This window comes from Hoylesella loescheii DSM 19665 = JCM 12249 = ATCC 15930, from assembly GCF_000378085.1.
In the GTDB taxonomy this organism is placed as follows: Bacteria; Bacteroidota; Bacteroidia; order Bacteroidales; family Bacteroidaceae; genus Prevotella; species Prevotella loescheii.
Window position 1 is genome coordinate 1 of record NZ_KB899219.1, and the last position, 57,671, is coordinate 57,671.

At 48.6% G+C, this 57,671-nt stretch carries 39 protein-coding genes and 1 pseudogene (1 of these 40 running past the window's edge); 11 read left to right on the plus strand and 29 right to left on the minus strand.

Going from position 1 to position 57,671, the window contains the following annotated elements:
- Positions 1-767, plus strand: a 767-nt coding sequence (locus tag F453_RS0110315) for an IS982 family transposase (RefSeq protein WP_018967935.1), incomplete at its 5' end; no start/stop codon positions are given.
- A gap of 2,178 nt (positions 768-2,945) precedes the next feature.
- Here the strand turns inward: F453_RS0110315 and F453_RS0110325 are convergent.
- From F453_RS0110325 to F453_RS0110395, 15 genes are all read right to left on the minus strand, one after another.
- Positions 2,946-4,424 (minus strand): glycoside hydrolase family 10-like protein, encoded by a 1,479-nt coding sequence (locus F453_RS0110325; protein ID WP_018967937.1) that lies wholly within the window; start codon positions 4,422-4,424, stop codon positions 2,946-2,948.
- Positions 4,425-4,517: 93 nt separating this feature from the next.
- Positions 4,518-5,930 (minus strand): DUF4623 domain-containing protein, encoded by a 1,413-nt coding sequence (locus F453_RS0110330; protein ID WP_018967938.1) that lies wholly within the window; start codon positions 5,928-5,930, stop codon positions 4,518-4,520.
- A gap of 225 nt (positions 5,931-6,155) precedes the next feature.
- Complete coding sequence (locus F453_RS0110335; RefSeq protein WP_026292546.1) at positions 6,156-8,021, minus strand: RagB/SusD family nutrient uptake outer membrane protein; 1,866 nt, start codon at positions 8,019-8,021, stop codon at positions 6,156-6,158.
- Between the two features lie 12 nt (positions 8,022-8,033).
- On the minus strand, positions 8,034-11,570 hold the full coding sequence (locus tag F453_RS0110340) for a SusC/RagA family TonB-linked outer membrane protein (RefSeq protein WP_018967940.1): 3,537 nt from the start codon (positions 11,568-11,570) through the stop codon (positions 8,034-8,036).
- 618 nt (positions 11,571-12,188) lie between these two features.
- On the minus strand, positions 12,189-12,476 hold the full coding sequence (locus F453_RS0110345) for a hypothetical protein (protein WP_018967941.1): 288 nt from the start codon (positions 12,474-12,476) through the stop codon (positions 12,189-12,191).
- Between the two features lie 3 nt (positions 12,477-12,479).
- On the minus strand, positions 12,480-13,151 hold the full coding sequence (locus tag F453_RS0110350; protein ID WP_234398560.1) for an RES family NAD+ phosphorylase: 672 nt from the start codon (positions 13,149-13,151) through the stop codon (positions 12,480-12,482).
- A gap of 74 nt (positions 13,152-13,225) precedes the next feature.
- Entirely contained in the window at positions 13,226-15,415 is a 2,190-nt protein-coding gene (locus F453_RS0110355; protein ID WP_018967943.1) for a glutamine synthetase III family protein, read from the minus strand.
- 287 nt (positions 15,416-15,702) lie between these two features.
- A complete protein-coding gene (locus F453_RS14295) occupies positions 15,703-15,981 on the minus strand; it encodes a hypothetical protein (RefSeq protein WP_018967944.1) in 279 nt (92 codons plus the stop codon).
- Between the two features lie 941 nt (positions 15,982-16,922).
- Entirely contained in the window at positions 16,923-17,984 is a 1,062-nt protein-coding gene (locus F453_RS0110370; RefSeq protein ID WP_018967945.1) for a DUF4876 domain-containing protein, read from the minus strand.
- A 58-nt stretch (positions 17,985-18,042) separates the two neighbouring features.
- Positions 18,043-19,512 carry a hypothetical protein gene (locus F453_RS0110375; protein WP_018967946.1) on the minus strand — a complete coding sequence of 490 codons (1,470 nt, stop codon included), beginning with the start codon at positions 19,510-19,512 and terminating at the stop codon, positions 18,043-18,045.
- Positions 19,513-19,581: 69 nt separating this feature from the next.
- On the minus strand, positions 19,582-21,036 hold the full coding sequence (locus F453_RS0110380) for a hypothetical protein (protein WP_148295842.1): 1,455 nt from the start codon (positions 21,034-21,036) through the stop codon (positions 19,582-19,584).
- Between the two features lie 42 nt (positions 21,037-21,078).
- Positions 21,079-23,412, minus strand: a complete 2,334-nt coding sequence (locus tag F453_RS0110385) for a TonB-dependent receptor (protein ID WP_026292548.1) — start codon at positions 23,410-23,412, stop codon at positions 21,079-21,081.
- A gap of 904 nt (positions 23,413-24,316) precedes the next feature.
- The gene (locus F453_RS16280) at positions 24,317-24,484 is read right to left on the minus strand and encodes a thioesterase (RefSeq protein WP_081619161.1); all 168 of its coding nucleotides are present in this window, start codon (positions 24,482-24,484) and stop codon (positions 24,317-24,319) included.
- A 631-nt stretch (positions 24,485-25,115) separates the two neighbouring features.
- Positions 25,116-25,277 (minus strand): hypothetical protein, encoded by a 162-nt coding sequence (locus F453_RS15720; protein WP_154650700.1) that lies wholly within the window; start codon positions 25,275-25,277, stop codon positions 25,116-25,118.
- A gap of 334 nt (positions 25,278-25,611) precedes the next feature.
- Positions 25,612-25,800 carry a hypothetical protein gene (locus F453_RS0110395; RefSeq protein ID WP_018967950.1) on the minus strand — a complete coding sequence of 63 codons (189 nt, stop codon included), beginning with the start codon at positions 25,798-25,800 and terminating at the stop codon, positions 25,612-25,614.
- Between the two features lie 592 nt (positions 25,801-26,392).
- Between F453_RS0110395 and F453_RS0110400 the strand changes: the two genes are divergently transcribed.
- The 4 genes from F453_RS0110400 (at position 26,393) to F453_RS0110415 (ending at position 30,287) form a co-directional block, all read left to right on the plus strand.
- Entirely contained in the window at positions 26,393-26,695 is a 303-nt protein-coding gene (locus tag F453_RS0110400; protein WP_009237762.1) for an ATP-dependent Clp protease adaptor ClpS, read from the plus strand.
- A gap of 4 nt (positions 26,696-26,699) precedes the next feature.
- Positions 26,700-28,961 carry an AAA family ATPase gene (locus F453_RS0110405; RefSeq protein ID WP_018967951.1) on the plus strand — a complete coding sequence of 754 codons (2,262 nt, stop codon included), beginning with the start codon at positions 26,700-26,702 and terminating at the stop codon, positions 28,959-28,961.
- A 211-nt stretch (positions 28,962-29,172) separates the two neighbouring features.
- A complete protein-coding gene (aat, locus tag F453_RS0110410; protein ID WP_018967952.1) occupies positions 29,173-29,817 on the plus strand; it encodes a leucyl/phenylalanyl-tRNA--protein transferase in 645 nt (214 codons plus the stop codon).
- 2 nt (positions 29,818-29,819) lie between these two features.
- Positions 29,820-30,287 (plus strand): nucleoside deaminase, encoded by a 468-nt coding sequence (locus F453_RS0110415; RefSeq protein ID WP_009237765.1) that lies wholly within the window; start codon positions 29,820-29,822, stop codon positions 30,285-30,287.
- Between the two features lie 93 nt (positions 30,288-30,380).
- Here the strand turns inward: F453_RS0110415 and F453_RS0110420 are convergent, their stop codons facing one another.
- The 10 genes from F453_RS0110420 to F453_RS0110470 all read right to left on the minus strand — a co-directional run bounded on the left by F453_RS0110420 (position 30,381) and on the right by F453_RS0110470 (position 45,073).
- Positions 30,381-31,286 (minus strand): nucleotidyl transferase AbiEii/AbiGii toxin family protein, encoded by a 906-nt coding sequence (locus F453_RS0110420; RefSeq protein WP_018967953.1) that lies wholly within the window; start codon positions 31,284-31,286, stop codon positions 30,381-30,383.
- Between the two features lie 38 nt (positions 31,287-31,324).
- Positions 31,325-32,089 carry a type IV toxin-antitoxin system AbiEi family antitoxin domain-containing protein gene (locus F453_RS0110425; RefSeq protein ID WP_018967954.1) on the minus strand — a complete coding sequence of 255 codons (765 nt, stop codon included), beginning with the start codon at positions 32,087-32,089 and terminating at the stop codon, positions 31,325-31,327.
- Positions 32,090-32,268: 179 nt separating this feature from the next.
- Positions 32,269-35,685, minus strand: coding sequence for a DEAD/DEAH box helicase (locus tag F453_RS0110430; protein WP_018967955.1), 3,417 nt, complete (start codon positions 35,683-35,685; stop codon positions 32,269-32,271).
- Between the two features lie 15 nt (positions 35,686-35,700).
- A complete protein-coding gene (locus tag F453_RS0110435; protein ID WP_018967956.1) occupies positions 35,701-37,047 on the minus strand; it encodes a DUF6080 domain-containing protein in 1,347 nt (448 codons plus the stop codon).
- A 482-nt stretch (positions 37,048-37,529) separates the two neighbouring features.
- Complete coding sequence (locus tag F453_RS0110440; protein WP_018967957.1) at positions 37,530-39,383, minus strand: DUF6080 domain-containing protein; 1,854 nt, start codon at positions 39,381-39,383, stop codon at positions 37,530-37,532.
- On the minus strand, positions 39,349-39,948 hold the full coding sequence (locus F453_RS0110445) for an HAD-IB family hydrolase (RefSeq protein WP_018967958.1): 600 nt from the start codon (positions 39,946-39,948) through the stop codon (positions 39,349-39,351). Before F453_RS0110445 ends, F453_RS0110440 begins: the two co-directional genes overlap by 35 nt.
- Before the next feature lie 180 nt (positions 39,949-40,128).
- Positions 40,129-41,001 carry a decaprenyl-phosphate phosphoribosyltransferase gene (locus F453_RS0110455; protein WP_018967960.1) on the minus strand — a complete coding sequence of 291 codons (873 nt, stop codon included), beginning with the start codon at positions 40,999-41,001 and terminating at the stop codon, positions 40,129-40,131.
- Entirely contained in the window at positions 40,998-42,005 is a 1,008-nt protein-coding gene (locus F453_RS0110460) for an acyltransferase family protein (RefSeq protein ID WP_018967961.1), read from the minus strand. Before F453_RS0110460 ends, F453_RS0110455 begins: the two co-directional genes overlap by 4 nt.
- Before the next feature lie 12 nt (positions 42,006-42,017).
- Positions 42,018-43,175, minus strand: coding sequence for an acyltransferase family protein (locus tag F453_RS0110465; RefSeq protein ID WP_018967962.1), 1,158 nt, complete (start codon positions 43,173-43,175; stop codon positions 42,018-42,020).
- 14 nt (positions 43,176-43,189) lie between these two features.
- The gene (locus F453_RS0110470; RefSeq protein WP_018967963.1) at positions 43,190-45,073 is read right to left on the minus strand and encodes a phosphoethanolamine transferase family protein; all 1,884 of its coding nucleotides are present in this window, start codon (positions 45,071-45,073) and stop codon (positions 43,190-43,192) included.
- A 692-nt stretch (positions 45,074-45,765) separates the two neighbouring features.
- On the opposite strand from F453_RS0110470, the gene F453_RS0110475 reads away from it, so the two are divergent.
- From F453_RS0110475 to F453_RS14600, 3 genes and pseudogenes are all read left to right on the plus strand, one after another.
- A complete protein-coding gene (locus F453_RS0110475) occupies positions 45,766-47,181 on the plus strand; it encodes a DUF5723 family protein (protein WP_234398558.1) in 1,416 nt (471 codons plus the stop codon).
- Positions 47,182-47,703: 522 nt separating this feature from the next.
- Positions 47,704-48,036 (plus strand): hypothetical protein, encoded by a 333-nt coding sequence (locus tag F453_RS16285; protein WP_234398557.1) that lies wholly within the window; start codon positions 47,704-47,706, stop codon positions 48,034-48,036.
- A 72-nt stretch (positions 48,037-48,108) separates the two neighbouring features.
- A pseudogene (locus F453_RS14600) lies at positions 48,109-48,559 on the plus strand (virulence RhuM family protein); the annotation flags it as partial.
- Positions 48,560-48,617: 58 nt separating this feature from the next.
- Here the strand turns inward: F453_RS14600 and F453_RS0110490 are convergent.
- The 3 genes from F453_RS0110490 to F453_RS0110500 all read right to left on the minus strand — a co-directional run bounded on the left by F453_RS0110490 (position 48,618) and on the right by F453_RS0110500 (position 54,084).
- On the minus strand, positions 48,618-50,675 hold the full coding sequence (locus F453_RS0110490; RefSeq protein ID WP_018967966.1) for a TonB-dependent receptor: 2,058 nt from the start codon (positions 50,673-50,675) through the stop codon (positions 48,618-48,620).
- A 313-nt stretch (positions 50,676-50,988) separates the two neighbouring features.
- Positions 50,989-51,216, minus strand: coding sequence for a hypothetical protein (locus tag F453_RS16290; protein WP_018967967.1), 228 nt, complete (start codon positions 51,214-51,216; stop codon positions 50,989-50,991).
- Between the two features lie 327 nt (positions 51,217-51,543).
- Positions 51,544-54,084 (minus strand): ATP-dependent Clp protease ATP-binding subunit, encoded by a 2,541-nt coding sequence (locus tag F453_RS0110500; protein WP_018967968.1) that lies wholly within the window; start codon positions 54,082-54,084, stop codon positions 51,544-51,546.
- 296 nt (positions 54,085-54,380) lie between these two features.
- Between F453_RS0110500 and F453_RS0110510 the strand changes: the two genes are divergently transcribed.
- Both F453_RS0110510 and F453_RS0110515 read left to right on the plus strand, forming a co-directional pair.
- Positions 54,381-54,755, plus strand: coding sequence for a RidA family protein (locus F453_RS0110510; RefSeq protein WP_009237782.1), 375 nt, complete (start codon positions 54,381-54,383; stop codon positions 54,753-54,755).
- A gap of 52 nt (positions 54,756-54,807) precedes the next feature.
- Complete coding sequence (locus F453_RS0110515) at positions 54,808-55,743, plus strand: YitT family protein (RefSeq protein WP_018967970.1); 936 nt, start codon at positions 54,808-54,810, stop codon at positions 55,741-55,743.
- A gap of 279 nt (positions 55,744-56,022) precedes the next feature.
- On the opposite strand, the gene F453_RS0110520 is transcribed toward F453_RS0110515, so the two are convergent.
- A complete protein-coding gene (locus tag F453_RS0110520; protein ID WP_018967971.1) occupies positions 56,023-57,042 on the minus strand; it encodes an aspartate-semialdehyde dehydrogenase in 1,020 nt (339 codons plus the stop codon).
- Between the two features lie 234 nt (positions 57,043-57,276).
- Here F453_RS0110520 and F453_RS0110525 point away from each other — a divergent pair, with 234 nt between their 5' ends.
- Positions 57,277-57,671 carry the 5' portion of a cation:proton antiporter gene (locus F453_RS0110525; protein WP_018967972.1) on the plus strand. 1,720 nt of this gene lie beyond the right edge of the window, so only the first 395 of its 2,115 coding nucleotides appear in the window; the start codon lies at positions 57,277-57,279; its stop codon lies beyond the right edge, outside the window.

Sequence of the window (57,671 nt, forward strand, 5' to 3'; positions counted from 1 at the left end):
CCGAAGTCATGCTGATAATGATTCTTTTCCATGCTTCCGGTTATCACTGCTTTAAGCATTTCTATCTTGAAAAAGTATGCAAGCATCTTCGCCATCTGTTTCCCAATGTTGTTTCTTATAACCGTTTAGTGGAATTGGAAAGGGAGGTAGCCGTACCCTTAACCTTGTTTATCAAGAAGGTCCTGCTGGGCAAATGCACGGGTATAAGCTTTGTTGACAGTACACCACTGCGTGTCTGCAAGAATCAAAGAATACATATTCACAAAGTTTTCAAGGGCATAGCCCAAAGAGGGAAATGCTCTATGGGTTGGTTCTTCGGTTTCAAATTGCACTTGATTTGCAATGAAAAAGGAGAGCTTCTCAACTTTATGATAACGCCGGGAGATGTTGATGACCGCAAGCCTTTGGAGTACAAAGCATTCATAGACTTCATCTATGGTAAGCTGGTCGGTGATAAAGGGTACATCGGCAAGAACCTCTTTCAAAGGCTTTTCGTTGACGGAATACAACTTATTACCAAGTTGAAAAGTAACATGAAAGGAGCATTAATGAGCGTTTCTGACAAGCTGTTACTCAGAAAAAGAGCCATTATAGAAACGGTAAATGATGAACTTAAGAACATTGCACAGGTAGAGCACTCCAGGCATAGATGCTTTGATAATTTCATCGTCAACTTATTAGGCGCCATTGCTGCCTATTGCTTGTTTCATAAGAAACCGTGCATCAATCTCAATAGGACTTTTGACACACGACTTACGTTGTTCTGAATTCGTCGAACTCACGTTATTTAGGCATATCTATTAATGGCTTGTATCGCATAAACTACCACATTGCAGTTGCGATTTTGGGGTGAATTCCATGCCAAAGGGTTTGTTTAGGCATGTCTATTAGCAGCTTGCTTTATGCTAACTACCACGTAACAGTTGGGCTTTTGGTAGGTGAATTACATGCCAATGACTTTATTTAGGCATGTCTGTTAGCAGCTTGCTTTATGCTAACTACCACGTAACAGTTGGGCTTTTGATAGGTGAATTACATGCCAATGGCATTGTTTAAGCATATCAATTAGTGGTTTGTATTGCGTTAACTACCATGTCGTGGTTGGTCCTTTGGGGGTGAATTCCATGCCTATGGCTTTATTTAGGCATGTCTATTAGTAGTTTGCATTACGTTAACTACCATGTCGTGGTTGGGCTTTTGGTAGGGCGCTCTATGCTAAAGTGCTTGTTTAGGCATGTCTATTAGCAGCTTGCTTTGCGTTAACTACCATGTCGCGGTTGGACTTTTGGTAGGACGTTCTATGCAAAAGGCATTGTTTAAGCATGTCAATTAGTGGCTTGCATTGTGTTAACTACCGCGTAGCGGTTGGTCCTTTGGAAGGGCAGGGTTGGGAGCGAGAGCGACCTACCCTGCCTAAGCGGCATGTATAATCCTTCAAGGCCGTAGGTCTTGGTCTTTTTCCTGTTGGTCGGGTTGTATATAAACGCATATTGCGGACTCGCTATTTCTGCAACGTGGCAGGCATAAAGGTCGTTATCTGCTGGCTTCAGGTTTTAGTGAAATGTATTGATTATTATTTTCATTCTTAGCCATGAGTTCCTTTAAATGTAAAAAGACCAAGACCTACGGCCTTGTTTCCTTCTGTCATTGACTAGACAGGGTAGGTCGCTCTAGCTCCCAACCCTGCCCTTCCAAAGGACCAACCGCTACGCGGTAGTTGGCGCAATACAAACGTTATTTTTACTCTGAATTTGCATCAACCACGCCAACCGCTACGCGGTAGTTAGTGTAATACAAACCGTTGTTTTTCTCCGAACTCGCATTAATCACGTCAACCGTTACACGATAGTTGGTGTAATGCAACCTTTGTTTTACTCCAAACTCACACCCAATCACGCCAACCACTATGCGGTAGTTGACTCAATTCAAACGTTGTTTTTATTCCGAACTTGCATTAATCACGTCAACCGTTACACGATAGTTGGTGTAATGCAACCTTTGTTTTACTCCAAACTCACACCCAATCACGCCAACCACTATGCGGTAGTTGACTCAATTCAAACGTTGTTTTTATTCCGAACTTGCATCAATCACATCAACAGCTACGCGGTAGTTGGTGCCATGCAACCGTTGTTTTACTCCAAACTTGCACCCAATCACGCCAACCGCTATGCGGTAGTTGGTGCCATGCAACCGTTGTTTTACTCCGAACTTGCATTAATCACGCCAAACCGTTACACGATAGTTGGTGCAATGCAACCTTTGTTTTACTCCAAACTCACACCCAACCACGCCAACCTCTATGCGGTAGTTAACTCTATGCAAACCGTTAATAGATATGTTTCAATAAAGCTATTGGCATGGAGTTCACCCCAAGAAGACCAACTGCTATGCGGTAGTTGGCACAATGCCGTTTGTGCGTACATGGGTTGTTGCGGATTATCTGTTTTCTCTAGCTGGTCTATCATATCTGCCAGCTGATGATATTGCCTCGTCGAATGTGTCATGCATGATTATCTTTGGGTTTGCTGCTTTCCTTGCTTCATATAATCTTTTTATCCTTTCACGCTTTAACCTTTTGTTTCCCTGCTCTTCCAACGGACTAACCAAGACCCGACAGCAGCTGTAACAGACGTTTCTACATCGAATTTTGCTTGAATTATCGGGTATCTTATCTCGAACAGGCGTAGGTTCTTAATAGCTTGTTGTTTCGAATAGGGGGGATAATATTATTAAGGAACGGTTTGTAAACGTAACAAAGATGGGGGCAAGAAAAAGCGTAGAGAGCGCCTCACGCGTTCTCTACGCCATCATTAAATTTGAAATAATTTAATTTAACCCTTAAAATTTAAACTTTGAAAAAGAGATTTGAAATAAAGTTTACCTTCATCCTACGGGCGCTTTAAGCTCGAGGATGGTGGTAGGTATGTTGGTTCTTAGCCTACTTAGTTCACCTTCACGGGTGTCGTTGGCTGACTTTCTGCATTATCTTTCTTGCTCACGGCCGTAACGAAGTATGTGCCAGCCTCGGTTAAGGTTACTTCTTGCTGGCGCGTAACAGCTATGGTGGTGACCTCTTTACCAGCTCCGTTGTCGCGATACACGGCAAAGTAAGCCCCGTCTGGTCCGTTCCATTGCAGCGTTTTGCCGTTAGCTCTAACGTTGGTGGGGGTAGAGGGTGGTGTGGCTGCTTGCTTGCCGAGATAGGGTAGCACTGCGGGCTGCTTGTAAACATCTTTAATCACCGAGAGAATGTCAACCGGATTATTTAGCAAGTCTTTGGCGCTGAAAAGCACGCTACCCGTTACCTTGTTGTATTTGCTGGCAAAGGCGAACTGCTTGGCAAGCTCGCTGGCATTCTGATAGGCAGCAGGACTTTTCGGATCTCCGAACCGATATGTGCCATATCCAATGAAGAGGGCGTTTTTAAATGTGTATTGTGACCACCAAACTAGGCGCTGGTTGAAGTTGGTTGCTGCGTTACCCATGGGGAAATAGAGCTGCGGAATGATGGCTTCGGTCCATCCCTCGCGCGACCATTTCACCACATCGGCATACATGGTGTTGTAGTTGTAGTCGGGATTTCCTGCAGGACTGACGGTGAACACCACCTCGGGGCGTGTGGCCTGAACAACATCGTGTATGCCTTTAACGGCAAGGTCTACGTTGTTTCGGCGGAATTCTTCTATCGTGATAGTGGGTTTGCCATTATTGTCTTTGGGCGCATACTTCTTGTATTCTTCCTCATCCTTGATGGTTTCGCCAGCGGTGAGTGAGGGATAGAAGTAGTCGTCGATGTGCACGCCATCGACATCGTATTTGCTGATGAGGTCTTTTATGATGTCGAAGATGCGTTGACGCACCTCGGGTAAGGCTGGATTGTACATCCTAATGGTTTTATAGTCTACCATCATAGCTTGAGGTATGCGACTGTCTAGTGCTGGAAATGCCGCGTCGGTTGCCTTTTTCGTTGCTACGCGGTAAGGGTTGAACCATGCGTGGAAGGCAATTCCGCGTTTGTGAGCCTCGTCAATCATGAATCGAAGCACATCATACCCTGGATCTTTGTCAACCTCGCCCGTGAGATATTGGCACCAAGGTTCGTAGTCAGACTTATAGAATGCGTCGGCTCTTCCACGTACTTGCACAAACACGGCATTAATATTGTTTTTCTCTAAGGCCTTCATGTAGGCAATGTAGCTGGCCTTTTGGGATTCAGCGTTGTACTCGCCGCGTGGCCAATCAAGTCCCCACACGGTGGCCATCCATACGCCTCGCAGTTCTTTCTTGGGCAATATGGATTGGGTGGGCGGATTGGGGGCGTCGGGCTTTTTAGGTTTGTTAGGCAGTATGTCGTCGTCGTGATTACAAGCCACAACCAATACGGCGCTTAGGGCTAGTGCTATTTTCTTCCAGGTTTTCATCATGCAATCGTTATTTTTTTTAAACCTCAATTTGAGGAGTTAAGGAGTTGCTGTTCGTTTAACTCCTTAACTCCTTGAATATCGCAAAATTAATCAATCCTTATCTTGCGCTATGGGCGCTTCAACGATGACAAATCCCGATTCGCCTCGTGAGGCGAAGAGATACAGTTTGGCATCTTTTCCATTGGCATCGCGTTCTATATAGAAGTTGGTGCAAGGTGAGGGGGCGCTGTTTCCTGTTCCACCTAAGATGAACGAGTAAACGGGCTCGTGCTGGCTAGCTGCCTCAAAGCGTTCGAGAGCTTCGGCTAGGTTGCTGCCTTTACTGATATCGTAGACATAGAGCGTGGGCGTTGCCTTGCTTGCACTGCCGAAACCAGCGGCACAAGTGATGAGATAGCGCTTGTTGTTGAACATGAATGCGCGTGCGGCAACTGCCTCTGCGGGTTGGTTTGCTGCGCTTAGGCTGAACTTCTTCTGGGCAGCGTTGCTCGAAAGAGTGATGGGCATGGCCAAACCACTATAAAGATAGTCGCTCGTGTTTTCGTAACGGTAGATGTTCATTGACACCTTCATCTTCGGGTCGGCAGGCAAAATGGTAGGCTCTGACACGTTCTTATGGTCTGAAACAGTAAGGCGAAGAATGTTTTGAGCCGTGTTTTCGCCAAAGAAGATGTATCCATCGCCGTTCTTGTCGATGTTGAGCGACATGTTGTCGCCGTATCGCTTGCCCGATTCGAGTATGTCTTCAAGATTAGCACTGAATATCACTTCGGGTGTAGAGGTTGGCGTTTCCCAGTAATAAACCTTCAAGAGAGATTTTGTTTTGATAGCCAATGTTGCCATGTAGATGTGACCATTGGCCAACGCACCCATGTTATAGGGGAACGTTCCACCCGAAACACCAGTGAGATCAAGTGGTATTCGGTTGATGACACCAGCCTTGATGTCGGCTACTTTCAGCAAGTGTGGCTTGTTGTCTGTACGTGTTACCACCAATACATGCTGTCCGTCGAAATCGGCTCCACGTGTATCTAATGTTTTAAAGTCTTCGTAACGATTGTCGCCTGCGAAGCTATAAACTGTGGCGTTCTTAAATTCAGCTCCCCAAGATGGAATGTGCTTGCGCACCGTCATAAAGTAATCTTTATATCGGTTGTGGTTAAGTACGCGTATGATAAGTTTCTTTTGCTCGTCGTCGGGTGCCATTTTGCAGTCTATCTCGGTTTTTTCGAGCTGCGCACCGTCGGATAATTTTGCCTCTAAGCGCAATGCGGAGAAGTTGGTAAGTGTGTCTAACTTGGGGAAGTTCACTTCTTTCTTTTCTTCGTCAACAGTTCCTTCCACAACCTGATCGCCCTTTTCGCCTGCGTTCAGTATCTTAATGGCGAGCAAGTCGGTATCGTATGGCGAATCCATGCTGGCTGGGTAGTTGTCGCCACACGAAACGAGCGTAGCCACCATCATGACAGCGGCCGCCAGACCTATATTCTTAAGCTTATACATGCTTTCTTTCTGTTTAAATTTTGTTGTTTGTAGGTATGCTTATTGAACTTTTGAGTTTCAGGGTTTCTGAACTTTGTTCGTTGATGAGTTGAGGAATTGAGGGGTTAAGTGGGGTAAACCAATAGCTGGTGGGCATAGTGGTTAACTACCTTGATTGCCTGTGGTCCCGTCAATTCGTAAACTCATCAACTTACAAATGTATAACTCATCGGTTCATAACGAAAGTTAGTATCCCTCGGGCCATCCCTTTGTTTGCGATAGATGGTAACCTCGTTCGGCGTATTTCTTGATGTCGTTATAGCCGATGGGCGAGAGATAGGGGTTCACGTTGGGCAAATTAAGGAAGGGAAGCCTGCCTATTGTCTCTTTGGGATAGAAGAAACCCTTCATCTGACTGGCGTTCTTGCCATCGAAAGTAACGAGTTTTCCTGCTGCGTTTAGCACGCGGAAGCCACCAATGGCCTTATCGTTTAGCACTTTTGGAAGCTCGGACGGGAAGTCTACCCATGTGCCTAGAAGTAGGTCGGGGTTAGCGTCGGTGTCCATATAGTTCAGCTTTTTCCATCGGCGCAGGTCGATAACACGCGAGAATTCGAAAGCAAACTCCATACGTCTTTCACGTCTTATCTCCCAAATAAGCTGTGGAACATCGGCGTCTCGCTTGGGGTCGTTGTTCAGTTGGTCAAGCTTCATGGGTGCCGTTTGGGTAACGTGGCGTTGCACCGCTTCTGCATCGAGCGGCCTTTTGCGAATGGCGTTGATGGAGAGATCGATGTCTGCCTGCGTAACGGCAGCCTCACCCAAAGTCGCGAGTTCGGCTTTTGCTTCAATCCAGTTGAGCAACACCTCGGCATAACGCATCACGGGATAGCCCGTAACATTCTTATCGCCTTGGAATTCGGGTGCTGGCGTACCTCCTTCGATGTTGAGGTAAGACAAAGCCGAACGTGGAATGAACTTCGTAACATATAGTCCACAGCTCTTCGCATTTTCTGTAGTCTTGTGATAGAACGTAGCTTCGAAACGTGGGTCGCGGGTCTTGATAAGGCTGTCGAGCCTGAAATCCTTTGCCGCTGCCATAGTGGTTGAATTCCAGTCTTTACCATCGTTACAGATAAACGCCTTGATAAGGTCGAGGTTCGGGCCAAGATCGGTGGGGTTGCTGGGTAGGCAATAGGATGCCACACAGTGGGTAACGCCTTGTTCGGCATCGTACTTGCGATAGAGGATGCAGTCTTTCGAGTCGCTCAGGTTTGTCGACCCGAAGAGCGAACGGAAGTCGGTTGCGATGCCATACTTGCCGCTGTCGATGACCATTTGTGCTGCTTCTGTGGCCAGTTTGAAACATGTCTTGGCACGTTCGTTGTCTTGATAGTAGTATTTTTGCCAGCTACCTTCGAACAAAGCCCATCTAGACACGAAAGCTGCCACCACGTATCGGTTTACGTTTTGTGCGCCATCGTTTAGGCGAACGTTCTGCATGGCGTACTTGAAATCGGAGAACACCGAGTCCATCACCTCGTTGCGTGGGGTGCGGTCTTTGTATATTTCGTTCAGTTCGTCGCGATGTATCTCGTGATTATAGTACGGCACGTCGCCGAACACGTTCACTAAGCGGGCATATTCCAATGCGTGGAAGAAGCGTGCGATGCCCAACCAGTGGCGAAATTGTTCGTCGGTGAGCTTGTCGCTCATAAGTTGTGTGATGCGATCTTTCATCACATTGGCTTTCCTCACCCATGCAAAGTTCCATGTTGGCCCAGTGAATTGACTTTCCCAGTCGAGCGACAACGCAGTGGTTCCTTTCGAACTAGGCACCACTTTAGAGAACTGCGGCTGTGTTCCTTTTAGCACCGCATCGTCGTTAAAGTTGTAGTTATTGTTCGGGGTGTATGCCGTTACCCCGTACCCTACACCATATCCAGGGAAGAAATTGGGGTAAAAGGCGTTGGCATAGAGCCTCACATTGTTTTCGTTAGCCCAATATTCGGGGTCCTCGGCCGAGGTAAGCGAGGGCCGGTCCAAAACGTCGTTGCACCCAGAGCAGGCCAAAGTGCAAACGGCGATAAATGAAAATATCTTTAGTTTCATAGAGATTGCTTTTTAGAAGGTGAGCTGTGCGCCAAACGAAAGCGACTTAAACACGGGAGTTCCCGTACCTGTTCGTCCGTTGTTATAGTTTTGTTTAGAGGTGAACATCGAGTAGCCGGAGATGGCTTCGGGGTCGATGGGCAGTCCGCGCAGGTGATCGAAGGTGAAGAAGTTTTCCAACGAGAGATAAAGTCTTGCCTTGGTGAGGCCAACTTTGCTTATCCAATTTTGCTGGAACGAATATCCTAGGTTGATATTTTTCACGCGGAGGTAGGCCATGTTGAGTAAATACTTGCTCTGACGCTGCATGCTGAACCCCGTACTATTGTTTCCTAAGTTCCATGCACGTGGGTAGAAGGCGTCTGTTCTGTCCTCTCGCCAATAGTCGGTAGCGAAAGTTTTGGGTATCGCTCCTTCCTTGGCGTTGAAACCGGGGATGGCTAACTGACCTTCTCCCCATATCTTACGCTTGCCAATGCCTTGGCAGAAGATGGAGAGATCAAATCCCTTATAGTCTACGCCAATGCGGAAACTGTACTCGTAGCGTGGCGTAGAGTTGCCTATTACGGCCAAGTCGCCGTGGTCGCCGTTGGTTCCAGCGCCCCCAGAGATATATCCGTCGCCATCAAGGTCTTTGAATTTCACGTCGCCCGGTGCAAAAACCAGCTTGTCGCCGTCTTCGTATTGTACCTGGTAGACGGGGTGGCGAGCCGTTTGCTTGTTGGTAGAACGCAGCGTACCTTTATATATAACGTTTGTGCGAATGATGTTCTTGCCGTCGGCGTCGTATTCAAAGTCCTCCTTTTGGAAGAGCCTGTCGGTTACCAGGCCATAGATGTCGCCATAGCGACGGCCTGTTGAATAGCTGTCGTAAACGCTTCTCAGCTCCCAAGGCTTTTGATAGTCGGCACCTTGAACCACAGTAGTGATGGCGTCTGCGAGTGTGAAGTTGGCGTTAACGCCAATTCCGTTGGCAAAGCGATGATTGAAATCAACAGACACTTCCCAACCTTTGGTTTGCAGATGTCCGAAGTTTCCTTTGGGCGAAGATGTTCCTAGGGTTACGGGAAGTTCGTCGCCAGGCACGATCATATCTTTCGTGTCGCGCTTAAACCAGTCGAACGTAACGCCAAGTTTATTGTCGAGGAAGCGCAGGTCTACGCCAAGGTCTAGCGTTTCGATGCGTTGCCAGGTGATGTTTCTGTCGATTAGTGAAGGTGTTCCAAAGAAAGGCACGCGCTTGTTGTTGTCGTCGAGCCACGTGCTAGAACCACTTTCTATCACGGCACGATAGAGCGTGTTGGCCACCGATTGGTCGCCGATGCTACCCCACGAAGCTCTAAACTTACCAAAACTAAGCACTTTGATAATGGGTTGTGCCAAAGGTTCGTTGGTGAATACCCATCCTGCCGAGAACGAAGGGAAGGTTTGCCAGCGCAGATGCTTGGGGAATTTGGACGAACCATCGCGTCTTACGTTGGCTTCGAGTAGGTAACGGTCGGCGTAAGCGTAGTTCAAACGGCCGAAGAAACCCAGTTGTGCCTCCCAATTGCGGTTTCCGTCTCCGTTATATACGCCTCCTGCCAAATGGAACTGCGGGTTGGTTTGGTCGATAAGCCCGTTGCGTAGGGTCTCATGGGAAGTCCATTTGCTGGTTACTTGGTTCAAACCAGCCATGAATTTAAAGGCGTGTTCTTTCTCTGCACCCAGCTTTAGGTTATACGTGGTGTAGGCATTGATGGTGTTATTGTCTGTTGCCCTGCTGGTCTGTTGCACATAGCTCGATGCTACATTCGAGTAATAGTCTGCAACGGGGAAACGATATGCAGGTTTTCCATCCGTGTTGGTGCGGTTGCCTTCTCGGTCAACGTAAACGGGATTACCGTCTTCGATCCATGGTATGGGGTTGTACCACACTTGTCCTGCTCGATATTGAACAGCCGACTCGTTCGTTTCTTGTGCGTTGTGGTCGTAAGTGTAGTCCAGCTTAAAATCCCAATCCTTCGTGATGTTTACGGTTACGCCGAGGTTGATGTTGAAATATTTGTTCTGTATATTGTTGGTATTGGCTGCACCCAGTTCGTAAGAGGGCTCATGTAGCGGGCTACCATTGCTTGTTACGCCGATGGGAAACTGTGGACTCCAACGATAAAGGTAGAGCCAGGGGTCGGCAGATGTGGTTCCAACGCCAGGATAACGTTTGTTTCGGTCGGAGTAAAGCGAGCTCATGCGTACCGTAACCCACTGGTTAATTTCCGATTGCAGCGATAGTGAAGCGTTGTAACGGCGGAAGTCGTCAATCTTTGCCGTGCGCGACATGCCATCCTGTGTGAAGTAACCCAGTCCTATATTATAAGATGTGTTACCCGATTTTCCGTTCACCGAGAGATTGTGCGTCATCGTTGGTGCCCAGTCGCGTACCATCGCTTTTACGCCATCGTAGAGGCGGTATCCGAATTTCTCACCGCCAATCACTTCCCAGTCGCGTCCGTAAAGCACGGGGTCGTTCCACTTAACACTACCTCCGTATTTTTCTTTCCATTCGCGCATGCGCTTTATGCTTTCAGGACTTACGCGCCACATACCGCCAGCAGGCAGGGGTGCACCGCGGTTTATTTGTGCGTCAAGCGTATATTGCAAGCCGTCGATACCGCCCATTTCCAATTTCCTTGCGGTGCTTTGGAACGAGAAGTTGTTAGAGTAGTTCACCTCTAAGCGGTTACTCTTGGCGCCATTCTTGGTGGTGATGAGCACAACACCAAAGGCTGCCTTGGCTCCATAGATAGAGGCCGAGGCTGCATCTTTAAGCACCGAGATACTTTCCACATCGTTGGGGTTCACCACTTGTATGCTGGGTATCTCCACATTGTCGAGCAAGATGAGCGGTGAGTTGTTTCCTTCGATGGAGCCAATTTGTCCGCGTATCTTGATAAGTGGGTCGGAGCCCACCTCGCCAGTGGGTACGCGAATGTTCATACCAGGAACAACGCCTTGCAGTCCACGTCCAATGTCGGCGATAGGACGGCTCGAAAGGTTCTTGTTTACGTCTACGCTGGTAACCGCTCCCGTAAGGTTGGCCTTCTTTTGGGCGCCATATCCCACCACCACCACTTCGTTCAGGGCTTTGCTGTCTTCTTTCAGCACGATGCGCATGTTGGCTGTAGCCCTAAGTGTTTGGGGCAAGAAGCCTACATACGAAACCACAACTTGGGCGTTGGCAGATGATAGGCGTAGTTCAAACTCGCCGTTCACGTTGGTTACGTAGGCGTTGTTGGTGCCCTTTTCGGTTACACTTACGCCGATAAGGGGTTCGCCGTTGCTGTCAGTCACCACACCTTTGGCCACCTTGTTTTGCTGTTGCATACTGGTAGAGTTTGGTGAATGGCCGTTGATAGCCGAGCCATGGGCGTGCACCAAGGGCGAAATGGCCCCAAACGAAAGTGCGAGGCACAGCAAGAGCGAGGTTCGCGGTGGTGCGAAACTTAACTCGAGTCTTTTTCTTTGGGATCCTTTGTGGAGGTTGTCCGATTGGTTAGAAATCTCATTCATGTCATTTACATCTATTAAGATTTATGGCGCGTTCCATCATATCCCCCTTTCAGATATACGATATCTTTCTCGAGAGTGTCCTTCAAGCCTTCTTTTTCTTGCTATAACGGTATTTTTGTTTTGCTGAAAAGCCAAAGGTCATTGAAGGTTTTAATCTGGAATCTGCCTTATGTTTTTAGTTTTGGGTATGCCTCACTGTTAGTGTGGCCTTCTTGTTCGCTAATATTGCTATTCGCTAAATGGGATTGGCTAGTATGTTGTGCCTTGCTTTATGCGCTTTGTAGCGTTGTGCTGTGGCACTTGCATTGATGGGTTGGCACTGCGCCTACCCATTATGGTAGGGTGAATGTTGGGTTCTTGTCTGCATAGGTCGTATTATTAGAGTGTTATTTTGTTGATAATTCTTAATAAAGGTTTTACAAATATAGGCTAAAAATCAATATAGCGGTTCAAAAAGGGTGGTTTTTAATGTTTATTTTCATATTGTTAATAGAAATTAATATATAGATTAAGGCGTGTTGAGTGTATGCTATATGCGTCAATTTGATATTGATCTGAACAAGGATATACAGTGGCGAGTTGTATGTTAAGACGGTAACGAATGCTTAGACAGTGGATTTATGGCATGCGCATAAGACATTCTTTAAGTCGACGAACAAGGTTCGGCTCGCGTGTATATGCTACAACAGACAAGTTCTCTAAGGCTGGGATGGGGCGTGAGAGAAACGACATGGCATCGGAACCAAACTTACCGTATATGACTTTGGCGATGTCGACATGCCCGTTTAGGGCCTTACACAAGGCATCCGTAATGGGATTGGCCTCCCAAATGTCTGCATATAAGCTTGCAAACCTGTTCCAAGCGGTGTCACCCGAGTAGTAATTTTCAAGCCCGTTGCCGTCCATCTGCTATAAGCCTTTAAACACCACGATATTGACACCACCCACGTTGCGCGCCGAAGGCACCACCAACCCGTCGTAACCGTTTTGCAAAGCGAAATCACCTAGCCTGTGCGTCAACTCATAACAGTCGCCGGTGATGTCTTCTAACGTAACGCCCAAGAGTTTTCGAGTTTCGGGATTGGTCAGGTCTAGGGCGTTATGCAGTTCGTAATGGCGTGTCACCAGCACCCGCCTATTCATGTCCACGCCGTAGTGCATCACTTCTCTGAAAGCCGTTTCCACCGACGTGGCCGCATAAACTCCTCCTACTCCAGGTTTAGTGTAACGGTGATTAGAGGCCACGTTCAAAGCGTGCGGTTGCCAAGTGATGGTCAGTTTCTCCTCGTCTTCATATCGATATGCCGTGCCTTTGACATTCACGCCTTGTGGCTTTTGGCTTATATGCAGGCTATCCGCATCGTTTGCAACTTGCGCTTTCTCTCGAAAGGGGAGAACGTGGCACGTAGCTTTTGCCGTTTGCAAGCTGTTTGGAGAACCACCGATACGGCAAGATGCACGTTCTGCACCTAGCCCTTGCAGTGCATTTGCAAAGAGCAGGGAAAGGAAGATGAGGCGAATGATAATGTTCGAGCCACTAAAAGTAAGCGCTTTTGGGAGGGTATGGCGTACGAGATGCATCGTGTTGTGCATTTAAAAGGTAAAAATCACGAACTCACGAACCTACGAACTTATGAACTCAGACACTCACTACGCTATCTGATAAACAGCAATTCGCGATACTTGGGCAGCGTCCAAAGTTCGTCGGCCACAAGCAATTCCAGCTTATCCACTTCGTAACGAATGACCTCCATCCTAGGTGCGATGTTGTCGTGATAGGCAATGGCCTTTTCTCTTTCGCATTGTATGTTGTTGGCCACTTTACGTGCTTCCACCAGTTCTTCCACTTCGGTTTCGATGGTTTGTGTGCGTTGGGCAATCTCCTCGATAATTTTCACGTTACGTGATGTAAGTATGCGAGCCTTCTCGTTGGCGAAAATACCGAACATACTTTGTACGTTCTTGGCCAACCTACTTTGATAATGTGTGGCCACGGGTATGATGTGGTTCATGCAAAGGTCGCCCAGCACGCGCGCCTCAATCTGTATTTTCTTGGTGTAGGTTTCCCATTTCACCTCGTTTCTGGCTTGTAATTCGTTGCGATGCATCACGTTCAGACTCTCAAACATGTGCACGCTGTCTTCGTCTAGATACCTGTCGAACACCAGCGGACAGCTCGTTTCGGTATCCAGTCCGCGACGTTTGGCCTCTTTCACCCATTCTTCCGAATAGCCATTGCCATCGAACACGATGGGGCGACAGGTGCGAATGTCATCGCGCAACACGCTGACGATGGCGTGTTTGAGGTCTGTGCCCTGTTGCACAAGTGCGCCTACGCGCTGCTTAAAGCTGTTGAGAGCTTCGGCCACGGCCGAGTTTAGCACGATGAGTGCCGACGAACAGTTGGCCTCCGAGCCAAGGGCGCGAAACTCAAAGCGGTTTCCTGTGAAGGCGAAAGGTGAAGTGCGGTTGCGGTCGGTGTTGTCAATTAGCAACTGGGGTATCTGATCGATGTCTAGTTCCACTCCCTTTTTGCCAGCCACGGCAAAGCGTTCGTCATCGTTAGAACTCTCTATTTGCGCCAGCAATTCGCTCAGTTGCGTGCCAAGGAACGAAGAAATGATGGCCGGTGGAGCTTCGTGTCCGCCCAGTCGGTGTGCGTTGGTGGCACTCATTATCGATGCTTTCAGCAATCCGTTGTGGCGATACACACCCATAAGTGTCTCTACGATGAAGACAACGAAGCGCAGATTCTCATCGTGATTCTTACCAGGTGCATGCAGCAACACGCCCGTATCGGTAGACAAACTCCAATTGTTGTGCTTTCCGCTACCGTTAACGCCCGCGAAAGGCTTTTCGTGTAGCAACACGCGGAAGCTGTGTTTGCGCGCCACCTTCTTCATCAACGACATCAATAGCATATTGTGGTCTACGGCTAAGTTGGCCTCTTCGAATATGGGAGCTAGTTCAAACTGGTTGGGGGCCACCTCGTTGTGGCGTGTTTTGCAAGGTATGCCCAGTTCGAGGGCATGTATTTCGAGGTCTTTCATAAAGGCCTGCACGCGTTCGGGAATCGTTCCGAAGTAGTGGTCGTCCATCTGCTGGTTCTTGGCCGAGTCGTGTCCCATCAACGTTCGCCCAGTGAGCATCAGGTCGGGACGGGCAAAATAGAGGCTCTCGTCTACCAAGAAGTATTCTTGTTCCCAACCTAGGTTGCAGCTAACTTTCTTCACTTTGGGGTCGAAATATTGTGCCACGGCCGCTGCTGCGGTGTTAACGGCCTGCAACGAACGCAGTAGCGGGGCTTTGTAGTCGAGCGATTCGCCGGTGTAAGAAATGAAGATGGTGGGGATGCAAAGGGTGTCGTCGATGATGAACACGGGCGACGTGGGGTCCCAAGCCGAATAGCCGCGCGCCTCGAAGGTGTTGCGAATGCCACCATTGGGGAACGATGATGCGTCGGGTTCTTGCTGAACAAGTAGCTTACCCGAAAATTCTTCAATCATTCCGCCCTTTCCATCGGGTTCAACAAAGGCGTCGTGCTTCTCTGCTGTGCCTTCGGTTAGGGGCTGAAACCAGTGCGTGTAATGTGTCACCCCGTTTTCGTTGGCCCATTGTTTCATGCCTTTGGCCACGGCGTCGGCGATCGAACGATCTAGTCGAGTGCCGTTGTCGATAACGTCAGTAAGCTTTTCGTAAACGTCGGCGGGTAGGTATTTGTACATCTTCGCTCGGTTGAAGACGTACTTTGCGAAAAAGTCTGATGGTCTTTCGGCGGGTGTAATAACTTCTAGTGGTTTCTTTTTGTAGGCTTCTGCCACAACTTCAAATCTCAAGTTTGCCATTATCGATGGGTTTTGTTATCTGTTGGTGTGCTGCGGATGGAGACATTTGGCAACGCGGTTATTCTGACGCGTTGATGTCCCGCACCTGCAAAAGTACAACTTTTTGCGCGAAAATCTTGCGTTCTGATGGCATAATGATGGTGTTAAGGGAATTATTCTTGATGATGGTTGACAAAAGGGGTGCGACTCTTAACCATGATGACTGCTCGTGTGCATTTGTCGATAACAGGTATTGAAAGATGTGCATGCACATGGATAAATAGCCGAGCCCCACATTCTTTTCCACCTTACACCTCCCTATTGTTCATTACATGGAGGGTACGAACAGTCAGCCTGTGCATTTTATCTTTGCTGATGTGATACGTGTTCGTTTCAATATAGGTCAGATTTGTAAAATAAGCAGCATGACTTTTAACATTGTCAGCACCCTTTAAAGTCACCTGCTGCCCATCGGGTGGCAAATAGCCGATTCTCGCGAGAGTTGTTTGGGGGTGCTTGGCGTGTTGCGTGTGGAATAAGTGCGTTTTTCTTTCGGTGAATGTATAGCAACGATCGGGAGCAGTCATGATGTTTTTTGAACAAAATTGGACAGGCAAAGAAATGGCTGTCTCGCCGCTTGTCGCTAGGTGGTAGTCGGCACAACGATTGTTTCTTATTCCATACCTCGCGTGTGGAAACTTATCCCAAACCGTTGAAAGGTTATCTCCCAGCTTTTCAATTTACAATATTGCGAACCGAAAACTTGCAGGTGATGTCGGCTGTTATCTAAACTGTCGGTTTGCTAACAAAGGTCGTTGGAATTGCTTCTAAGCTGTTCGGCGGTTGTTCCCGATAAGCTGTAACCGCGTTCCAACTTATCTGTAACAGTGTTCCAGCTTATCTGTAACAACATTCCAGCTTAGTGAGAATGCAGCGGGTAGTTGATTATGTGAGTAAATGAGTTTGTAAATGGCGGGATAAAAGCTTAATGGCATGAGTGCAAAAGAGCATTAATTGGGTCGTGTCTGTTTTTTGATGGATGTGGCGCAGACAGACAATGGAGATGCTGTGGTTTTATTGTTTGTTGTTATTTTATTAACTTTAGCTTTTCTAGAAGGTGTCAGTAAGGGATGGTGCATTTGTAAAGTTGTTTTACGGGCATTAACTATGATTAACCATAAGGAGGGAGAAGTAACTTAAAAGTGAAAAGATAGAGAGGTGAAAAAATGTGGAAATGTGAAAGGATATGGTAAGGCGAAGAGGTGAAAAGATGCTGACACTGTTCGAGGGAACCATTTAAAGGATGAAATGTTACATGCCCCCTTGGTCTTATGTTCCTTGTGACCTTCTGTTAAAAGGGCTTGTGTGTCTGTTGTAGGACAAAAAGTGAAGAGGGCGAAAAATGGGATTTAGGAAGTTTGCAGCTCTTTTGCTTAGTTGTATGGGGTGTGGAATGTGCCAGCCTGAAGTGGTAAGAGGTTGGCGGTGTATTCAGAACGAGTCTAAGATACACCACCAACCGATGACGTCATTTAATAGGATTTCCCTTGTCGTCTTTTCGAGAGAGCGATGCCACTTGCACCTTAAAGTCGGATTTGGTGTTGTCGTCGTCAACGAATTTCCTCCCGTCCCAACGTCGGGTTAGGGCCAATCCCGAGTAAGTGGGATAGTCGCTGTTTTTGATGCTAACGAAAGGTACGTCGGTCACGGCATTGTATCCTTTGTCCAGTTTGCTGGGTCGCATTTGGAACTGGCTCTTAGGGCAAATCGTGATACAATCTACAACGTATTCGAAAGGAATTTCTATTACCTCGAAATCGGCGAAGGCACTACTGGTGATGGTGATGTAGTGCAGGTATCCTCGCTTGTCTTTGGTATCTTTGTAGTTTTTCGCAAAGTCTTCGGGCGTCCACGGCAACCTCACCAATGCCAATCCTCCGTGTTCGGATATTTCTTGCATCTCGTACGAAGGTATGGTGTTGCCACTCTTGTCTTTATGAGTCATGATAGCCTGTAAGTCGGGTACGTTGGGGTTGTTCTTTCCCGAGTGATCGTAGTTGGCGTTTGTCCATTCGAAGTTGGCTTTGCGTAGGTCTAAAAAAGCGTCTAAGCCCTTGTACAAGGAGAGGTCTTCACCTTCGAGTTCTTTCTCGAACACCGCCTTATGGTCTGTGGCGTATTTCGCCACGATTATCGATTGTTTGGGCTGTACGGGCAGGTCGTGTCCACTGCCAGGGAAGTACGAGATGGCATTCACGCCGTAGTATCGGTTTACGAAATCGTCTTTCGGGGCGAAGGTGATTACCTTCGTGGGGTCGATGGCATGGGCGCAAAGGGCCATGTTGTCAAGGTATTGCACCTGGTCTGTGGGGTTATATATCTCGATGTATTGGTCGTCGTTGTAGTTGTTGTTGATGTTCTTGAATCCCCATTTGCTCACGTCGCGTACCCAATAGTGCCCAATGTAGAATACCTCCTTGATGATAAGGTGGTCTACCTTGCTTTTTGCGTTGGATTGCTTGGTGGGCAATTCGTTTCGTACGCAGCCCGTGAGTAGGGCCAGCAAAACGAGTGTTGCAAGTTGTTTCATGTCGTGTTGTCTTTTAAAGTTGTGTTGATGTTCGGCGTTGGCTGCTTGTATGCTTGATTTAGAGGAACCAGTTGCCAAATCCGGAACCACCTCCCACGCCGTGGGTTTGCAGGTTTTGCGATGCTTCCAGTGCCTCGGCGGGCGACAGTCCTATTTCCAATCCCAGGTAATAATAAAAGGGATCGTTGGGGTCGATGGCCGTTGGGTCGGTGTCGAAGCTACTGCAATAAACCTTGATGGGGATGTTGAAACGTATCACCTCTTGCCACTGCGAGTCGGCACCATATTCCTTAGGCTCGTCGGGATTGAACCAGTCGGCGCAGATAAGCTTGCTGATGAACTCGTAAGTGGAATGTCGCTTGAGATATTCGTCGCGTGGTATGAGTGCTTTCTTCCCCTTTGGGCATTTCATAACCCTTACCGAGAGGTAGAACTTGGGTAGTAGATAGGATGGACGAGTGTATTTGCCGGCCTCTCCTGTGGCGGGGTCGGTACGTTTGGTTATCTCGAACGGCCATTCGCTGTGCAACTTGTCGTTCTCGTCGGCATCAAGGTCGAAGTTGAAATGACCTTTAAGTCCCAGGCGGTCTTGGTCGTATGGGGCCACAGCCCAGTCGGCATCTTTGCGTGTAAGTGGTGGTAGCAGCCTTTGGTTGAACAGTTCGCGCGCACCGTCGCCCATTGCATCGTGTATCCAAGTGTCGCGATAGGTGTATTCGAAGATTTTGGGTGTCGCGTCGGCACGTTGCTTCCACGTGGTTTTGTCGGCGAAGAAAGGCGACGGAACGGGCGTGCTGTCTACCGTTCCGCCTTTTTTCCATTCGCCGAACTTGTTTTTGTTGGGATGCCAAGTGCCTCGGCAGTCGGTCACTTCGTAGGGGTTTCCTTTGTCGTCTACATCGCTTACGGTGAAGAAAATCTGGTATTCGTCCGAGTGGTTCAGTATGTCGTCGTTCATGAGTTTGCCTTCCTTGTCGAAGAAATAGAGGCACAACCCCCAACGTTTTAGTTTTCCGCCGATGATGCGAATGTAGTCGGGACCTTGTTTTCCCGCATATTGTTCGAGGTAGGTAACGGTGCTTTGACGTTGCACTTGTACGCTAGGCCATTTGTCGGTGCCGTTGTGTATGATGGCAAACTGCTCTTGTCGCCACGGTGCGTTGTGGTAAACGAAGTTGCCGTGCATCATTCCATCGCCGTGCGAGTGCCCTTCTTTGAACATGGCCAGGCACGTAGCCCAGTTGGCGAATGCCCCATTGGGGTCGGGATTAGCCATAGGTTGGGTGGTACGTATCTTCTTTAGGCTGTCTACATACTTGTCGGCTCCGCTGTGCGGTATCGGTTTCGCCTCCAACGGATTGTCGTTGTAGTTGATGTTTACGTTGCCGAATATGAAATCGTCGCAGGAGGTGAAGACGAGCGTTGTGGCAACTGCGAGTATTGTGACGATGGTTCGCGCGCGCCATGCGGCACTGTTTCTTTGCGAACTTGCCTTATTGGCGTTGCTTGGTTGGTTTGTTTTATCCATGTCTTTGTTTCTTTTCTGAATTGCTGGGTGGTACCTATTGGATAGGTCTGTGCGGTGTGTGTGCACCCGTTACATCGCCACCACGCTTTTGCGGTGTTTGTAGAAGAAGGTGGCGGGTTGCGTGAAGAGGAGCCATAGCTGTGCCGCGTCTGCCGAGGGATAGAAGCGTTTGGCATCTTGAACGCATTTCTCTTGACCGTCTTTCACGTCGGCGATGACGCGCACGGGTAGGGGATAGTCGATGTCGAAGCTGTCCCAGCCCGATTGTATTTGGTTGAAGTCCCACAGATAACCATTCTCGCTGTTAGCCGTATTCACGTATTTGGCAGGTTTCTCGGGCTCTCCCACATGCTGCTGACCTTTGTTGAGGATGTTGCAGATTTTCACTTGGAGTGAGAAACAAATGTGGGCTTGCTTGAATTGCAGCACGCCCTTGAAGCCCAACCTGTCTAGTGGTGCGCCTGCATCTAGGCTTCGTGCCTGCCTGAGTAACCCCACGGTTTCGCCATAGCGTTGTCTTGGCGCATCGGTGTCGGGGTCGATGAAGTCGTCGTTGTACGAGTCTACGAAGAGTTTTCCCAGTTCTTCCTCTACGGGGTCGGTGTCCCGATATTCGTAGGTGAACACTTCGGGCGTTATTTTGTTGAGTTCCATCATATCCATCACCCGATATAGGTTATAGGTTTTACCGTCGGATGCCGTGTAGGGCTGTGTGGCTTCGGGCTTTCCAGAGCGTTCTATGGCTTTCCAAGCCAACTCGGGGCTGTATGGCACGTTGTTCTTTCCGTATTCGAAACCGCTAGGCGCGAAGATGTTTGTGGCTGAGAACTTGGTGGCTGGCACAGGTTGGCCGCCGGTTTGCCTGAAAGTGTAGCGGTCTATGTAAGTGGCGGGTTCGCCCAGCGAGCGCGGATAGGCCAGTTGCAACCCTTGTTGGTCGGGCGTTTCGGCCTTGTCGGCCTCTTTAGTTTCACCTCCCAGTGTGGTGTTGCCTATGCCGAAGAAATGTTGGTGCATCATGAGGGTGGAGCTATTCTCGTCGGGTACGCTTACGCCCTCCTTGTCTTTGGTGAAGGGATAGGTGGAAAACTGGTGGTTGATGAGCATTCCGTTTTGGTCGTAGTATTTCAGTTCCAGCCCATAATAGATGTCTGGCGATGCCACCACGTCGAAATGGCGGCGTTGCGTGGTGACTGTCATTTCGCCATTGTCGTCTTTGGCGATGTCTATTTCTTGCGTTATGGGTATCACGGTGGTGTCTGCGGCCACGTGATAGGTGTTGTAAACCCTAACGGAATCGTCACCATTGGGACCCACGCCGATAAGTCCGCCCTTGTATCCCATTCGCAGGATGGCGTGAACGCTGTATATTTGGTCGTGTCCCTTTACGTCGCGTTCGATGGACGAAGGGGGCGCTTGCACGATTTTCTTGAAGAAATCGTCCACTTGTTCGTTGGTGCAGCTTGCCAAAAGGGCCGAAAGGACGATGGCCATTGCCGCTGTTTTAAGGTGTATATGTTGCATTATATTGTCGCTTTTGTTGCGTTATATGGAGAACGTTAGGAATTAAAATTTAAAGAGTGTTCTGATGGAGAAGTTGGCTCCACGTTCGTGCGCGTAGTACCTAAATCGGTCGGTGTACTCCTTATAAAGGTTATTGAGAATGTTGTCGCCCACGAGCATGAGTTTCAGCTCACGATGTTGGGGCATGCGCAAGGCCACTTCGGCCGTGCCGTTGAGCAGAAAGTAAGGGTCGGGCGAGTCGCTCACGAGATCCTTGTCGGGGTCGAACCGTGTTTGTTTGGTTACGTATATGCCCGAGAGCGAAACCGTTCCGCGCCATTTTCCGCTTTTATCTATGGCGCGCGTGTAGGTGGCCGAGAGCCCGTAGCGGTCTGAGGGCATGAAGGGCAGCCAGTCGTCGCGGGTAATGTTGCGCGCAAACATCCACTCGCCCTTTGCCACGAGCGAGAGACCTTCGATGGGCTTGGCTGTGGCTTCAATGTCGCCGCCCATGAGCCGCACGTCGTCTTGGTCGTAAATAAACTTGGGATACTTGCCGCTGGGATGATTGTGAAAGCGGTTTTTGCCCGTTCCGATGTGGTCGTATATGTAGCTGTTGATGCGTTGGTAGAAGAAACTGGGCTCTACGTTGAGCCACGTGTTGCGGTATCGTGCACCCACTACCGACTTGTAACCTCGCTCGCTGGCCAGGTGCCTGTTGCCTACCACCCAGTACGAGCCTTCTTGCAGGCCGATGGCATAAAGCTCATTGATGTCTGGCGGACGCCACGACCATCCGATATTTGCCCTTACGTCCCAGTTGTCGTCTATCTGGTAATGGCCTGCAAGGCTGGCCGTGAAGTTGCTATAAAGCTTAAAGTCGTCGTAGTAGGTGTAGTTGCTGAGGCTGGTGTAGCCGTTAACCGACATCACGCGGAAGTCGTAACGCATGCCCAGCGCCATTTGCAACCGCCCCCATTCGGCCTTGTGCAGGAAGTAACCTCCCATCGAAAGGGCGGCGAAGTTGGGCACGAAGGCCGGTTGTTTTGTTCCTGGGTAGTTGTAGTTGGTTTGATAAGTGTTTGATAGGCCTGCGTCGGTGGTCATCTTCCACAGCTTCCACTTGGCATGCCAAAGTACGTCTACCTTGTAGGTTTTAAGGATGAGGTCTTGTACGGGTATCCAACTCCATTGCGCTTTCTTGCGGTTTTCAAACTCCTGGCGCAGGTTTTCTTGGAACGAGAGGGTGAAATCAATCTGATGGCTTGGGTTAAGTCGCCATTTCAATTCACCTTTCAGGGTAACATGCTGCGACTGTTGGAAGGGCGGTTTTATCTCGTATGAGAAGGGTTGGATGGTCTGTGGGTCGGGTCGGCCATACTCAAATCGTTTCACCAGCTGGTCCAGATCGCTCACTTTACTGGCATAGTAGATGCCGCTACGCTGATAATAAATGCTGGAGAAGAGCGTGGCGGTGATGTGTTTTCCCTCAAACCCCACCATGCCCGATAGACTGATGGTGTTGTATCCGGTGTTATTCAGACGGTAATCGGCCGTGCGATAGTCGCCGCCTTTCGTGTACATGCCATGCACACGCGCTCCCCATGGACCATAACCAGCCTCTACGGTTGCGCTTCCGCTTGCACCTCGGGCATTGGTATCGTACCCCATATTCACGTTTCCCTTGGTTGTCACCCGCTTGTTGCCCCAAGGCAGTGGCGCATCGTTGAGCAATACCACGCCACCCATGGCACCGAAACCATAGCGTATGCATTCTGCACCCTTCACAACTTCAACCATGCTAGAACCCGTGTAGTCTAATTCTGGGGCGTGATCGGCACCCCAGCTTTGGCTTTCCAGCCTCACACCGTTGTTCATCAGCAATATCCTACTGCTGTGCATGCCTTGAATTACGGGCTTGGCGATGGTGTTTCCGGTGCTGATTGAGCTTACTCCAGGCACCGTTTCAAGTAGTTTGGCCAACGATGTGGCTCCACCTTTCTCTAATGCGTCGCTTCCGATGGTGGCTGTTTGTTGCAATTGTGTGGTATGTCGTTTCTGTGCCGTCACCTCCACATTACCAATCATCTTGGCATCGTCAACCATTTTCAGCGTCAATGTTTGCTTGGGGTTGGGTGTAAAGGTTTGAGTGAGGCGTTTATAACCCACCGACGAAACCTCTATTTTAGCCTTTTCTATTTTGGGCTTTAGTTGCAGTCGGCATTGTCCGTTAATGTCGGTTACGACTGGTGCAGTGGCGACGTCGCATCTTACCACGGCTCCTGCGATGGGTTCGCCCGTACTTTCGCTCTTCACCACCACGGTTTGAGTGGTTTCTTCTGCGTTGATTTGCACCTCTGTACCTGCCTTTGGGCTTCCAAATGCCCCTTGTGGCATTCCTCCCAAGCATAAGAACAGCGCTAAGTATAGCGTGGCGTGTCTAGCTATGCTTGTGGAGAGGGCTGTACACCTTTTGTTTCTTTCGTTTATCTTCATTTTAGTTTATAAATGTAGGGATTGTTTTAGTTCCCCTGTTAAATGGTATAACCTCATGAAAGGGGTTTCTAGGGCCTATACGATTTCTTTGAATAGGCGTGTTCTGGCTTGTAAACAGTAGCCTCCGAGCGTGGTTGTGCTATCCTGCAAAAGCGATGGTAAGGTGGAATGTATGTTCCTTTGCCTGGCTATATTGACTGATGATATTCTTCGCTCGGTTGTTAGGGCGGTCTTAAGCTGTCACTCCAAAATTATCCTAATTGGAGTTTAAGTGTTGCTTATTTTGAAGTACACCTTAATTATAATTAGGGAGTTTGCACCCCGTGATGTTCGTATATACACTATCGCCTCTTTCCCTGAACCTGCCAAGGAACGAGGGTGGACCGTTGTCCCTTTCGATCGGCGAAAGGTGCTTGTGTTGATATTTCTTTTGCGTTAACGGCAGTTGAATCGCGTTGTGTTGAAAAATCGTTGCAAAGGTCTTAATAAATAACAACTCTCACAATACCGAATATTAGGTAAATATTTTTGGCTTTTAGTCGTGAGATACTAAGGAGAGGGGAGTGATGTGGAGGGAATGTGCGTTGATATTTAGGTGGTTTTCTCCGTTAAAGGAATTGGTTTACGCGAGTTTGCGATAAGAGATGTTCGCTTTGTCAACTATCGCGTAGCGCTAGTTGGTGAGACTGCTATTCGTTTTTTACCTAATCTTGCCCAAGAAAGCATCGTATCTTATCCCGAATTCACGTAACGTTTGATGGTAGTTTGACACTATCTAGGCGGTTTGTTCCACAGCCTATCACCGTCACCAATTCAACCTTTCGCCCTCCAAACGCCACCTTTCAGTCCTCACCCGATAAGCTCTTGTAGTGAGCTTTTTCAGCTCTCGCTTTGTTACAGCTAAGTTGGACTCCTGTTCCAGATAAGTTGGACTCCTGTTCCAATTCAACTGGAACAGCATTCCAGATAACATGGAACAGCCGTCCGAAATACATTTAATACGGCGATTAATCTAATAATGCATAATCAGGGCTTAGAAAGCGCATTCTCTGAACGATGAAAATGCGAATGACGGAATGGTTAATTGGGGAGTTTGGGGTAAGAAACCATGTCCTCTGAACAAGATTGGACAGGTAAAGAAATTGCTTTTTCACCAACTAGTGCTACTCGGCAGAAGATATAACGATTGTGTTTTATCCCGAACTCGTGTAATAATTGCTTAAACAAGGATGTTAAGCACATTATATGGGCACATTAATGTGGGGGTGTGGGATAAAATACCATACGTTTTGAACAAATGTAAGGTGTAGGCAACGCTCGCATTTTGCCCATTACCGCATAACGTTTGGTGTGATTGGACGTGGGTTTGGAGTAAAGCAACACTTGCGTTTCGCCCATTACCGCATGACGTTTGGCGTGGTTGGACGTGAGTTTGTAGTAAAACAACGCTTGTATTTCGCCCATTACCGCATAGCGTTTGGCGTGATTGATGTGAGTTTGGAGTAAAGCAACGCTTGCGTTTCGCTCACTACCGCGTAGCGGTTGGTCCGTTGGTAGGGCAGGGTTGGGAGCGAGAGCGACCTACCCTGCCTAGGCTGTATATATCATCCTTCAAGGCCGTAGGTCTTGGTCTTTTTACATTTTAACGCCTTCGTGTTTGGGGATGAAAGTGATAATATCCACATTCCACAATGCATTTCATCACTAGATAACGCCTTCTTGCCTGTTGCCTTGCAGAAGTTGTAGAGCACAATGTGCTTCTCCATATAGTCATTGTTTTGCTGTTCTTTGCCATTTTATCAACTTTAGCTTTTCTAGAAAGGGTCGATGGGAAAGGGTGTATTTGTAAAATATAATTACTTGATTTAACAGATGAGGTCGGCAGTGTTGCGATTGAAGCATCTAGGGGCGGTGCAAGGTCGATGTTGGGTGTTTGTTGGGTAGTCAAGTTAACTAGGTCTGGCGGTTGGCGAGCTGAGGCTTGGGGCTGCCAAATCTTATTGGGAGTCGCTGGCGCATTTGCGTTTTCAGCAATGTTACATTTGTAGATGATGGCGCAAATGGCTATATGTCTAGTCCAGCATAGCTGTTTTGGTGCCTTTAAGCCTTGGTGTCTACATCGTGCGAAGACTGCTCGTCGGTGTTGGCCATTATCGAGGTGCACACGAATAGTTCGCTGTCCGTTTCCATATCCAGTGCGTTGCAGATGGGAGCGGTATAAGGTTGGCGGTCGAAATCCGACTTCATGATGAAGTCTAAGGTTGGTTTTTGAGCGATTTTCTGTTGCATATCTTTCTTGGATTTTGAGTTAGGTAATAGGCGCTTTTAGCGCTTTTGCGGGTTCTTAGCTATTTACTTTGCAAAAATACGTAAAGTTTCTTAACATCCCAAACAAAAGCGTTGTTATTTTTTAACTTAAGTTGGGCTACCCTCGCAGTCTGTTACGAATAGCCCATAACTGGTAATAAACGCGACAATGTGGTATGCTCTACCCATTACACAAAAGCTTTTATCAACAAGGATGTGTTTTCTCGCCGTTCTGTTTTGTAGTGGAAAAGGAAGGCGAAAGCTAGCAACGGACTGATGACTAGGGTGATGTGCGGTTCTCGTTATTGTTGATTGATAATGTTGGTAACGTCAATTAGACCGTGTTTTTTGGACGGACTAAACGGCAGGAAGGGTGTTGGAAAGAGGTACAAAATTGTCATTCGAACTGCATCAAAATATGTTATATTGCATGTTTTTGGGTGTCGTGGTTTTCCTGCGGTTTGTTCTACATGGCTGTAAGGTTGTATCACAATAGGAAAAACTACATTTTCTTCCAATCATTTAATACAAAAAATTTTGCGTTTTCGTGCTATTACGTTATATTTGCACTTGTATGGCAAAGCAGCAAGAGGCAATTAGAGAGCGCGTACACACAAATATTCGCGAACCGCGCAAGTATAAGGTGCTTATTCATAACGACGATTTCACCACGATGGACTTCGTCGTGATGATACTAAAGGTCGTGTTTTTTAAGACAGACACTGAGGCCGAGACACTGATGCTTACTGTACACAGAAGCAGCCAAGCAGTTGTGGGCGTGTATAGCTATGATGTAGCCCTGTCGAAGGTGAAAAAAGCCACCGATATGGCTCGTCATGCGGGCTTCCCTTTACGTTTAACCTGTCAACCTGGATAACATCATGCCGATTTATATCAATTCACACGATACCGACCAAGTGCTCAATGGCGCATTGAACTATTGCATGCTCTACCGAAACGAGTTTGTTACGCCCGAACATTTGCTTATGGCCCTAACAAACCAAGATAACTTTTCCATTGCACTAGACGCTTCTGGAGGCGACACTTTGGCGCTGATGGCACAGCTAGATGGCGTTGTGGGGAAGATGGAAACCATGCCCGCCGACTGGCATCACGTGCCCGACAACTCGGTGTTGCTATCCGAAGTTCTCTCCAACGCACAGAAATTGGCCATGATGGCCGATGTGGAAACGCTGCAAGTGCCCCACTTGGTGATGGGCCTTATTAATTTGGAAAACTCTGATGCGGCATATTTGTTGAACAAGCAGCTGGGCGAAAATGCCACAAACTTTGTGGCCGAGTTGGTGGAACTGTACACCAACGATGCGCGTATGTCTTTCTTTGGTGGCGAAGAAGGTGAGGAAGAGGAAAACGAACCATGGCGTTCGCTCGTTACATGTGTGAACGATACGTACAAAAATCATAACCCCCTGATAGGTCGCGAAGAGGAATTGCAACGCACCATACAAGTGCTTTGCCGAAAAGAAAAGAACAATCCGCTGCACGTAGGCGAACCTGGCGTGGGTAAAACCTCGCTGGTATATGGACTGGCGGCCATGATTGAGCGGGGCTACGTTCCGCAAAGGCTGCAAGGTTGCCGTGTATATCAGATGGATATGGGTACGATGTTGGCGGGAACACAATATCGTGGTGACTTGGAAAAGCGTATTAAGCAGGTGATGGACGGATTGTTGGAGGAGGGAAATACCATCCTTTACATCGACGAAATACACAACTTGGTGGGCGCAGGACGCTCGGGCGAAGGCTCGATGGATGCCTCTAACATGCTGAAACCCTATCTCGAAGGGGGCGATGTGCGCTTTATCGGTAGCACCACCTATGCCGAATACAACCGATATTTTGCTAAAAGCGCGGGCATTGTTCGGCGATTTCAACAGATAGACGTACCTGAACCAACGCCCGAAGAGGCTATCAAGATACTTAACGGCCTGAAAGGGCAATACGAGAAGTTCCATAACGTGCGCTATTCGCCTGGCGTGATCGAGTTTGCAGTGCGTGCCAGCGCCAAGTATGTTAACGATAGGCACCTGCCCGACAAGGCTATCGACCTGATAGACGAGGCTGGGGCTTACCGACAAATGCACCCCCTGCCCACCAAACGTCAGAAGGTGGACAAGGCATTGGTGGCCGATGTGCTTACCAAGGTGTGCAAGGTGCAGGCCGTTGCCTTGAAAGACGATGGCAACGAGGCGCTTTTGACGCTAGAAAAGCGCATGAAAGAGCAGATTTACGGACAGAATCAGGCCGTGGAACTGGTTACGCAAGCTATACAAACGGCCAAGGCAGGACTTACCGAAGAGGGTAAACCGCTGGCTGCGATGCTCTTTGTGGGACCTACGGGTGTGGGTAAAACCGAGGTGGCCCGTGTGCTGGCCCACGAACTGGGTATAGAATTGGTGCGGTTCGACATGAGCGAATACACCGAGAAACACGCCGTGGCAAAACTCATTGGTTCGCCTGCGGGATACGTAGGATACGAAGATGGCGGTCTGCTTACCGATGCAATACGCAAGACTCCCAATTGTGTGTTGCTGCTCGACGAGATAGAAAAGGCGCACGCCGACATCTACAACATCCTTTTGCAGGTGATGGATTATGCGCGTTTGACCGATAATAAGGGTCAGAAAGCCGATTTCCGCAACGTTGTTCTCATTATGACAAGCAACGCTGGAGCACAGTTTGCCTCGCAAGCCAACGTGGGATTTGCGAGCAACGTATCGCGTGGCGAGGCCATGATGGTACAGGTTAAGAAGACGTTTAAGCCCGAATTTATCAACCGCCTCTCGGCTACCGTGGTGTTCCGCGATATGGACGAGGCCATGGCTCACCTGATATTGAAGAAGAAAATAAAAGCCCTGCAACAGCAGTTGGCTGCTCGCAACGTGGAGTTAACGCTCGACGCCGCTGCCGAAAGCCATCTGTTGCGACTGGGTTTCACCCCTTTGTACGGCGCGCGTGAGATGGATCGCGTTATCGCCGCACAACTAAAACCCCTGCTTACCCGAGAAATGCTTTTCGGAAAGCTAAAAAAAGGCGGAAAGGCCATCGTGAAAACACAAGGCCACGAACCGCCAACACCCGACGACACCAATGTGCAGCTGGTGCTCGAAGTGCCTAAATGAGCTGCTACAACCGCTAACATCGTTTAAAATATCTCTCTCGCAATGCCCAATTTTGTTTATACATATAACAATCTTCACGCATACAATGGGCTGAAAAGGTCGTTGAGGGGGGAATACTGCGTTTCGTTTCGGGGCTTGTCCCCACTTTTGTCGCACTTGCGGCAGAGGTTGTTCGAGACGTGTATGGTGTTAACCTTATTCCTATAATACTATGGTGTTCGCGCTTGATACAACGCTCTCGTTCCCCGACCCGCATCTGGGTGAACCCGATGGCTTACTGGCCGTTGGCGGAGACTTGTCTGTAGACCGCATGTTGTTGGCTTACAGCTATGGCATTTTCCCGTGGTACTCGTTCCGATATAATCGCGAGATATTGTGGTATTGCCCCATGCAGCGGTTCGTTATTTTTCCTTCCGAGGTGCATGTGTCGCATTCCATGCGCTCGTTGATGAGTAGGGGCACGTACCATGTTACCTTTAACCAGGACTTCGACGAGGTAATAAGGCGTTGCAGTCGGTTGCGCATCAAGGAAGACGGTGCTTGGTTGGGGGTAGACATGGTGAAAGCCTACCGCAAAATGCACGAGCAGGGCTTCGCTGCCAGTGTGGAAGTGTGGCAAAGCGATCATCTTGTGGGTGGCCTTTATGGCGTAACCATTGGGCGTTGCTTCTTTGGCGAGAGTATGTTTTCGTTGGTTCCCAGTGCCAGCAAACTAGCTCTTATCCACTTGGCACATTATATGAACGACAATGGCGGTTTGCTAATCGACTGCCAGTTCGAAACGCCCCACCTGCGCTCGATGGGTGGGCGCTTCATCGCTTACGACGATTACCTTAAGATTATACAGCAAGAATAGCAATGAACAACAAAGAACTGATGCGTAGGGCCATTGCCCTGAGCGAAGAAAGTGTGAAAAACGGAGGTGGCCCCTTTGGGGCAGTGATAGCTCGCAACGGTGAGATTGTAGCCGAAGCGGCCAACCGCGTAACCCTAGACCATGACCCAACGGCACATGCCGAGGTAAGTGCCATCAGGCTGGCTAGCCGTAAATTGGGCACGTTTAACCTTTCGGGATGCGACATTTACACCTCGTGCGAGCCCTGTCCCATGTGCTTAGGTGCCATCTATTGGGCGCATCTCGACAATATTTACTATGCCAATAATCGCGAAGACGCTGCCAACATCGGCTTCGACGACGACTTTATCTACAATGAAATGGCATTGAAGCCCAGCGAACGCAGTAAGAACATGGAGCTTTTGTTGCCCAACGAGGCCATCAACGCCTTTAAAATGTGGGAGGAAAAGGTGGAGAAAACGGAGTATTGAGTGTGATGGGGAAATACGTGGAGTGGGGTTAAAGTCTAGAGAAGAAGTAGGTAGAGCTGTTTGAAACTTAGTGGACCGATCCACAAAATGTGCTTAATGGCCTAAGAAAGCAGATAGTTTTGCAATCCCTTCTTGGAACTTTTGAATGTTCTTTGCTTTCAGTTTAAGAATGTTTTGTTGTTTCCATTGTACGGAAGGGAAAGCGCTTAGGTTACCTGCGATACATAAATCCCACTTCGGTTCTCCTTTTTCGAAAGACAGTAGGAAAGTCTTGTCGCGTTCGTCAAGGCTTGCGTTCACTTTTTTTATCAGCTCATGTCGTGTATGTTCGTAGTCAGCGTACGAGAAAGGAACGTCTGTCATACCTCTAAACTGATTTTCAAGGGCTTGTTCTTGGCTGATGTTATGTGGCGTTAAAACCTCTATGATGGGTTTGTCGCTGCCTAACAAGCTTAGCAACAGGCCATTCTTTACTTCCTCTAATGTATCGCCTTTCATGTATCTACAGTCGAAAAGGTCGCGTGGATGTTGTCGACTGAGTGCTGCAATGATTTTTCCGCCATAGAGTTGAGAATAAGAAACGAGGCGTGCTTTGCATGTTGCTTGGAACTCGACCTGAGCCTTGGGGCAGAGAGGTAGTTCTTCTAAGTTGCCAAGTACACCTCGTTTGGTTGCATTAACCTCTATCTTAACCATCGCTCCATCGAGCGAACATTGCAGCTTATATACGTCTTCCTTGTGAATAACGCTTATCCCAGGCAGCGTTCGCTCAATACTTGCTTTGAGCATGCGCAAAAGTTGGTTAATGTTTTCCAAACTCTTGGTGCGTGGTTCTATGGGGATGTATGTAAGATCAATGTCGATTGAATATCTGGGCATATCTTGATGAAACAGGTTTATTGCTGTTCCACCATGTACGGCAAAATGTTTTATTTGGTATACAGCGGGCATGATGCGGATAAGCAAACCCACTTGGCGCTTGTATTGTTCGTTGTTCATGGTAAAAATAGGCTGTTATTGATGGTAGATATTATTCCTTACTCATATTCGGAAAGTTCTTTGGGTACAGTCATTTTGTATTTGCTGGCATATATTCCACCCTTTGTTAGCTGCAATTTATGTGTGCCGAGGTCTACTGATTGTACGTCTATTTCATTCAACCAATAGTGTCTGGCTTTCTCTGCCATATATAGAAATAGGCGTTTAACGCGGTAATTGCCCGTGGTGGCTAGCAACGCTTGCACCATTTCGGGGCGCAAGGTGGTTAGTTGCTCCATGATATAGTACAGGTCCATATAGTTATAGTGCATCGGAGCAAGCAACAAACACTCCATAAATGCCTGTTCGGGGGTGGATACGAGCAGCTGCCAATCTCCAAAGGGTAGCATTACAGTTTGGGGCGAGGCAAAGATATCGGTACCGAAAGCTACAAAATCCCTATCAAACACCCTTAACTTCGTCCATTGTGGAACAGCGTCTCTCCCCGCAGTAACTATTAACTGAGGCTTCCCCATGGGTACATAGTGGTTAACACCCCAAAGTTCGAGGGCAGAATGAGCAGCTACACGAAGCTGTTTTCCCAACTGTTGGTTGTAAGAACTTAGTGCACCGAAAGCGGAGAGTTCATCGCCTGCGCGATAAACAATCCCACGACCCAAGGCAGAAAGCCAGCCCGAGGAACGGTAACGATTGATAAGCTGTGGCGAATAGCCTTGTTCGTTCAGCCATTTGGAGAAGTATAGTCCTCCTTTATGCCCTGATTGTAATAGCTGGTTTATTTTACTGGCAGCTAATATACTCATAGTTTATCTTTCTATATAAAGTTTCAACTACAAAAATAGAGATATTTTGGAAACGTACCAAATATCTCTTGGCTTTTCTTGGAGGGTTTGGTATGTATTGCTGGTTGACTCTACGGGCACGTATATATAAGATGAGTAGGATGAAATTCTCATCCCCACCAATTCATAAGCTCATTATCTTACCCTTCTTCTTCCACCACCAATCCATTTTCCCTTACGTGTTGGATAAGCGCTTTAAATGTTCGGTTATGGTTTAGGGTGGGTATGTGTCCCGTTATAATCATCTGTTTGCGTGCTCGAGTAAGTGCCACGTTCAGCTTACGGTCGATAATTCGGCCGTTTTCTTCGAAGCAATTGGCGGTGAGGAAGTCGAGTTGGTAGCGGTGGGCGATGGTGAACGAATAGACGATGACATCTCTTTGCGACCCCTGGTAGCGTTCAACGGTGTCGATGGTGATGTTGTTTAGTTCGGCGATATCCAGCTTTTGCAACTCGCGACGTATCATCGCAATTTGGTTGCGATAAGGAACGATGACGCCAACGGTACGATTAGCGTCGAAAGCATTACCGTAAAAGCGGTGGATACGTCCCAATATGCGAGCCACGATGCGTGCTTCGGCAGGGTTGGCTTTGTCTGACGGACTCTCGTTTTCGCAGTTCTCAGCCGCGAAGAACAGCAGACGATGGGCTTTCAGCTGGTCGTCAAGCGTGTCTTGTGATGGCAGGCTGTAATCAAGTTGTTGCTCTTCCTGATGCGGACACGGAACCACATCAGGTTGTTCGTGGGCATAAAACATCTCGTTGGGGAAGCGTGCGATGTGCGGGTGCATGCGTCCTTGGCGGTTAAGTATGCCAATGAGGCGCGTGCGACCTTGGCTCCGCTCCCAGTGTATCAACCGTTCGAAGAGCGATTGGCGACAGTCGGTTATGCCGATGGCATTTAATTGCGGGTCGTTCACTGCGGCTTGGGCGGCGTTTTGCTGAACCACGGCGGGCAATTGCTTATGGTCGCCGATAAGTACAAACTTGTCTATGGCCGGCAAACTGTCGCTTTGAGGGCGCAATCCATGGGCCAGGGCCGTGTCGTGAGGCAAGTTGGCAGAGAGCAAACCCACGATGTTGGGCTCTAATATCTGCGATGCCTCGTCGATAACGGCTAGGTCGAAGTGCTTCAAAGCAAAGATGTTTGAGCGCGATTGCATGGTGGAGGTTGTGCCAACGAACACCCGACAAGCCTCGATACGCTGCTTGATAAGGGCCAGTTTGGGATCTTTGTCCACCAGTCGGTCTAGCAAGTAAGGGCGAAAACGTTCGTCGCAGCTGTATTCGTTGCCGATTCGTAGGAAGGGGATGTTGGCCGATAGCAGCATGTCGCATATCTCGTCTACCGCCCTGTTGGTGTACGACATCAGCAGGATGTTACCCGCTTGTTCTTCAACAATAAAGCGCAGGGCCATCGAAGTCTTGCCCGTTCCCGGCGGACCAACGAGTAGAAAGTAGTCACTCGCTTGCTTAATGCGGAGCAGCACCTCATCGTAACTGGGATGATAGCTTCGTGACAACTCTGCTGCGGCATCGTATTGCGGTTCTCTTTGCCCCAAAAGCAGGGCTTTGCGTTGAGCGTTTGCCGTGGCAAAGCTATGTAAGGCCTTCACGGCCGACGTACTACCCACGTCGCTCGTGGCATGTTCGATGGCGAAATACTTATCGCCTTGCAAGTAGTTGTCGTTTTGCAGACCATCGTTCAGGTGCACCACAAGTTGGCTAACGGCGATGTCTACCAGCACGCCTTTAAACAAGATGCTTCGCCGAACGTCGGGTTCGGCATCGGGTTCGTAGGCATAGAGGTACACCATATCTCCACGGCGGAAGTTCGGAAGGAAGTCGTCGGCCTGTTCAGGAACGTCGAACGTGAGCGTGTCTACCCCGTTATAGCTGTTACTTTTCTCTGCCTTTTGCAGTTTAAGGGCGGTAAAAATATTTCCCGTTTCTCGTTTTTCGGCCAGCGGCATGTTCCAAAGGTCGGCTCCGCTGTGACCTTGCGTCTGCTGTGCGCCCACCTTTGCCAGCAACTGTTCGTTGTAAGCGAAGGTTAGCATACGGCATACGTAGGCGCGTTCCAGTGCTTCGAGCTTATGCAGGGGTGTGGTTACGGCAGCGATTTGGGGTTCGAGGTAGCGATAATAAAAGGTTGAACCAAGTTGATATTGGTTCAACGTGTCGGGCGAAAGCTTGTCGATAACACTGTCGAATCCTTGTTGGGCGATGCCAAATTCTTGTGCCACAATCTCGTTGCGCAGGCGTATTGCCTCGTGAAAAAGGCGTTGCAGATAGGCCACCACTACCAATCCGCCGGGCAAGGGATATTTGGAATAAAGCAGACGGATGTCTACCTGTTGGTTAGATAGGCGGAAATTGTGGCGCAAAACACCGTAGTAGAGCAGCAATTGCACGTAATGGTCTTCTTTCTGAAAGCTGCCATACTCGTTGGGTTGGTTGCGTTGTATGTTGTAGTTGGCGCCCGATTTCTGTTCCACCAGCAACCGAAAGTCGCTCGTCATGAGGTCAACGCGCCCCTGCAAGCCCAGTTCTTCGCAAACGAACGAAGGCTCGAGCAAGGCTTTCGAGCGGTCGAACCCCTCTTGTTCGCTATCGAAAAGGCGGTCTACAATTTCCCCGATGTTCTTCGCTTGGTTAACAGCCACCTCGCGAAAGGGTTCGCGCGCGTTGAGGTCGGCACAGGTGCAGAACTCCATGGTACGCTCTTTAAAGGTGTTGGTGAAGGTCTGTCGCCAGTCGTAATCGGTGTTGTTGTTGATGATGTCGTTTAGTGCAGCCCCCGCAAAGCTACCCACCAGTATGGCTTGCGAATTGGCATTGGCCCCCATTCGGTTAACGGTGTAGGCCAAGGGATGGTGTCCGTAATCGGTAAAGCAGCGTGCAATGGCACTGATGTCAAGCAGAAAGTCGGGCTCTAGCACCACCAATCGTGGCAGAAGGGCATTTCCTTGCTTGGTGCTATCTAGCAAGTTGAGTTGCATTCCCACACGAAGCAGGGGCTTAAGGTAGGCTTGTTCTTCTGCTTCTAGGTTCAGAACCATGGGCTCTGGGTATGCTTCGTGGTCTATTTTCACCATGATTTGGTTGTCGTCGCATTGGTCTACGATGCAGCGCAGGTAGCGAAAGTCAATGTGTCGCAACTCTTTTGGCGGCTTGTTTGTGGGTGCGATGCGCCCAACCAGCGTGCTGGGGATGTGTGCGCCATATACGGCCGAGACGAAGATGGATAGCGCCCGACAGTGATAAGGTACGTCTTCAAGGGGTATAGGTTGAGTCTTGTTGCTCTCGCGACGCATCTGTTGGATGGCTACCACATCGCGAAGGGCTATGCGATGACGTTTGCAAAGGAAATCTACCTTCGAAAACAGGTTGCCGAAGGCCTGTAAGCTGTCTTGCAAAGCGCCGTCGCAGGCCAGCGAAAGAATGTCGTGCAGCTGCTTGTTTACGGCCTCGGGGATCGTGGAAGCTGTGGATAAGGCGTGGCCGATGCGACGAAACAACTCGTCGGCGGTGACATAGGTGCGTGGGGCGGGCATGTGGCGATGTGGCGTTTAGCCAATGGTTAAGGGGTGGGACATGAACTGAAAAACGAGCCTTGCATTGTACACGTAGAGGTAGAGGGCCAAAGCCACGATGCCCCAGCGCAGCACAAGGGCCGGCTTAGCCGATAGGCGCTTGAACATAAAGGCAATGGCGATGGGGATGATGAACATCCAGTGGGTGCCCATGATATAGGCCTCGTTTAGTCCGAACCCCAAAATAATGTGCAAAAAGATGTCTACCCCCAACCACGACAGGCAGAGCCAAAGCACCCTTTGGCGTATTCCGCAAAGCAAGCCAACCACAAAAAGCACCACCAAGACAGCCTCCACGGCGTAGAAAAGCCAATGTTCGTAGTGCACAACAACGGGTCGCGAGATAAACAGGTCTTCCAGTAAATGGTTGCGATGCAACTGTATGCTCTCGCCAAACACGTTTTCCACCACGCTCGTTAGGCGTGGCGTGTCTTTGTCAGTCCATTTAAGTACGGGGTCGTTGCCCATGGGTTTGCCGATGATACGTTCTTTTCGGGCCTCGTGTGCCGTACTTCGTTTAATGACGTTGGGGTTCTTTTGTCGCACTTGCGCTTCAATTCGGGCCGATTCTTGTTCGCGTGGCAGCAGTTGAAGGGTGTATTGGGCATAGAAGGCTGCACCCAAAATAACTAGCGGAAGCACAACCGCCAGCAGCAGTCGGCGTGGCTTAAAGAAGTTCTTATCCATGCCGAAAAGGTCGGCCAAGAGGGTTTTCGCACCGTTGCTAATCGTTATGCCAGCCGTAAACAACAGTAAAAGTGCCGTTTGCCACCATGCCATAGCCTTACCCTTGGCGTGTGCATCGTTGGCTATATATAAGGTGAGGATGAGCAATAGCAGCGAAAAGCAAAAGTGGTCGGGTAGCATGACGGCTAGCATGATCGATGCAAACGAGAACAATAACGCGGTAAGCGCAAGGGCATCTACAAGCTTTAAGCCAATCTGCGAACGCAAAATGCGAAATAGTAGCACCGCGCTAAGGGTGGCGCAGAGCGTTAACAACACGGCCATGATGTAGATGGCAGCATTGAAATCGAAGTGTTTGATGATGGCATCGTTGAGCCAATAGAACGGTGCGAGCAGCGGACCGAACAACGGATGTCGAGAAAGTTCGTAGTATATCTTGCCGTTTGAGAGGTAGATACATGAGTAGGCGTCGTAGCCCGAAACATGGAACATCTCGTGAAACAACACCCAATATCCCCTAAAACCCACGCGTGTGAAAAGGTTGTGGTATTTATATATGGTGAGCGCATTTTGTAACGCAAACACCAAGAACGCCACTAGGGCCAGCGGTTTTTCTTCTTTTCTTAGTTTAAACATACGTTTTACGTAAGCATACTTTTATATAACGTCAGAACGGCAATGTTATTATATACGTCAGTTCGAGATAAAAAGCAATTGTTATGCTAGCAAATCTTGCTCAGAAAGCATGGTATATTATCCCAAACTAGCCTTTTTATATGTTTGGTGGATAAAGCTATTGCAGGTGTCTTATTGTGCTTCCGCTTCCCCGTGCATCGCCTTTCGCATCCCCTCTTTTTAGCTTTCGTTGCATTGTTTTTCGTTATATGGTTTGTTCCCGATAAGTTGGAATAATGTTCCAGATCAATTGGAGTGTTGTTCCAATTAAACTGGAACCCTGTTCCAATTGATCTGGAATCCGATTCCAGCTAACATGGAACAAACCGATATGTTAGTTTCTTTATCTTAAAGGCTTATTGAATAGGTGCAACGAGAGTTGCGTTTGCTTTCAAATATGTGTGTGCGTTGAGGCTTTGTCACCGTTTTCGCCCCGTTGGTTTCTAGCTGTTGAGCAGATAATCTATCGTGGAATATAAGTTCCAAGCATAGAGCCAAAGGGTGAGCGAGCCAATGGCGATGCGCAGCAAGGTGCGCTTTCGGCCCGTGGCGGTTAAGAGCAGGGCAGCCAAACCCAAAGGTAACACGTAGGCCCAATGGGCTGTCATGATGTACACCTCGTTGAGGCCGAAGCCCAATCCCACGTGTAAGACCCAGTCCATAGCGGCAAAGGCCAGGGCCATGAGCAGCAGTTTGTTGCGCCGTCCCACCCAAAGTCCTACGGCGAAGAGCAGCACCAGCAACCCTTCGGCCACGTAATTGATGGCCCAGCGATAGTGAACGATGACGGGCCTACGCCTATACATGTCTTCCAAAAGATGGTCGCGATGTAGCTGTATGCTTTCGCCAAAGAGATTTTCAATGCTCGATTGCAGTCGCGAAGTGCTGATATCGGTCCATCTCATAAATTCTCCTTGCATCATGGGCTTACCCATTTTGGCGGCTGCACCATTGTTTGGGCTTTTCTTTGCTGTGGTGTTGGTGGGTCGTGGCGGTAGTTTGGGGTTATGTGGATTTTTCTTTTTCGCATCGTTAACAGCCTCTTCCCATGCCAGTTGGCGTTTTCGAGCTTCTTCTTCGGCTTTCTTCTTGGCCGCAGCCTTACGTTTGTCGCGTGCCTGATGGCGCTTAACCTCGTCTGGCCAAACAAAGCGTTTGTACTCGAAACGTGCGAAAGCCCATATCAAGGCCGAAGGAAGTAGCACGGCAAAGAATAGGAAACGGGGGCGGAAAAAGCGGCGGCCATTGGTGAAAAGTGCCGCTACAAATACCTTTAAGCCGTTGTTCAGCGATATGCCAGCTGTGAGAACGAAGAGGCAAAGTGCCTTCCACGTGGGCATGGCGGTGTGTCGTTGTTGATGATTGGCTGCCACTAAGAGGGTGAGTAGCAGGGCAAAGAGCGACAGGATGAAGTGGTCGGGCGCGATGGCCGACAACATGACGTAGGCCAAGGAGAAGAAAAACAGACTGAGCAAACGGGTGTCGAACAGGGTAAGACCCATTACTTGGCGCAACAGTCGGTGAAGAAACACCAGCGAATAAAAGGCTGCGAAGACTTGCATAGCTGCCACAACAAAGATGGCGCAGTTGATGCCCGTGAGCCACATCAGGCCTTGGTTGATCATATATGGCACATACATGAAGAAGGCTAGCAAGGGATGGCGAAACACGTTGTAGCCTGCTTGCCAGTCGCTAACCACCACATAGGTGATGGGATCGAAGCCCGAGAGGTGGAAGTTGCGAATGATGAGGTCCCAATAGTGGGTTTGCAGGGGCGTAAAAAGTTGGTAATAGCGGGCGATGAGTAAGGCGTGCAACCCCACGAAGACAGTAAGCAGGGGTGCACCCACCATCCATTCTTCGCGCCGAACCTTGAAAATGGAAAACATACGTATGCCGTCGCGCTTGAGAAAGAAGCGCACCAGCAGGAAGTTGATGGGCACGCAGACGGCGAACATGGGTAAGGGCGCGAGCGTTTTACTTACACCGAGGTCTACAAAGAGATTGAGTGTGGCCATCTGCAACAGGTAATTCACCACATGGGCCATGGCAAAACCAGCCCCACGACCAGGTGTTCCGCCCACACGAAAGGTGTAACGCAGACTGGCCCAGAGGTTAAAGGCGAAGCTTAGAAGATAGGCCACGGTCATGGCTAGGTTGTGGTTGGTAAACTGCAAACCCACCCAATAGGCCGTGTATTGTATGGCGGTGGCCGACAAACCTACGATGCCGAAGCGCAATATTTCGCCCAAGCCTTGGCGTTTACTTTGTTCTGAAGGGTTTATAATGTGGTTCATCCGCATAAGCTAGCATTTCTTTGTCGCCTTGGCTGTCGCCGTAGGCCGTGATATAGTATTGTTCTCGGGGGGTGAAAAGGTTTTCCACGCGTCGCACTTTCTCTGCCCCATGGCAGTTGGGTGAGGCAAACCGCCCCGTCAGCGTTCCGTTTTCCACTGCTATTTGTGTGCCGATAACCTGCACTTGTGGCAGTTGGCGAAAGAAGGGTAGCACCCAATTGGTGATACTGGCACTAACAACCAGCACGCTTTCGCCACGTTGGCAGGCCGTTTCTATGGCCTTTATGCCTTGCGGGCGCAGTATGTGTGCGTTGTTTTTAGCGAACGATTGGCAGTGCGCATCGAACGTTTCGAGCGTCATCCCTTTGAAAAAGTGAGCAAATAGCCGTTCTTTGGTTCGGCCGTTTGGGTATAGTCGCAACTTCATCAGCACAATCAGGGGCAGGTAAAGCCCAAAGCCCACGAGCATCCGCCATCTTCCCACTGCGTGGGCGATGAATGCTGGCAGGGTGTCGAGCGTTGTTAGCGTGCCGTCGAAGTCGAAAAGTGAAACGCGATAATTCATAAAAAATAAACCACTTAAACCCAAAATGTTGGGCCTTTGTCATCTAAAAGCTTTATAAGCATGTTGTTTAGAGCTTCAAAACTCATTAATTCATCAACCTCAGTGAGCGAATTTGTAGACGACATCCTGTTGTTTAAAGCATCAAAACTCATTAACTTATCAACTTATAAACTCACAAACTCAATATATGATCAATAAAAACGACATGATCCATGCCACAACAATGGCTTGCGTGAACCTGTCGCGGAGCAGTATTTTGGTAGGGTCGCCACTCACTTCGTCTACCACTGTGAGCTGCATATAGCGCAAAAGACCCACCAAAACGAAAATGCTGGTGAGGTAAAGGTAGGGTGCGTGGAACCGACTAACTACCTCGGGCGACACCGTGTACATGATGTAACACACCAGGGTGACGGTACCTGTAACGGTGATGGCTTGGTTTACGAAGGTGAGGTTGTAACGTATGGTGTTGCGGCGAGGCGGTTCACCCGTCTCGTTCATGCGCAAAACGTCGTCGCGCCGTTTGGCAAACGATAGGAAAAGGGCAAGTAGGAAGGTCATCAATACCAACCAATTGCTCACCGCTACATCGCAAGCCATACCGCCGGCCAATATCCGTAGCACGAAACCAAAGGCCACCGTGCACACATCTATAATGGCATGGCGCTTCAACCACAGGCAATAAGCCATGTTAAGCAAGAAGTAAAAGGCCACAATACCAGCTGTTTCGCCTGCCCGTTGGGGAAGGAAGAACAGCAGTAAGGCCGACAACAACGTCAAGATAACCATCAGCGCGTAGGCCGTTGGCACGCTAACCGCTCCCGATGCGATGGGGCGGTGACATTTAATGGGATGTCGGCGGTCGGCCTCTACGTCAACGATGTCGTTGAAACAATAGATGGCCGAGGCCACGAAACTGAATGCAAAGAAGGTAACGACGCTTGCAATGGCATCGTCGACGTTCAGCAACCGTCCGCCAAAGAACATGGGAATGAGCACAAACCCATTCTTAATCCATTGTTGCGGACGGATAAGTAAGAGCGTTTTTTTCATCTTTCAAATCGCTTTGTTAATTGTTCCATCCCCTTGTTTAGCAGCCATGCCAAGGGCAGGGTGATGGCGAAGCAGGCCAAGAATGTGCCCCAATATCCCCATTGCAGCCGCTTTACGTACACCAGTACGAAGTGGGCGTGCAACAGATACATTTCCAGACTCACGGTTCCTATCAGTCGCAGGCCACGCTTTATGCTCTGCGGTACGGCCGAAAGCCAGTTGCCCAATAGCAAAATAAGGCTGAATGTGGCGGGGATGTACAGCATCCGCCCAATGAAAAGCGGAAAAAGTCCGTGCCTTGTCTGCTCTAAATAGATGTCTACGCCAAGCGAAAGCACCGCGGCAGCCACCAAAAGCCAAACGCTTTGTGGACTGATGGTTAGTCCTTGCTTTACCAGCGCTCCGCAATTGATGCCGATAAAGAAGATGGGCACTCGGCTCCAAAATATCTCGATGTGGCCAACGGCATCGTGTATGGGGCTTACCCATTGCACGGCCATACACCAAACAATCATCAAAACAGGCAACCAGCGGTAGGCAGAATGGCGCGAAACGAGCCGCACATACGCTGGAGCGAAGAGGTAAAGCATCATTGTTGCAGGGATGTACCAAAACGTTAGCTCATCGTGCAGCCAGAAATCCCAGTTCACCAGTACATCGCCTGCCAGGTCAATAACCTGTTTCCAACCGTGTTGGCCTTGCCAAAAGCGTGGCACATAATAAAGGCACGCCACGAGAAACCACGTGGGATAGATGCGCAGGTATCGTCGTGAGAAGAACCGTTTGAGTGATGCATTGCCTGTTAGGGCATACCAAAGCCCCACGCCACTTAGGAAAAGAAATACGTCGACACCGATGTTTCCCATACGCCAAAGTCCATAGAAGGGCGACAAACGGGGCAAGCTGACATGGAAAAGCACAATGGCTATCATGGCCAAACCCATTAGTTCGCTTCGATGTAGGCTGATGTTGGCAAAGCGGATGCCGTTTGTTGTTGGGTTCATTGGATGCAGATGTTAACGTTTGGGTAGTGGAATGCGCTTGATAAGCTTATCTACCACCCATGCCAGGGCGATGGATGCCACGATGTAGAGCAGCAGTCCGAGGTAGGGCTGACCATGGCGCGAGATGGGGATGATGAGCTTTCGGGTGATGGGATGGGTTACGAAGAGGGCCGCCGAGATGCCGCCCATCCAGCACAAGGCACGATAGAGCCACGCCATAACTGCGACACGGGCCAGCAGCTTGGCTGTTAAGAGGGTGGCCACGCAGATAACGGCAGGGGCGAAGGTCCACCCCACGAAGCTCTGGCTGAGGTAATAGGCCAGGGCGATGCACACCAACAGGGCGGCCGATTGCTTAACGCTGTCGTTGCCCCACAGCGTGGCCGACTTATGAAATTGGGCATAAAGCAAGCCAAGACCAAAGGGAAGCATGCCCCCCATGAAGTTGTAGCGGTAGCGGTTCATGGTTTCGGAGAGGGGCGGAAGCTGCAACTGCACAATCACGCACAGGGCCATGAGCAGCGCGGTTATACCCCAATGACGGCGATGAAGCACCAGGCGGTAGAGCAAGTACAACTGCATCATCAGCCCGAAGAACCAAAAAGCACCAGGCCAAATCATCTTATCGGGACGGGGCAGCAGGTTGTTGAACATCAATAGCTGAGAGATAACCTTCAAACTATCGTAATGCCAGCTGGGCGGATAAAGCGTATCCACGGCGATAAAAAGCGCGAAGCCCACCGCCATCATACGAAACAGTTTAAGATAATGGCTAAACAGGAACTTGACCACTGGCACTTGAACGTCTTGATATTTTTTGAAAAGGCCGTATCCGCTAAGGAAGAGGAACACAGGCACACCGTAATGGCCGAAGAAAGACAGCAGATGAAGGGGCAGTTGATTATCGGGATGCACCAGGGCATGGTTCATGCGCGTTACGTTTTCGGCGTTAAAGGTGTACTCGTTTTCCTTAACCATCGGACCAAGCCAATGGCAGTAGTTGTGCAAGAATATGCCAATGATGGCCAAACCACGCATGCAGGCGTTAAGACCACTGGCATTTTGAGCGCTAGTGGACTTGTCTGCAGGACTGTTAGCATGTGCCGCGCCTTGTTGTTGGCTGGCTAGCACAGCGTTTTTGCCTTCAGTATGTTGCTCGTTTTGTGGCATAGTGAGGGGTTATGTTAAAGTGCGCCAACACGTCGGCCAAAGTTTGGCATGGCACTTTGGGGCTTGGGACGTGGCAACTTGTCGTAATCGGTGGTACCTTTGAGTATTCGTGGCCGATTCTCGTTATACTTCGGACTAATCAAATTGTTCTCTTCGCGATAGCTCTTGGCTTTGATGCCACCCAAATAGAGTAGTAAATGGGGTAGGGCATCGGTCATGAAGCGACGGTTGCGTGCATCTAACACCTGCCGATAGATGTCTGGATGGCGGGCGATGTAGGTTCGCGAGCACCATATCCAGAAAGGAATCTCGAACTCGTATTTGGCCAAGGGATAGTCGATGGCTGCCGAATGGTTGCGGCAGATAAAGCCACGGTTCTCCTCATAACATTCTTCGCCGTGGTCGGGCATATAGATAACGATGGCATCTTCTCGTTCGAATTGCTTCACGATAAGGTCAACCACCGAGTCGTTGTATAGCACGGCGTTGTCGTAATCGGCCAAAACGCTGCGCTGACCAGGTGTTAAGTTGGGGCGAAGTGTATTGTAATCGGTGCCTTTCCATCGTCGGCGGTCGTTGGGTGTACGGTGCTTGTACCCTACATGCTGACCAATCAGGTGGAAAATGGTTAGGTTGTGTTTGCCCGTTTGTGCTTTCAGGCGGTCGTATTCACCTACCAAGTGCTCGTCGTAGGGGTAAATGCTATCGTTGCGCGTATCGAACATGGCCTTGTTCAGCGTGGGGTTGTTGAGGAAAAAACCACCGCTAAAATCATAAACAGCCTCTTTTGCCTTGGGCAAAAACTGGTTGGTGATGAACGTTACGTGATAACCCGCCTTGCGAAACAATTCGGGAAAGAGTGGATAATCGCACCATTCACCTCGCTCGCCCACATCGTAGAGCGAGAAAACATGCTTGAAAACGTAGCTAGTAAGGTTCCAAGGCGACACCACATCGTTGAATTTCACTAGCTGACCGCTACGTTCGCGGCGTACTTGTCGTGGAGTGGTGGGCTGCGCATAGCCGTATTGTTGCGAGTGATGTTTGCTAAAACTCTCGCCGATAATTAGCACAATGTGCGGACTAGTATATGTGCAGCTGTCTACTTGTGCCTTGTTGGCGGCAACAACAAGCTTGTCTATCTGTTGCGAAGCCAATACGTTGGCATAGATCGAGAAGGCCAATCGGTACACGGCGTGGTAGGGCTCGCCATGCTCTTGCTCGGTAAGCGTATGTTCCACTTCGCCTATGCTCCTGCCTGTCATCAGTTTCCATAAGGCTGCTTTGTTGTGGGCCGTAACGTAAACGCTCCAAATCAACATGGCGATAAAGCCGATACTCGCACACATTTTCAGCTTGATAGCGAGTGAGGTGCTGATGGTTGGTATTTTGTCTAGAAGCGTTTGCCAAGCCTGTTTTAATGATTTGGGTGCGAAACGGCGTAACGAATAGGCTGCATGAAGAAGCGCGATAAGCACGATCCATCCCACTTTGCTAAAGAGAACGCTGACCGATAGGTAGGTGGAAAGGAACTCGCTGGCCTCACGTCCGTTGGTTTCGCCCACCAAAAGCAACATGGTGGGGGTGAGGGTAGAATCGAATTGGGTGTAACAATACACGTCGATGGCCGACGTTATATATATAATAAGGTATAGTGCACCGCGAACCCACGGGCGGATACATCGTGGCAAGAGACTTAAAATAAGGCAAATGGCATAAAGGTCTACCAACAACTCGGTGTAAAGATGGTGGTAAATCTTTTCGCCAGGATGGTAGGGGAGCGTTAGCCACGCACAAACCACCCCCAACAAGTACATCGATACGAAGAACGGTGCATTGATTTGTAGGGGCTTCACTACGTAGCCAAGGATGTTTTTTCTCAATACTGTCAAGGTCATTTCTTTCTTTTGCTTCTTTTTTTAGATCTATGTGTTGTCATATATAAGCGCACGATAGCTTGTAAAAGTTTGTTGTAGATAGACTTATCGGCGCCTTTCGCATCCCTTAGAGGGGGCGATTGGGTAGGGAATGTTTTGCAAATTTACACTTTTTATCATTGATAACCATCAATGTTTGCGTATAATTTGTATTGTAGGGGTTGGCTGTTGGGTGGTAGATATGTGCCTCGTATTGGTTAAACTAGCTTTATTCAGTGGTTCTTCTTGGTTTCACAAGAGTGGCTAAGATGCCTATTCGTGATGTCGTTAACCGTCATACGACGCTTTGTAGACATGCCGTTCAACCTGCAAAGTTGTCTACTTGTAATTCCGTTAACAGCATTTAGCTAAACTACAAGCCTTTTGTAGTGTGACTACAGATGAGTTGTAGTGGCACTACCGATAAGTTGTAGTGTGGCTACAAAAGGCTTGTAGTGGCTGTACAAAGGCTTTTGTACTGCCAGGTTAACGAAAACGCGCATCGCAAACTCTTTTTTAACGTGTTGAATGAGACATCAAGAGGCATACCGATTTTACGCTTCAATCCTTAATTAAACGTTAAAAACTTTTGTAGAATGTAAACATAATCGTATCTTTGTAGCGTGTTATTAGAAAATGTATAACCCAACTCTTTAATATAGATGAAAACTAAAATGACCTCAAAAAGAAGTCTGAAAGCTTTGGCGAGCCTGTTGTTGGCAATCGCTCCTATGACGATGCTCGCCCAGTTTAACCGCACAACCTATTTTATGGATGGCGTAAACTTCAAGCAAAAACTTAATCCGGCCTTGGCTCCTTCACGCGGATTTGTGAACATTCCCGGTCTTGGCGCGTTCAACATGGGCATTAGCTCTAATGCTATTTCGTCTTACTATCTCTCTGATATATTGAATAATAGCAGCTCGGCCGACTATTTTACCACCGATAAATTTATCAATCAGCTTAAAGAAAACAACCGTCTGAACATGTCGTTGGCCACCGATTTGGCCTCTGTTGGATGGTGGGGTGGCGATGGTTTTTGGAATGTGAACCTCAGCTTAAAGCTTGATGTAGATGCAAACGTTAAGCGCGACGTGTTCGAATTTATGCGTGCTGCGCATGGCTTGAGCAACCAATCGTGGGTGAACGCCAATTTGCACACCAGCGGTTTGCAAGCCAATATTAATTCGTACATGGAAGCAGGCGTGGGCTACACTAGGCCTTTTGGCGACCGACTGGTGTTGGGCGCAAAGGTGAAGTTGCTCTTTGGTATCGCCGACATCAACATGAAGGTTGACGAAATAACCATGAAGACCAACTTGCACAACATTGCAGCCAACCAAGACTGGTCTACCATCACCGAAGAACAACTGCAAAAGGTGACGGGAAAGGCAACTATTAAGGCGCGTGCAGAGGTGAAGGGCTCGATGGCAGGCCTGTCTTTCGTGACAGACAACAATAAATATGTAGACAATATCGAGCATAGCGGTGGCGGTGGTCTCGCTGGTTTCGGTGCAGCAGTTGACCTTGGTGCAGCCTATAAACTAGGGCGCGACTTTACTTTATCGGCTGCCTTGCTCGATCTTGGTTTCATTTCGTGGGGTCAGGGCAGCACCATCCATGGTGTTTCCGACTTTAATCGCGAGTACGACTTTGACGGCGTGCATGCTGGGCAGCATCGTCAGGAGTTCAGGAAGACAATAGAAAGCGGTGAGATATTTAACTCGGATTTGTGGAACTTGAAGGCTCAAGAGAGCAAGTCGCGCACCACTTCGCTACGCACAACTATGGTTTTAGGTGCGCAATACAAGCTGCTTAATGATAAGTTGACGGTTGGCGCACTCTCTACTACACGTCTTGGCGAGGTAAATACGCAATCCGAGCTGACGCTTGCAGGTAACTACAGCTTTAATAGCCATATTGGTATTGCCCTTAGTTACTCGATGTTACAAAGCCAAGGCAAAGGTCTGGGACTGGGTTTTAAGCTCGGACCGGTTACGTTGGCTACCGATTACATGTACTTCGGGCAAGATACGCGCACGGTAAGTGGCATGATTGGCATAAGCATTCCTTTGGGAAGCCGTCACTAAGAACGGCCTCAATGGCAAGGATGTGTGTCAAAACTAAAATTTAGAAGAAAGAGCTATGTCTTACTCTGATAATGAGTTGTGACATGGCTCTTTTGAGTATATCAGGGATAGGAAGGTATTTATTGAGTGATGAGATTATTTTCAGATTGATAAAGGCAGGAAAGTTGCATATAGAGATTGTGTTAGCCTCTAACCTTCCATTACCCCAATGTCAAACCGATACAAATTCAAGATACTATAAAGAATAAAAGTTGTATGAAAAGATTAGCGTTATATATAGTATGCTTGACTTGTGTGTTCTGCAATTGCATTGCGCAAACCGCATCGTTGTGTTTAAAAGACAAGGCCAGACAAAACAGGAAAGAGGTTCTACAGTCAGATTCCATGAGAGAGAAGAATGTGCCAAGTTATTGTGTAACATACGTTGAGAACACTCATAGGTTGCGATGGACGGGTATGACTTTTATTGGTAAACACAAAGACAAGGCTAATACATGGCTAATAAAAGCTGTGATCAAAGGCATGGATAACAAATGGTTGAGACAGTCCCTTTTTGTTACGACAAAGGATGTATGGGTGCTTAAAGACAGTGTACAGAAAGAATTTATAACCATCGTAGCCTTGAAGTCTGCCGAAAAAGGATGTGACATCAGTGCCTTTAAAAGGGAGTATTTCTTGATAGACGAAAGCAAAGCACCTTTGCATGCAGTTCCTTACTTTATAAACGGCAGTGTTTATGTAATCTGCCTAATCCCCTCGTTCCGGATTGTGGGTGATGAGATGCAGCCAATCATTGACAGGAATGCTTTGTACAAGGGTGTGTTGAAACCTCTTTTGAACGAACCTTTCCTGTAAAAAAATGTTGAAGCAAGGCTAGGTTTACAGCATTTTATCGAAAGCTTTGATAAAAATCAAAGTAAAGTATGGATGCAAAATAGTGATAAGATGCTCATCTATCAATCTGAAGATGGGGAAATTAAGATAGATGTACGTTTCGAAAACAAAACAGTGTGGCTATCTCCAGGCTCAAATGTGCGAACTTTTTGGACGTGAACGTAGCGTTATTGCCAAACACATTAGAAATATATTTGAGGAATGGGAGCTAGATGAAAAGAGTAATGTGCATTTTTTGCACATTGCAAATTCAGACCAACCCGTTAAGTATTATAATCTCGACGTAATCATCTCTGTTGGTTATCAAGTAAAGTCGCAGCAGGGTACGCAGTTCCGTATTTGGGCAACTCAACGATTGAAGGAATATATCATTAAGGGGTTTGCATTGAACGATGAACGTTTCAAAACGGGTTCTTCTTTCAATTACTTTAAGGAACTTTTGGGACGTATTCGTGAAATACGTCTCTCCGAAAAGGTTTTCTATCTTTATACTTATATTCTTCCTCCTTCTATTACTTACCGCTTTACGGCCTTTTTTTTCACTAGATGCCTTTAATAATGGCACTGTTAATGTTCTTGTTTAATTCCATATCGCCCCGTTCCTTAGTCTTTCCGTAACCGATGCTGTATGTAATTTTCAGGTTAATGTTACGTCCTTTGGGTTCGTTATATCGCCATGAGTCGCGGTTATAGTGTCCGTAGTCCATCGTGATATGCTGTTTGTCGAACCGAGAAAACATGTTACACAGCGCAAACTCCACCGCCCAAGCCTTGTGATTCCAGTTGATGGCCATTTCGTAGATGGGTTGCATGCGTATAAGGAAAGGCTCGCGGATATCCAAATCTGTACGTGGCGTTTGGTATAACAAGCTAAACATCCAGTCGCCCACGAGGTAAGCTAACGAAGTTCTTAGTCGAAACACGTTACGTTGCATGTTATACGTATCGCCTCGCATCACGTTATACTCTTCAAGGGCAGTGACATCAAGACGCAGCTTATCGGCAAAGGCACTCAAAGCGTAGGAAACGCCCAGCATGTTTCCATAGAACGTGCCATCGTTCACACGCATATCGTAGATGGTGTTGGCGTCTGCGGTGAAGAGGTGCGCAATATTTTTGAAGTAAATATAGCTGTTATAAAAAATCGATGCCTTTGATTTTCCCCACTGCGCGTTAAAAGTTAGTGTGTTGCCAAACACTTTAATGAGTGCCAAATCGGGGTTTCCCTTTACCGATTGGAAGAAAGATGTGGGCACAGTCATGTCGTTTTTGTTAGATGGGTCGAACATGGTGTGGGTGAGATAGCCGTTAAGCGAAAGTGCCAGTCTATCGTTGAAAGCATAATTTCCTCCATAAAAGGCCATGGGCACGCAATAATTGTAATGCTGGTTGTTAAGCGAAACCGCCGTGTTTGATAAGCCTGCCGATATGTAATAGGAGTGTTTCTGCCCCGATCCGCTTAGTTGTGCCAAGGCCCCTGTTTGGTTAGTGGTGAGCCGTTGCAGCCCTTCTGTGGTTCCCGTGTAGGTATCTTTATAGTAATTATGGTTGTGCCAGAGCGATGCAGACAGCGTTGTGCTGCCGTTAAGCGACTTAGAATACCGTGCATTTGCGTTCACGGCGATGTTTCTTTCGATAGCATTCGAGGTGATATTGGCCTGTGCCGTTTCGTTGTTCGTGCTATTGTAGCTGTTGTTTCCCCATGCAACCGAGCCCGAAACGTCGATAGTTTGTTTGCGTGGAAGCCAAACAACGTAGTTGGCATATAGCGTTGGGGTTAGACTTTTGCCGTTTGTGGTAGTTGTTCGCGTTGTGGCAAGGTTGTATTTTCCTGTGTATTGGTTGCTCGTTACTGTCTCCACGCTTGGCTCAGCCTGCCGAGTGAGGTTTAGGTACGAAACAAACTGATGTCTATTGCCCGTATGCGATAGACGGAAACGTGCCGATTGGCTATTTTGTTTGCGCAAAGAGCGGTCTGTTGAGTAGCTGTTGGCGAGTGTGGAGTTGTCTGCAAAGCGAAACAAGTCGTGTCCTTCGGTGTGGCTATGGTCGTGTTTCCAGTCGGCCGAAACAGCAATAGAGAGCGTTAGTTGTTTCTTCGTAAAGTCGGTAAAGGCCAAATAGTCGCCATTCTTGTAAGCAAACCCCTCGCTGGCCGATAAGTAAACATTGCCGCCATACGACATTTGCTTGATTATGAAGTTGAGCAAAGCCGCCTTGCCAGCATATTTTCCGCTAGGCGTTCGTATGTATTCGATGCTGATAATGTTGCTGGCCCGCAACGTAGACACGTCTTCTGGTAGCACTTCCATACCATTGATGCACAATACCACTTGCCCTCCGCCCTTTGTTGAGATGCTGTTTGTTCGTGGCGACACGTCTAGTTCGGGCGTTTGCATTACGTTCAACAATTCGAAACCATTAGTGGCGTGTCGCTTTTCTAGCGTCGTAGGCGTGAGCACCGCTTTCTCCGCAGTTTCAATTTGTCCTTTGGCGTTCACCACAACCTCGCCCAACGTTCTCGTTGCAGTGCTGTCGGTTTGTGCGTTAGCTACAATACAAAGGGTAAAGAACAGCAGGATAGAAATACATTTGTTCATCTGTCAATGTGGATTTATGTGGCCATTAGTTTGCCGGCGACATTTTGTTGGGCTGTGCTGGCTGTTAATGCATCAGTGGATTGTTGGGCACAAAAGTAATCATTTTTTTGCAAAATGTCGCTTCTTTCTTATGTGTTACGTGAGTTCGGGGATAAGAGCTGTTTGCTATGTAAGCTATCGCGTAGCGCTAGTTGACGAGATAGCTATTCGTCTTTTATCTAATCTTGCTCAAAAAAGCATCATATCTTATCTTGAATTCACCTAACGTTTGATACTAGCCTGGCACGATCTAGGCGGTTCGTTCCACAGCCTATCACCGCCACCAACTTACCTTTCCGCCCTCCAAACGCCATCTTTCATTCTTCACTCGATAAGCCCTTGTAGTGAGCTTTTTCAGCTCCCGCTTTGTTACAGCTAAGTTGGACTCCTGTTCCAGATAAGTTGGAACAGGGGTCCAATTCAACTGGAACAGTATTCCAAATAACATGGAACAGGCGTCCAAAACATGTTTAACACGGCGGTTAATGTAATAATGCATCATCGGGGCTTAGCAAGCGCATTTGTGGAGCTATGAAAATGCGAACCACGGAAGGGCTCATTGGCGAGTTTGGGATAAGAAACCATGCCCCTCTGAACAAGATAGGGTAGGTAAACGATTGGCTATATTGCCAATAGGTGCTACGCGACAGAAGGCATACCGATTGTGTTTTATCCCGAACTTGCGTATGTGCAGAAAAGCATTTTGCACTTCGCGTTGACACCATAACGAAAAAACGGGGACATCATGACTAATCCATGATGTCCCCGTTGGTATTTTAAGTGAGGGCTGCAATTGCTGCAATACAGGTCGATGCCTGCATTTGGGGCATTAAGATGCAGCCGTTTCTTTTACGGAAAGTTCTTCTTTGTCGGGGCACTTGTCGATAACGATGGTGTCGCCTAGTGCCAATTCGTCGGAGAGGATGCGCTCGGCGAGTAAGTCTTCGATGTACGTTTGTATGGCGCGCTTTAATGGGCGTGCGCCAAACTGTACGTCGTAACCCTTCGAAGCAACGAAGTTCTTAGCCTCGGGTGTTATTTCGAGGTGGTAGCCCAAGTCTTCAACGCGTTTGTAAAGACCTCTTAACTCGATGTCGATAATGCGGTTGATGGCCTCAAGATCTAGCTGATCGAAGGTGATAATCTCGTCGAGGCGGTTCAAAAACTCAGGTGCGAACTGCTTGCTAAGGCTCTTTTGGATGATGGCACGTGCGTATTCCTTGTCTTTTTCGTTCATGTTAAGACCCAACGCACCACCTGTGTTGAAGCCCACACCACGTCCAAACTCTTTCAACTGTCGTGTTCCGGCATTCGAAGTCATGATGATAACCGTATTGCGGAAGTCTACCAGTCGGCCGTTTCCATCGGTAAGGCGACCCTCGTCCAAAACTTGCAGCAGTAGGTTAAACACGTTTCCGTGCGCTTTCTCAATTTCATCGAGCAACACGATGGAGTAAGGCTTGCGGCGAACACGTTCCGTTAGCTGTCCGCCCTCTTCGTAACCCACGTATCCCGGAGGAGCACCCACCAATCGCGAAACGTTAAAGCTTTCGGTGTACTCGCTCATATCGACACGTATAAGGGCATCGTCGCTGCCGAACATAAACTGCGCCAACTTCTTGGCCAGATAAGTTTTGCCCACACCAGTAGGACCAAGGAACATGAAAACGCCAATGGGATGATTGGGCTCTTTTAGTCCAACGCGATTGCGCAGAATGGCTTTGGTCATTTTCTCGATGGCCGCATCTTGCGCCACTACCGCCTGTTTCAGTTCGTTGGCCATGCCTTTTAGCCTTACGCCTTCGGTCTCGGCCATTCGTTGAACAGGCACACCCGTCATGATCGACACAACCTCGGCCACCTCTTTTTCGGTTACGGGTTGCCGGTTATCGTTGTCGCCGAAGGCCCATTCGTGGTTCAGCGCTTCCAATTCCTTTTCCAGTCGCACTTGCATGTCGCGGTAGTTGGCGGCCAATTCGTAGTTTTGGTTCACCACGGCGTTTTGCTTTTTAAGCTTCGCCTCGTCCAATTCCTTCTCCTTTTCGATGATGGCGGGCGGCACTTCCACGTGTTGCAGATGCACCTTTGCACCCACTTCGTCGAGCGCATCAATGGCCTTATCGGGGAAAGCCCTATCTGTGACATAACGTTCTGTCAGTTTGACACAGGCGCGCAATGCGTCTTCGGTGTACGCCACATGGTGATGGCGCTCGTATCTATCCTTAATATTTTCTAGAATTTGCAAGGTTTCGTCGGCCGTTGTTGGCTCGAGTATCACCTTTTGGAAGCGTCTTTCCAGCGCACCGTCTTTCTCGATGCTGTTACGATATTCGTCTAGCGTGGTTGCTCCAACGCATTGAATGGTGCCACGAGCCAATGCGGGCTTCATGATATTGGCGGCATCCATGCTGCCAGGAGTGCTTCCTGCGCCGATGATGGTGTGTATCTCGTCGATGAAGACGATAATGTCGGAGTTGTTTTCAATCTCTTTGAGCAATCCACGGATGCGCTCTTCGAACTGTCCGCGATACTTCGTTCCGGCCACCATGCCTGCCATGTCGAGGCTTACGATGCGCTTATTGAACAGCACGGGCGATGTTTTGCGCTTGGCGATAAGCTGTGCCAGTCCCTCGACAATGGCGCTTTTGCCTACGCCCGGTTCGCCAATGATGATGGGGTTGTTCTTTTTTCGACGACTAAGAATTTCGGTAACGCGCAAGATTTCCCTTTCTCGGCCCACCACGGGGTCGAGTTTATCTTCCATTGCGGCCTGTGTAAGGTCGGTAGAAAAACTGTCGAGAATGGGCGTTTTACCATTGCCCTTAGCCGTTTGAGTGGCTTGTGCGCGCTCGTTACGCTGTGCACCGTTGCTGCCAGGCATGGGTTCGTCTTCCTCGTCGTCAGAAAGTCCGAGGCTATCTTGCGATGGCATAGCCCGCTTTTGCAGGTAAGCCAGTGTATCTTCGTAGTTCAAGTTGTTGCTTTCAAGCACCTGCTTGGCTCCATTGTCCACGCGGTCGTGTAGTATTGCAAGTAAAAGGTGCTGCACATCCACGGTTTGCGTGTTCTGTATACGCGCTTCCAGCACCGCCAATTTCAAGATGTTGTTTGCCATTTCGTTAAGTGCCATCTCGTTGTTAGCCATAGGCTCGTGTTGCGCGTGTGCCTTTGCCAACTCTTCTAGTTGTGCTCGCATGGCTTCGATGTCGGTGTTATGGCGTGCAAAAAGCTCGTTTACAGGGCCACCGCTTCCTCTGAGGATACCCAGAAGCAGGTGTTCGGGCCCCACAGCGTTGCTCGCCAGCCGTGTCGCTTCTTCTCGGCTGAATGCCAGAACCTCTGAAACCCTAGGTGAAAATTGGCTTATCATATACTTTATTCCTCCTGTATTTTCGTTAAATTGTTACTTGTCGCCATTGCGACGGTTGGTTGCCTCGTTTGGGGCAACCTTGTAAATAGAGATTGGCAAACACCGTGCCAAAGTGCGTTCGAACGTAAGATGGCTGGCAATAGGCCATCGAACGCATCCCATCTAATGCAAATATAGTGAAAAAAACGCAATCTTCATCGGGATATATCAATAAAAAAATACAAACTCTGGCAAACTTGCTCACGTCAAGTTTTATTATTATATTTGCACGCAAAATATAGAAACAATCAACACAAATGAAAGCAATCAACACAGAAAAAGCACCCAAGGCCATCGGTCCTTACAGTCAAGCCATCGAGGCTAACGGTTTTGTATTCGCCTCGGGACAGCTTCCCGTAGACGTAACGACGGGCGAATTCGTGCCAGGTGGCGTGAAAGAACAAACCCGCCAATCGCTTACCAATGCGCGAAACGTGCTGCAAGCGGCAGGTGCCGACCTAAGCAACGTGGTTAAGACCACCGTTTTCCTATCAGACATGGCCAACTTCGCCGAGATGAACGAAGTGTATGCCGAGTTTTTCGCACAACCTTTCCCTGCCCGTTCGGCCGTAGCCGTGAAGGCGTTACCTAAGGGTGCGTTGGTAGAAGTGGAGTGCATCGCCGCCAAATAAAGGGTGAAAAGCGTAAAGTGCACAGACATAAACTTTTACAGCATACCGCAAAATGATAGCCGTAAGCAGAAAAACCCTATATAGGGAACTTACCGATTACGTGATGATTGGTATCGGCATGGTGTTCTACAGCTTGGGTTGGGTGGCCTTTTACTTGCCCAACCACATCACCTCTGGTGGCGTAGCCGGTCTTTCATCTATTGTTTTCTGGGGCACGGGCACGCCTGTGCAGTTCACCTACTTTGGTCTGAACCTGATTCTTCTCGCTATTGCCTTAAAGATTTTGGGCTTTAAGTTTTGCCTGAAAACCATCTATGGCGTAGTGATGATGACCATATTCATTTCGTTGTTTCGTCAACTCTTCCCTCATCCCACAATTCTTCGCGACGAACCCTTCATGGCCTGCATCATCGGGTCGTGTTTCTGCGGTATCGGTTTAGGGTTCGGATTGTCTTATCACGGCAGTTCGGGTGGGTCGGACATCGTTGCAGCCATCATCAACAAGTATCGCGACATCTCCCTTGGACGTGTAATCCTGTTGGTAGACATGGTTATCGTATCGCTCAGTTATTTGGTGTTGAAGAGTTGGGAACAGGTTATCTATGGCTATGTAGGACTTATCGTGGTGTCGTTTGTTCTCGATCAGGTGGTTAACATGGGCAAACGCTCGGTGCAATTCCTCATCATTTCCGAACGCTACGAAGAGATTTGCCAACGCATAACCAGCACTCCGCCCCATCGCGGATGCACTATCATCGATGCCACGGGCTATTATTCGGGCAGCCATCTCAAGCTGGTGATTCTTGTAACCAAGCAACGTGAGGCTTCGCAAGTGTACAGTATGATCGACGAAATCGACCCGCAGGCTTTCGTAACGCAATCTGCCGTGAGCGGCGTTTATGGCAATGGGTTCGATAAGTTCAAGGTAAAACGAAACAAAAAGCGCGTGGAAGAGCTGCCTAAAACAAGCAACCCCAGCGCAGTTTAGTGGCTAAATGATCTACTAGATGCCCGTTTATACACGGCGCATAGACAAGAACAGCTTGCTAGCATCATATAATTTTGAGGGATTTCTCATCCTTAACGACCTACACCTTATTATATATGTAGTGCGATAAGGATGAGAAATCCCTCAAATTTATTTATCTATTGCCTGCTAAAATCAGTTCGAGAACAAAACGACTACTAGTCTTATAGCCTCGTCGTTTCGTTAACTCGTGATTCTTAAATGCAAATTTCCCTTGGCTGTTGACCAAATAACAAGACCTTATTTTCGTGCCAAGGTCTTATCGTTCTTCATCAGATATTCTGCAATCTGTACGGCATTAAGGGCTGCACCCTTGCGAATTTGGTCGCCGCTGAGCCACAACGTCAGTCCGTTTTCATCGGCCAAGTCTTTTCTGATACGACCAACGAAGATGTCGTCTTTGCCTCCTGTCTCCAATGGCATGGGGTAAACGCCCTGCGAGGGGTCGTCTTTCAGCGTGCAACCAGGTGCGGCAGCGATGGCCTTACGTGCCTCTTCTATCGACAGCGGACGCTCGGTTTCAATCCAAACACTTTCCGAATGCGACCTAAGCGAGCTCACCCTTACACACGTTGCCGAGCACTTGGCGTCGGTGTGCATAATCTTTTGCGTTTCGTGATACATCTTCATCTCTTCCTTTGTGTAGCCGTTATCGGTGAAAACGTCTACCTGCGGTATCACGTTATAGGCCAGTTGGTGTGGAAATTTACTCACCGTGGGTTCTTCGCCCTTAACCAATTGGCTGTATTGTGTTTGCAATTCGGCCATGGCAGCAGCTCCTGCGCCACTCGCGCTTTGGTAACTCGACACGCGAATGCGCTTAATGTGCGACAGCTTTTCCAGCGGTTGCAGCACCACCACCATCATAATCGTGGTGCAATTGGGGTTAGCCACGATGCCACGAGGACGGTTTAGTGCATCTTCGGCATTACATTCGGGCACCACTAGTGGCACTTCGGGGTCCATACGGAATGCGCTAGAATTGTCGATCATCACCGTTCCGTGTTTCGTAATGGTCTCCGCGAACTCTTTCGACGTGCCTCCGCCTGCCGATACGAAAGCGAAATCCACGTCGCGGAAGTCGTCGTTGTGTTGCAAAAGCTTCACAACATGCTCTTTGCCATTGAACATATAGGTTTGACCTGCACTGCGTTCCGACCCGAAAAGCACTAGCTCGTCGATGGGGAAAGCACGCTCTGACAATATGCGCAAGAACTCTTGACCCACCGCGCCACTTGCGCCTACAATTGCTACTTTCATTTCCTTCTCTTTTAATAATAATGATATATTGCGTTGCAAATGTACAACTTTCCACGTTTATACGCGTCAGTTTGATATATTTTTTGCAACTTTGCAGTGATAAAGACAAACAACGCCCCTGCCAAAGCATTGCGCAAGCTGTCTAAATCTACCCTAGAAAGCGCAGTATAACTAGCATTTCTAGCAACAAACACCCTGCATTATCACCTCTAAACCACCATAAGCGAAACGACAATGTTCTCTGCCTTCCCCATCACCGACCCCACGTTGATCTTCTTCATCGTGATGCTTATCATCCTTTTTGCCCCTATCGTGATGGGCAAATTGCGCATCCCCCATATCGTTGGCATGGTGTTGGCGGGCGTTGCAGTGGGCGAATACGGGTTTAACATTTTGGAACGCGACGACTCTTTCGAACTCTTCGGGCGCGTGGGCTTGTATTACATCATGTTCTTGGCGGCCCTTGAGATGGACAGCAGCAGCCTAAAGCGCAACAAGTACCGCTTTATGATGTTTGGCTTGGCCACGTTTGTCGTGCCTTTCGGCCTTATTTATCTGTTGGGAACTTCCTTTTTGCACTACACCACAGCTGCTTCGTTGCTCTTGGCCACGTTGATGGCCTCGAATAC

Coding starts and splice junctions, on each gene's coding strand:
- F453_RS0110325 (WP_018967937.1), bottom strand. CDS start 4,424: ATGAAAACCTGGAAGAAAATAGCACTAGCCCTAAGCGCCGTATTGGTT.
- F453_RS0110330 (WP_018967938.1), bottom strand. CDS start 5,930: ATGTATAAGCTTAAGAATATAGGTCTGGCGGCCGCTGTCATGATGGTG.
- F453_RS0110335 (WP_026292546.1), bottom strand. CDS start 8,021: ATGAAACTAAAGATATTTTCATTTATCGCCGTTTGCACTTTGGCCTGC.
- F453_RS0110340 (WP_018967940.1), bottom strand. CDS start 11,570: ATGAATGAGATTTCTAACCAATCGGACAACCTCCACAAAGGATCCCAA.
- F453_RS0110345 (WP_018967941.1), bottom strand. CDS start 12,476: ATGGACGGCAACGGGCTTGAAAATTACTACTCGGGTGACACCGCTTGG.
- F453_RS0110350 (WP_234398560.1), bottom strand. CDS start 13,151: ATGCATCTCGTACGCCATACCCTCCCAAAAGCGCTTACTTTTAGTGGC.
- F453_RS0110355 (WP_018967943.1), bottom strand. CDS start 15,415: ATGGCAAACTTGAGATTTGAAGTTGTGGCAGAAGCCTACAAAAAGAAA.
- F453_RS14295 (WP_018967944.1), bottom strand. CDS start 15,981: ATGACTGCTCCCGATCGTTGCTATACATTCACCGAAAGAAAAACGCAC.
- F453_RS0110370 (WP_018967945.1), bottom strand. CDS start 17,984: ATGAAACAACTTGCAACACTCGTTTTGCTGGCCCTACTCACGGGCTGC.
- F453_RS0110375 (WP_018967946.1), bottom strand. CDS start 19,512: ATGGATAAAACAAACCAACCAAGCAACGCCAATAAGGCAAGTTCGCAA.
- F453_RS0110380 (WP_148295842.1), bottom strand. CDS start 21,036: ATGCAACATATACACCTTAAAACAGCGGCAATGGCCATCGTCCTTTCG.
- F453_RS0110385 (WP_026292548.1), bottom strand. CDS start 23,412: ATGCCACAAGGGGCATTTGGAAGCCCAAAGGCAGGTACAGAGGTGCAA.
- F453_RS16280 (WP_081619161.1), bottom strand. CDS start 24,484: ATGTTATCTGGAATGCTGTTCCAGTTGAATTGGAACAGGAGTCCAACT.
- F453_RS15720 (WP_154650700.1), bottom strand. CDS start 25,277: ATGGAGAAGCACATTGTGCTCTACAACTTCTGCAAGGCAACAGGCAAG.
- F453_RS0110395 (WP_018967950.1), bottom strand. CDS start 25,800: ATGCAACAGAAAATCGCTCAAAAACCAACCTTAGACTTCATCATGAAG.
- F453_RS0110400 (WP_009237762.1), top strand. CDS start 26,393: ATGGCAAAGCAGCAAGAGGCAATTAGAGAGCGCGTACACACAAATATT.
- F453_RS0110405 (WP_018967951.1), top strand. CDS start 26,700: ATGCCGATTTATATCAATTCACACGATACCGACCAAGTGCTCAATGGC.
- aat (WP_018967952.1), top strand. CDS start 29,173: ATGGTGTTCGCGCTTGATACAACGCTCTCGTTCCCCGACCCGCATCTG.
- F453_RS0110415 (WP_009237765.1), top strand. CDS start 29,820: ATGAACAACAAAGAACTGATGCGTAGGGCCATTGCCCTGAGCGAAGAA.
- F453_RS0110420 (WP_018967953.1), bottom strand. CDS start 31,286: ATGAACAACGAACAATACAAGCGCCAAGTGGGTTTGCTTATCCGCATC.
- F453_RS0110425 (WP_018967954.1), bottom strand. CDS start 32,089: ATGAGTATATTAGCTGCCAGTAAAATAAACCAGCTATTACAATCAGGG.
- F453_RS0110430 (WP_018967955.1), bottom strand. CDS start 35,685: ATGCCCGCCCCACGCACCTATGTCACCGCCGACGAGTTGTTTCGTCGC.
- F453_RS0110435 (WP_018967956.1), bottom strand. CDS start 37,047: ATGTTTAAACTAAGAAAAGAAGAAAAACCGCTGGCCCTAGTGGCGTTC.
- F453_RS0110440 (WP_018967957.1), bottom strand. CDS start 39,383: ATGAACCACATTATAAACCCTTCAGAACAAAGTAAACGCCAAGGCTTG.
- F453_RS0110445 (WP_018967958.1), bottom strand. CDS start 39,948: ATGAATTATCGCGTTTCACTTTTCGACTTCGACGGCACGCTAACAACG.
- F453_RS0110455 (WP_018967960.1), bottom strand. CDS start 41,001: ATGAAAAAAACGCTCTTACTTATCCGTCCGCAACAATGGATTAAGAAT.
- F453_RS0110460 (WP_018967961.1), bottom strand. CDS start 42,005: ATGAACCCAACAACAAACGGCATCCGCTTTGCCAACATCAGCCTACAT.
- F453_RS0110465 (WP_018967962.1), bottom strand. CDS start 43,175: ATGCCACAAAACGAGCAACATACTGAAGGCAAAAACGCTGTGCTAGCC.
- F453_RS0110470 (WP_018967963.1), bottom strand. CDS start 45,073: ATGACCTTGACAGTATTGAGAAAAAACATCCTTGGCTACGTAGTGAAG.
- F453_RS0110475 (WP_234398558.1), top strand. CDS start 45,766: ATGACCTCAAAAAGAAGTCTGAAAGCTTTGGCGAGCCTGTTGTTGGCA.
- F453_RS16285 (WP_234398557.1), top strand. CDS start 47,704: ATGGATAACAAATGGTTGAGACAGTCCCTTTTTGTTACGACAAAGGAT.
- F453_RS0110490 (WP_018967966.1), bottom strand. CDS start 50,675: ATGAACAAATGTATTTCTATCCTGCTGTTCTTTACCCTTTGTATTGTA.
- F453_RS16290 (WP_018967967.1), bottom strand. CDS start 51,216: ATGATGCATTATTACATTAACCGCCGTGTTAAACATGTTTTGGACGCC.
- F453_RS0110500 (WP_018967968.1), bottom strand. CDS start 54,084: ATGATAAGCCAATTTTCACCTAGGGTTTCAGAGGTTCTGGCATTCAGC.
- F453_RS0110510 (WP_009237782.1), top strand. CDS start 54,381: ATGAAAGCAATCAACACAGAAAAAGCACCCAAGGCCATCGGTCCTTAC.
- F453_RS0110515 (WP_018967970.1), top strand. CDS start 54,808: ATGATAGCCGTAAGCAGAAAAACCCTATATAGGGAACTTACCGATTAC.
- F453_RS0110520 (WP_018967971.1), bottom strand. CDS start 57,042: ATGAAAGTAGCAATTGTAGGCGCAAGTGGCGCGGTGGGTCAAGAGTTC.